Source organism: Falsiroseomonas sp. E2-1-a4, from assembly GCF_051433165.1.
GTDB lineage: Bacteria > Pseudomonadota > Alphaproteobacteria > Acetobacterales > Acetobacteraceae > Falsiroseomonas.
This window is the reverse complement of the sequence record NZ_JBHMFS010000004.1, coordinates 223,365-266,591: the sequence shown is the minus strand read 5'-3', so window position 1 is coordinate 266,591 and position 43,227 is coordinate 223,365. Positions and strand designations below refer to the sequence as shown.

Below are 43,227 nucleotides of genomic sequence, written 5' to 3'. Positions count from 1 at the left end.
TGAGCGGTGGGACCGATGGGCCGGCACCCCGTAGGGTACCAGCTTCTTTGTCCCGGTTACCTCCGCCTTGGCGGGCCGATGAACTTAGCGAGTGTCTCGCTTCGTTTCAAGTGGCTGCCTCGTCGTCGGTGGGCGCTTTCTAATGGCGGGGTGGCCTCCTGTCAAATGCCCTCTCCAGCCCCCCTCCCCGCCCCGAAATCCAGGCTTTACCTGGCCTCGGCATGAAAAAGGGGCGGCCCCAGCGGGCCGCCCCTGTCATCAAGCTGCATTTTTCCGCGGAAAAAGTTTCAGCTGTCCAGGCGGATGTTGTTGTCGCGGATCACCTTGCCCCAGCGCTCGATCTCCGCCGCCACGAAGGTCCGCGCCGCGGCCGGGGTGGAGGCGACGATGTCGCAGCCCTGCTCCTCGATGCGCGCCTTCACCTCCGGCTCGTTCAATACCTGGGTCAGCGCGGCATGCATCCGGTCCACGATCGGCTGCGGCGTGCCGGTCCGGCCGAAGAAGGCCCACCAGGTCGGCGCCTCGAAATCGCCGAAGCCCTGCTGCGCGAAGCTCTGCGCGCCCGGCACATGCCGCGTCTCCCCCCGCGTCGTCACGCCCAGCGGCCGTAGCGTGCCGGCCCGCATATGCTGGGAAACAATGACCACATTGGTCATGAACAGCGGAATCTCGCCCGCGATCGCGGCCAGCACGGCTGGGCCGCCGCCACGATAGGGCACATGGGTCATCCGGAAGCTGTTCTGCTGCTGCAGCAGCGTGGTGGAGATATGCGCCAGCCCACCAACGCCGGAGGTGGCGTAGTTCAGGCGGTCGGGGTCCTGCTTGGCCGCGGCCATCACCTCCAGGAAGTTCCGGAACGGCGTGTCCTTGTGGGCGGTCATGACCAACGGCCCGGTCGCCACCAGACTGACCGGCACCAGCGCCTCCAGCGTCTGGTAGTTCAGCCGCAGCAGGGTCTGATTCGGCGCCTCATTGTCGTAGGCCAGCATCCAGGTGCTGCCATCCGCCGGCGCGCGCGCCATCTCGGACGCACCGATCGAGCCGGACGCGCCGCCGCGATTCTCGATCACCACAGGCTGTCCCAGCACAGCGGCCAACCGCGGCTGGAACAGGCGGGCGACCGTGTCGGTGGACCCGCCCGGCGCCCAGGGCACGATCAGCCGGATCGGCCGGTCCGGCCAGCTTCCCTGGGCGCGCACCACGGCGGGCGCGGCCAGGCCCAGGGCTGCCAGGGTCATCAGATTGCGACGCTGCATCATGTGCAGGACTCCTCCCCTTATACGTTTCTCAGGCAAACTAAGGGCGGTCGCCCTGCTTCGCCAAGCCTTTGCTGTCCTGCACGCCAACAAGGCCGGACTTCAGCTATCGGCGCGGATGTTGTTCTCGCGGATCACGGCGCCCCATTTCTCGATCTCGGCCCGCACGAAGGCCTCCGTCTCGGCGGGGGTGGAGCCAACGATGTCGGCGCCCTGCTCCGCCATCCGCGCCTGCACATTCTCCTCCGCCAGCACCCGCTTCACGGCCTGCTGCATGCGCTCAAGGATCGGCTGCGGAATGCCGGCCGGGCCGCAAAGCTGCCAGTAGGTCAGCGCCTCGAAGCCCGGGAAGCCCTGCCGGGTGAAGGGTACCACGCCCGGCAGGTAGCGGCTGCCGGTCTGCTGGGTCAGGCCGAGCGGCCGCAGCGCGCCAGCGCGGATATGCGACAGGATGATTACGATATTCGACATGAACAGCGGCACATGGCCTGCCAGCGAATCCTGCAGGGCCGGGCCGCCGCCCCGATAGGGCACGTGCTCCAGCCTGAAATCGCCGCGCTGCTGCAGCAGCACGGTGGCGATATGTGCCCCGCTGCCGACTCCGGTGGTCGCGTAGTTCAGGGTCTGCGGCCGCGCCTTCGCGGCCTCCACCATCTGGGCGAAATTCTGGAAGGGGGTGGAGGGGTGGGTGACCAGCGCATAGGGGCAGGTGCCGACCAGGGTGCAGAAGGAAAACGCCTGCATCACCCGGTAGGGCAGGCTCATCAGCGTCTCATTCGTCGCCAGCGTGTCATTCGCCAGCAGCCAGGTATGGCCATCCGGCGCTGCCCGCGCCGTTTCCGAAGACCCGACCGAGCCCGACGCCCCGGCCCGGTTTTCCACAATCACCGGGCGGCCCAGCAATTCGGTCAACTTGGGTTGCAGGATGCGCGCCACGGTGTCGTTCGACCCACCCGGCGGATAGGGCACGATGATCCGCACCGGCCGGTCCGGCCAGGCGCCCTGCGCGCGGGCGATCCAAGGTGTGGTGAGCAGCGCGGCGGTCGGTACGGCCAGCAGAGTGCGACGTTGCATCGCGTATTGTCTCCGTTTCCCTAACGTATTGCCGCATGCCAGGGCGCGGCGATCAAGCGTTGATCCACATGGCGGCGATAGGCATCGCCTATGGCACGGCACGATAGGCGCGCAGCGCCAGCGCCGCCCCGGCCAGCGCCAGCACGGCCCCCGCCAGCCCCGTCCAGGCCAACCCCGCGGCCGCGATCACCACCCCGCCATAGGCCGCGCCGACGCCCTGCCCCGCCAGGATGAAGCCGCCATTCAGCGCCAGCGCCACCGATCGGTCCTGCGGCGCCAGCCGCATCAGCCTTGCCTGCACCAGCGGCGCCAAGGCGAATAGCGAGGCGCTGCCGGCAAAGACCAGCAGGCTCAGCGGCGCCACATGCCAGAAGGCCGGCGGCTGCGTCAGCAGCAGGGAATAGCCCAGCAGTGCCAGGGTCAGCGCCAGGAACAGCGCCACCGGCACCCGCGCCCCGCCGCCATCGGCCAGCCTTCCGCCAAGCCCGATCCCCAGAATGCTGCCCAGCCCGACGAACACCTGCACCGCACCGATCCCCGATCCCTCGATCCGCGTCGTCGCGGTGACGATCGGGCCGAGATAGGCGGCGATGCAGAACAGCCCGGCAAAGGCCAGCAGGCTGGTGCCGAGCACCGCGATGATCTCTGGCCGCAGTGCCATGCGGAGCGAAGCCGCGCCGCCGCGATCCGTGCTCGGCAGGCGCGGCAGCCCGACCCACACCGCCAGCGCCGCCACCCCGGCCAGGCTGCCGGCGAAGACGAAGGTGGCGCGCCAGCCCAGCGCCCCGCCTATCGCGGTGCCGAGCGGAATGCCGAAGGAAAAGGCCAGTGTCAGCCCGGCCATCACCATGGCAATCGCCCGCCCGCGCTGCGCCGCCGGCACCAGCATCGAGGCCGCGACCGCCGGAACCACCAGCGCCGCGGCCAGCGCCGTTGCCACCCGTAGCGCCAGGGCAGAGGTGAAATCCGGCACCAGCGCGGTGGCCAGGTTGAGCAGGGCAATCAGGACCAGGCCCAGGGTCAGCAACAGCCGCCGGTCCACCCGCGCCGTCAGCGCCGCAATCGGCGGGCCGGCGATGGCGAAGGTCAGCGCATAGCTGGCGGCGAGCTGCCCGGCGGTGGCGAGGCTGACGCCCAGATCCTCCGCCATGCTGGCAATCAGGCCGGTGAAGGCATAGGCCCCGGTCGCTGCCGCGAATTGCGCGCCCGTCAGCAGCCAGACTCGGCGATCCATGCTCACTCCTGCCCGCGCCACCTATATATGGGTGCTGCCCAGGGCGTCAGGGGCGGCTCAGCCGACCCAGGGATCGCCCAGCTTCAACCCGGACCGGCGGAAGGCGCAGCCCAGCGCAATGGCGGCCGCGGTGGCGGCATAGGCCTGGTAGGGCGGCAGGCGCCGCATCAGGCAGGCCAGGGCTTCCCGCCGCGGTCCCCGCTGGGCGCAGGCGACGGCCAGCAGCAGCGCCGGTTCCTCCCCCACCAGACGGGGGCAAAGCGGGCAGCCCAGCGTCAGCGGGTGTTGCGCCAGGGTGCGGAGCAACGCATCCAGCGGCTCCGCCGCCCCCATCGCATCCTCGGTCGCCAGCAGCCGCCGCACCGCCAGCAGGGCCGGCTGCCCCTGGCGGGCGGCCGCGGCCCAGGCGCGGGCGGAATCGATCAGCATCCGCTCCGCCGCCGGCAGCGCATCGGCCTCCGCGCCGGTCCAGGGCCAATGGGGAAGGCCGGTTGTCGCCATGGAATCGCTCCTGCCTGATGGGTCATCGCTAGCGTAATTGCGAGTCATTCGCAAACGCTATGCAGAGTGGCCTGATTCAGAAAGCCGAAACCCCCGGCGGCGCAGCCTATGGCGACATGCGGTCCAGGATGTTCCCATGCGATCCACGCGCCTGCCGCGCCTCCAGCGCCTGCCGGGCCTCTGTGCCGAAGCTGCCCGCACCCTCGGCTTCCTTCTGGCGGGGCTGGGGCTGGGCCTCATCCTTGGGGCCTGTACCCGGCTGCCGGCGGAAGAAGCCCGCGGTGGGCCGGCCGCTTCTGCGGCCAGCTTCGGTTTCGCCGCGCTGTCCAGCCACGGCGTCCCGCTCGGCTCCGCCGTGGCGGTGGCGCCGGGCCGGCTGTTGACCAACGCCCATGTGCTGCCGGAGGGGGTGGTCCATCTCCAGGCGCAGCGCGGCGATGCCGCGGTGACGGTTCCGGTCGTGGTGGTCGCGCGGAGCCAGATGCTGGACCTGGCGGTGCTGGGCGTGCCGCCCGGCATCTTCGCACCGGTGCCGATAGACGCCGCCGCGCCGGAGCCGGGACAGCGAATCTGGGCTATCGGCGCGCCTTCCGCCGGCCCGGCGTTGGCCAGCGGGCGCGTCGAGCGGCCGAATGCCGCCGTGACCGGCCGCGGTCCCGGTTTCACAGCCCGAATCGGCGCGCTGATGGGCTATTCCGGCGGGCCGGCGCTGGATGACAGGGGGCATTTGCGGGGCCTGGTGACCGCGCTACTGGGCAGTTCTGCCACCCCGGCCCTGGCCGCCCTGACGGGGATGGACCCGGGCGCCTTCTCACAATCGCGCGACGGTCGTGAGGTTTTTGTCCTATCCATCGGCGCGGCGTTACGTGAATCCGAGCGGATCGCCCCGCTGGAGTGACCCCGGCGCACTCCGTGCTTGACCCGGTGGGGTGCCTGCGGCCCTAACACGGTGCCGCCCCCAAACCGGCGGCATCACCACCGCGACGCACCCCCCGGCGCGCCGCCTCGTCGCCACAAGGCACACGCAACCTTGGGTTTTACCCGGGGTGCCACCGGTTCGGCCATGATCTTGGCCCCACGAACCGCGTGCCACCGAGGCCGCTCCTGAATTCGGGTGGCGTGAAGGAGGATTTGGATTGCCATACCTGCCGCTGCGGCGCCTCGCGCTGCTGGCCTGCCTGGCCGTTGCCACTGCTGCCCCCCTGCCGACGCAAGCGAGCGATTTTTCGCCGCAACGCGGCATTGCTTCCTATTACCACCCTACCTATTTCACAGGCCGCGCCATGGCCAACGGTGACCGTTTCGATCCCAACTCAAATTCCGCCGCGCACCGCACCCTGCCCTTCGGCACCGTCGTCGAAGTGACGAATTTGCGGAACGGTCGGACCCGCACCGTGGTGATCGAGGATCGCGGCCCCTTCATCGCCGGCCGGATCATCGACCTGTCGCCCCGCATCGCCCAGGAACTCGGCATGCGGGATTCCGGCCTGGCCCGGGTGGAGGTTCGGCCGTTCAGCGAAGCCGACCGCCTGATGGAGGCCTACAACAGCCGCCAGCCGATGATCGAACTCGCCGAACAGATGGATTGAGGCCCCGGGGCCCCGCGCCCCGGAAGCCACTACAGGCCGCGCGGGCCGGTATTCCCCCGCGGCCCTCCCGGGCCGACATCCCCCCGCGGCCCTCCCGGGCCGACATCCCAGGGCGCCCGCGCCGCTTCGGTCAGCGCCTCGCCGCGGCTGATGCCGATATCCTTCAGCATCCGGTCATCCATCTCCGCCAGATAGCGGCGGGTGGTGACGGTTCGCAGCGTGAGGGCCAGCCAGCCCAGCCACCCATGGGCCGCCGGTGCGGTCCGCGCGATGGGGGTGAGGTTCCGCCGCACGCCATCAGGCGAGAGCAAGAGGCCGGACATGGAGAGCATTCCTTCTGCTGGTCAATCCGCCGGCAGCATCGGGCGCGCACCGCCATCAGTAAAACGAGTTATATTGACGTAGCGCATCAAGATCCTTGATGCTGCGGGGATGCCCCCCCTCGCACCCCGCGCTCCTGGCCTCGACCCTGATCTGCTGCGCGCCTTCGTGCTGATCGCGGAGGGTGGGTCCTTCACCCGGGCCGCGGACCGGCTCGGCCGCACCCAATCCGCCGTCTCCATGCAGATCCGCCGGCTGGAGGAACTGCTCGGTCAGCCTTTGCTGGTCCGCACCCCGCGCGGCGTGCAGGCCACGCCGCAGGGCGCCTGGCTGCTGGAGCGCGCCCGCGACCTGCTGGTGCTGAATGACGAGATCATCGGCAATTTCCGGGCGCCGCCAATGGTCGGCACGGTGCGGCTCGGCACGCCGGATGACTACGCGCTGAACTGGCTACCCACCATCCTGGCCCGCTTCGCGGAGGCGCATCCGGCGGTGGAGCTCGATGTCACCTGCCTGAATTCCGATGTGCTGGTGGACAAGTTCCGCGACGGCCAGCTCGACCTGACCCTGGTCAGCGAGGGGCAGGAACCGCCGGGCGTGCAGGCGCAGCGCATCTGGCGCGGGCCGCTGCGCTGGGTCGGCAGTCCGACGCATGGGCTGCACCGGCGGGACCCGCTGCCCCTCGCTCTGTCCCGGCCGAACGAAAACCCCGCCCGCCCCGACCATGCCTGCGCCTGGCGCGGCGCGGCGCTGGATGCGCTGCAGGCGGCCGGGCGGCCGGCCCGCGTCACCTACAATTCCGCGACGCAGACCGGCTGCTTCACCGTGGCGCTGGCGGGCCTGGCGCTGACCGTCAGCACGCCCACCACCCTGCCGCTCGGCCTCGCCTGGATGGGCGAAGCCGAGGGCCTGCCGCCCCTGCCGGATATGGGCATCCTGCTGCTGCGCCAGCCCGCGGCACGCGGCGTGCCGGCGGTGGACACGCTGGCCGAGCACATCACCGAGGGCTTTCTGCGCGCCAGTGACGGCAGCCTGGCCCTGACGGCGACGATCGCCGCGTAAGCTCTACCAGCGACGCACCGGCCCGCAATCCAGGTGCACGAAGCCGTCCCGCGAATACAGACCGACGCCGCCCAGCCGCATCTCCGAGGCCAGCCGGGCGAGCTGCACGGCATTGCGCCCCGGCAGGCGGCAGTCGGCGGCCATGCCCGACATGTGCAGCGAAACGCGGGAAACGCGGCGGCTGCGGCTGGCATTGCCGGCATTGGTCTCCGGCGTGCGGTAGCCGCTGACCACCTCAAAGCTCTCGTCGCTGTCCATCTGGCGGGCGACGGTGGACATCACATCGAACAGCCGCGGGTCCATCGGCGTGGTCTCGGCGCGCGACAGGTCCCGGAACACATAGTCCAGGCGGCGCAGAGCTTCCCGGTCATAGCGGCCATCGCGGAAATAGACGCCGGAGAAGCTGTCAAGCGTCACCTGCCGGCGAACCCGCAGGCTGCGCGTGGCACCCTGCGCCAGCACCGGCCCGGAGGCGACGACGCCGACCCCGGCCAGCACCGCCGCCAGCACCCCGCGCCGCGGCACGGCCTCCACCGGGACCAACGCTTCCGGCCCGCAACAGGGGCAGGCGCCGGACCACAGCCCGCCATGGCCGAAGGGCTTCCCCATCACTGGCGCGCCAGCCCCGCCACCAGCGGCCTTGGCGCGGCCGCCATGGCGCGCGCATAGGCGGCATCCAGGCGGTAGATATCGGGGCGGATCCGCACGCGGCCACCGGCTTCCACCACCACCGTGTTGTAGTGCAGCCGCAGCGGCAGGCTGCGGCCGAGCGACACCGCGCTGGTCGAGCGGCTGTCCAGCGCGCGTTCGGCACGCGCGAGGTTCCAGCCATTCGTGCCCTCCAGCAGTACCGCCATCAGCGCGTTCGGCTCCGCCAGGCGGATGCAGCCGGAGGAGAAGGCGCGGTCCGGGCGGCGGAACAGGTGGCGATCCGGCGTGTCGTGCAGGAAGATGTCCTCAGTGTTCGGCATGATGAACTTCAGCCTGCCGAGCGCCGAGGAATCGCCCGCATCCTGCCGCACGAAATAGGGGAAGCGGCGACCGTTGATGCTGGACCAGTCGATGGTGCGCGGGTCGATCTCCATGCGTTCGCCGCCGACGATGGTGAAGACGCGGAAGCCGCGTTCCATCATGGCCTGCGGGTCGCGGCGGAAACGCGGCAGCAGATCCTCCCGCGCATTGCGCTCCGGCACGCCCCAGGGCGGGTTGAACTGGATGGCGGTCAGCCGCACGGCCATCATCGGCGTGGCGCGGTCCGGGCGGCCGACGATCACGGCCATGGACAGCACCTCCCGCTCCCCCTCCATCACCTGGAGGCGGTAGTCGGGGACATTGACCTCCACCCGGCGCCCCAGCGGCGGCGGTGCGGCGGCGCGGCGCATGTCGAGCGCCACGCGCAGCTGGTCCACCCGCGCGGTCAGCGGCCGGTTCAGCAGGCCTAGGCTGATGCGACCGACGCGGCCATCCACCTGCAGCCCGTTGTCGCCCTGCCAGCGGCGCACCGCCTCCTCCAGCACCGAATCATACAGGGCGCCGGAATCCGGCGCGGCGGCCAGCACCGGGTCCTCCACCGCGATGCGGGCGCGGAGCAGCGGCACGCGCACGGGATCGACCATGCCCGGGTCGATGGTGGCGTCACCGGGGATCTGCGTGAAGGGCGTGGCGGCGATCTGCCGCTGGCGCGCCAGCTCCGCCTTCAACACCGCGGCCCCCTGCGGCCGCAGCGCGGCGCGTTCGATCAGCGCGGCCGGGTCCGGCGTGGTGGCCAGCTCCGTCAGCCAAGCCTGGAGGCCAACGGCGAAGTGGTCCCGCCGGATATCCGACCGGTCCGGCAGGCTGCGCACGCGACCCAGCAGGAGGTCCGACATCGCCGCGGCGGAGGCCGCATGCAGCGCCGCCCGGTAGCCGGTCGGGTCGCTGGCCGCCAGGGCGCTGTCCGGAATGCCGTAGTGGCGCGGGTCCAGCCCGTCCTCCTCCAGCCGCAGCAGGCGGTCGATCAGGCGAAGCAATGCATCCGTCGCCGGCAACGGCGCAAGGCCGGGCGCCGGCAGGGGCGCGGAGCCGGGTGACGCAGAGGCCGGCGCGGCGACTGGCAGGTTCACGGGCTGGGCGCGCTGGGCTGATGCCGGGGCTGCGACCAGGGCGAGGGCTGCGGCGAGGAGCGGCCGGCGTTCGATCTGCATGGATCTGGAATACCGAAGCAGGGGCTGGGTTGCAAACACCGCGTTGGTTTCAGTTGTTTCGCAGCAATGCTTAACCGAGTTCTTCAGCACCCGCAGGACGGCACCGGACATCGCGGCGCGAGCGGTCAGGCAAGGGCCAGGTACAGGACCCAGGACAGCAACGCCGCCAGCGCCAGCACCAGCAGGCCGGAGCCGATGGCGGCCAGACCTTCTCCGCTTCGTGCGCCTTCCTCGGCCTTGGAGATCGGGCGCGAGGGCGGCATTGCCTCACGCGGGGTGAAGGGGTCGGGGCGCGACGGCGGCAGCCCCGGCGCGGCGCGCTTCACATCGAGGGGATAGGGCTGGTCGGTCATCGCCTGGCTCCTTCCGGGGCAATACCCGGCGACAGGGTCAACGCGCCGATCAGCTGGCGGTGAGCAGCCAGCCGGCAAAAAGAATCGCCGCGGCCGCAAGCGCCAGCCCCTTCAGGGTCGCCCAGATCTCGGACCGGCTGCCCACCGCCTCGGCTTCCTCGGGAAGGTAGTTCGGGCGTTGCGGCAATTCGCCATGGGCGAAGGGATCCCGGCGCCTGGGCGCAGCAGGTTCGACGTGTTGAGGCGTGGCAGGTTCGACGAGCCGAGGCGCAGAATATTCGACGCGCCGAGGCGTGATGGGGGTTTCCGGCTCTCGCGCCGCTTCGGTGGAATGGCGTCCGGACATGTCGGGTACCTCCGCTGTCGTTCCGAGGGGGGAGTCCGCTACCTGGCTCGCGGACGCTAACAGTGCCCATGGCACCGGCACAATCACATTGATTCTAATGCAATTTTCGGCTCCTGGCCTGACCCGTGATTGACGCCCGGCCCGCCCCGGTGCACCCCTTGCGAAACGGGCAATGTGGAAACGACGAAGACATGCGGGCAAGTGCGGACAGCGTGCGGGCGCAGATCCTGGCCATCCTGGAGGCCTGGGGCATGCCGGGGGATCTGGCCGCGGAAACCGCGGAGGTGATGCTGGATACCGACCTCGCCGGCGTGGACAGCCACGGCATCGGGATGCTGGCCAGCTATGAGGGCATGCGCCATGTCGGCCAGGTCAAGCTGAACGCCCGGCCGCGTATCCAGAGCGAAACCGGCGCCGTGGCGGTGGTGGATGGCGGCGCGGGGCTCGGCCATCCGGCGGCGGGCTATGCGATGCGGCTGGCGATCCAGCGCGCGAAGCAGCATGGCATCGGGGCCGTCGCCGTCCGCAACAGCCACCATTTCGGCGCCGCCGGCTGGTATGTGAAGCTGGCGGCGAAATCCGGCTGCATCGGCCTGGTCACCAGCGGCACGCGCACCATGGCAATGGTGCCGACGCATGGCGCCGTGCCGGTGCTCGGCACCAACCCCATCGCCTTCGCCGCCCCCGGCCAGCGCCAGCCGCCGGTGGTGCTGGACATGGCGACCACCACGGCGGCAGCCAACAAGGTGCGCGCCCGGGCGCTGCGCAACAAGCCGATCCCGGCCGGCTGGGTGATGGACGGCGCCGGCAATCCGGTCACCGATGGCGCCGCCGCCGTGGCGCAGGTGTTCGAAAAGCCGGAGGGTGGCCTCTCGCCGGTCGGCGGCACGCCGGACATGGCCAGCCACAAGGGCTACGGCCTGGCGCTGATGGCGCATATCCTGGGCGCCACGCTGTCCGGTGCCTCCTTCTCCCCGATCCGGGTGAAGACGCAGCGGCCGGAGGATCCGGACGATATCGGCCACTTCATGCTGGCGATCGACCCCACCGCGTTCCGGCCCGAGGGGGATTTCGAGCAGGATCTGGACCAGGCGGTGGATGTGCTGCGCGCCACGCCTCCGGCCGACCCCGCTCAGCCGGTGCTGGTGCCCGGCGACCCGGAACGTGCGGAACATGCCGAGCGCAGCGCCCATGGCATTCCGATCCCGCCGGCGCTGGAGGCGCAGATCCGCGGCATCGCGGAACGTGCCAATGTGCCGTTCCTGCTGACCGAAGCCTGAAGGACCAGACCATGCCGCACCCCTCCCTCCGCCAGGCGCTCGCCGCCGATGAATTCGTCCTCGCCCCCGGGGTGTTCGACATGATCTCCGCCAAGGTGGCGGATGGCATGGGGTTCAAGGCGCTGTACGCGACCGGCTTCGGCGTCACCGCCTCCCATCTCGGCCTGCCGGATGCGGGGATCGCGACCTATACGGACATGGTGGGTCGCATGCGCACCATCGCCCGCGGCTGCACCACGCCGGTGATCGCGGATGCCGATACCGGCTATGGCGGCCTGCTGAATGTGCGCCACACGGTGCGCGGCTATGAGGATGCGGGCGTCACCGCCATCCAAATGGAAGACCAGGAAGTGCCGAAGAAGTGCGGCCACACGCCGGGCCGCAAGGTGATCCCGGCCGAGGAGATGGCGCTGAAGATCCGCGTCGCCGCCGAGACCCGCCGCAGCGAGGACTTCCTCATCATCGCCCGCACGGACAGCCGCACCAGCCTCGGGCTGGATGAGGCGATCCGCCGCGGCAAGATGTTCGCCGAGGCCGGCGCCGACGTGATCTTCATCGAGAGCCCGGAGAGCGAGGCCGAAATGGCCGAGGTCGGCCGGCAGATCAAGAAGCCGCTGTTTGCCAACATGGTCGAGGGTGGCCGCACCCCGATCGTGCCGGCGGACCGGCTGCACGCCATGGGCTACCGCATCGCGATCTACCCGGCGGTGGGCTTCCTGACCGTCGCGGCGGCGCTGCAGAAGGCCTATGGCCAGCTCAAGGCCGATGGCCATTCCAACAACATGGGCGTCAACGACGCCTACAGCTTTGCGAAGATGTGCGAGCTGATGGGCTTCCCGGATGTCTGGGAGTTCGACAAAAAATGGGCGCAGGAAGCCGGCAACCTGCCGAAGGCCGCCGAGTGATGGCGCCCATCCAGGCTTTGCTGTTCGACGTGTTCGGCACGGTGGTGGATTGGCGGTCCTCCATCGCGCGGGACGCCGCGCCCTTCCTGGCGCGGCACCTGCCGGGCCTGGATGGCGCCGCCTTCGCAGATGCCTGGCGCCGGCGCTACCAGCCGGCGATGGAGGCGGTGCGGAAAGGCGCGCGGCCCTTCACCAAGCTCGACATCCTGCACCGTGAAAACCTGGAGGGCGTGCTGCGCGATCACGGGCTTGATCCGGCCAGCCTGGGGGAGGCGGAGCTGGATGGGCTGAACCGCCTCTGGCACCGGCTGGACCCCTGGCCGGACAGCGTGGCGGGGCTGCACCGGCTGAAGACCCGATTCATCATCGCGCCGCTGTCGAACGGCAATATCGCGCTGCTGCTGAACATGGCGAAGCGGGCCGGACTGCCCTGGGACACGATCCTCGGCGCCGAAGCCTCCCAGGCCTACAAGCCGAACCCGGAGGCCTATCTGCGGACTGCGGACATCCTCGGCCTGGCGCCGGAGGCCTGCATGCTGGTGGCCGCCCATAATGGCGACCTGGCCGCGGCAAGGCGTTGCGGCTTCCGCACTGCCTTAATCGCCCGGCCCACGGAATACGGGCCGGAGCAGGTGAAGGACCTGGCGGCGGAGCAGGATTGGGACTTCGTGGCACCGAGTTTTCCGGCGCTCGCCGACCAGCTCGGTTGCCCCGCTTGAAGCGGCCCGCTTAACTGCCCCCGCATCGCAGCAGGCGCCCCAGACCGCATGTCCTTCCCGCATGACGACACCGCCTGGGCCGAGACGGCCCAGTTCCTGCGCGGCCGCCTGGCGCCGGCGGACCGCGTGGTGGCGCCCGACCCGTTCCGCTGGGCGATTCCCCGCGCCGAGCCCTTCACCGCCGCCGCAGGCCGCGCGCCCGCCGATTTCGCCTGGGTGGTGGCGCATAAGGGGGAGCTGGACCGCATCCCCCGCGCCTTCCTCGACGATCTGGCGCGAAGTGCCGTGCCGGTCTTTGCCAATCCGGTCTTCGTCGTCTTCGCCCCCGCCGCGAGTCCGGAATTACCGGACCTGACCGAGACGGACCATGTCCGCGCCTTCGAGGTGAACCGCCAGGCCCTGCCCCCGGAGCCGGAGCCCGCGCCCGAACCCGCGCCCATGGTTGCCGAGGCCCTGGCGCCCCGCCCCCTGCCCACCCCCATCCCCCCTGCCCCGCCGCGCCCGCCCCGCACGCCGCCCCGCCGCAGCGAAGTCCCGCCGCGCCCCTGGCTGCTGCCCGGCGGCACCCCCGGCCCGGCGCGGGAGGCAGCCTTCCAGGCGGAGCTGGACCGGCTGGTAGCGGAGTATCTGGGGGAGGCGCGGGCGGACGCGGTGATGGATATCGCCTGCGGTGCCGGCCGCCTCGGCGGGTTGCTGCCGGGTGCGGCGCGCATCACCGGCATCGACCTGTCGCAGGCCGCGCTGGATGCGGCCGCGATCCGCCATGGTGGCGATCCGCGCTTCGACTTCGCCCGGATGGACGCCGCCCGGCTGAGCTTCCCCGATGCCAGCTTCGACACGGCCCTGCTGCTGGACAGCCTGGAGATGCTGGCCGACCCCGCCGCCGCCCTGGCCGAGGCCGCTCGCGTGCTGGCACAGGGCGGTCGCCTGATGCTGTCCGCCATGAACCGCGACAGCCTGGCGCTGCGCGCGCGGCGCCGCCTGGGGGCGGAGGTGGCGCCGCTGGGCTTCACGCTGGCGGAGGTCACGGGGATGCTGCGTGCGGCCGGGCTGGTGGTGACGCGCAGCGATGGCTGCTTCCTGTCCGCCGGCTGGTCCCTGCCCGGCGCCGCGCCCGGCCTCGCGGCGCTGGAGGAAGACCCCGAATTCATCGAGGCCGCCCGCCGCCTCGGCCGCCGCGCGGGGCCGGAGGATTCGCTGGCTTTCGTGCTGCTGGCGCGGAAGGGATAAACCTTCCGCACCAGCGGCGCGGCCGTTCAGCCGGTGGTGATGCCGCCCTCGCGGATGATCGGCGTCCACCGCGCCACCTCCCGCGCGATATGGCCGGCGAAATCCTGCGGCGAGCCACCCACCACCGTGCCGGCCTGTGCGTCGAAGATGCGCTGCTTGATGTCCGGCATGGCGGCGATGCGGCCGAACACCTGGTTGATCTCGCGCGCCAGCCCGGCATCCATGCCCGCCGGCGCCACGATGCCGTGCCAGACCGCAACCTCGAAGCCCGGCAGCACCGTGGAGATGGCGGGGGCATCCGGCAGCAGCGGCGTGCCCGCGGCATTGCCCACCGCAATCGCCCGCGCATTGCCGGCGCGGATCTGCCCGATGCCGGAGGACACGGTGGGGAAGCCGAACTGCGCATCGCCGCGCATCAGCGATGTCACCATCTCCGCACCCGAGCGATAGGGCACATGCACCATGCGGATGCCGGCTTCCTTCAGGAACAGCGCCATGAACAGGTGGCTGCCATTGCCATTGCCGGCCGAGGAATAGGTGAAGCCATCCGGCCGTGCCTTCGCCTGGTCGATCACCTGCTGGATGGTCGTGGCGGTGACGGAGGGGTGCGCCATCAGCACTGCCGGCAGGTTCACCAGGTGGATGATCGGGGTGAAGGCGGTCGGCGGGTCGTAGGGCAGGCTCGGGATCAGTTCCTTGCCGATGGCGTTGGCGCCGACATCGGCCATCATCAGCGTCAGCCCATCCGGCCGTTCCCGCGCCACGGCGGCGCCGCAGATGGTCCCGCCGGCGCCGGGGCGGTTTTCCACCACCAGGGTCTGGCCGCCGGTCACTTCCGCGAATTTCGATGCCACGGTGCGGGACAGCGTGTCGATCGCTCCGCCGGCGCCGAAGGGGACCATCAGGCGGATCGGCCGGTCCGGCCAGCCGGCCTGGGCGCGCGCGATCGGGGGCGCGGCGAGCAGCCCCAATCCCGCCCCGACACCCGCAAGAACGTGGCGGCGCAACAGCTTGGTCGACATGTTTCATTCCTCCCATGAGACGTTGCAGCCAAAATGACCCACCATGGGCTGGCGCGCAATCGCGGAAGGGCATGTAGTGTGGTCTGCCTCTCAGCTTGGATGCCCGCCATGACCTGGTCCATCGTCGCCCACGATCCGGAGACCGGCGCCTTCGCCGTGGCCGTGACCACCTGCAACTTCGCAGTCGGGGCTTCCTGCCCCTTCGTGCGGTCCGGCGTCGGCGCCGTCTCGACCCAATCCATGACCAACCGCTACCTCGGCCCGGTGGTACTGGACGGTCTGGCGCGCGGCCTGTCGCCGGCGACCGCGATCGAAAGCGCGCTGGTGGGGGATGAGGGGCGCGGGCTGCGGCAGATCCATGCGGTGGACCGGCATGGCCGCAGCGCCGCCTATACCGGCGGGAATTGCGTGGAGTGGTGTGGCGACGTCACCTCCGCCCATGTCTCCTTTGCCGGCAACATGCTGGCTGGCCCGGCGGTGCTGGCCGATACCTATGCCGCCTTCGTCACCAACCCCGAACTGAAGCTGGCCGAGCGCCTTCTTGCGGCGCTCGATGCCGGGGAGGCTGCGGGCGGCGACCGCCGCGGGAGGCAATCCGCGGCCCTGGTGCTGACCACGACGGAGGATTTCCCCGACCTGTCGCTGCGCGTTGATGACCACCCGCTGCCGCTGGTGGAGCTGCGCCGGCTGTATGGCGTGTGGCTGCGGGAACGCGCGCCGGGGCTGCGCGACCAACCTTCCCGCGCCCGGCCCGCCGGGCTGATCGACCTCGACACCATCGAATCCCGCTGGAAGGCCAAGGGGCTCGACCTGCGGCTGAGGCGGTAACCGGGAGGGCAGGCCAGAGGGGGGCTGAATCGGCCTGATGCTCAAGCCTTGGGTTGCCGCGCTGTCCGCCACACTGCTGATGCAGACCGTCGGCACCTTCCTGAGCCAGGCGGTGCCCGTGGTGGCGCCGCTGATGACGGCGGATCTGGGGCTGCGGCCGGAGACGGTGGGCAATTTCTCCAGCATCAACATTTTCGGCGCCATCCTGTTCCTGCTGTTCGGCACGCCGCTGGTGGCCCGCTTCGGGCCGCTGCGGATGCTGCAGGTGGGCGCGCTGCTGAGCAGCCTGGCTCTGCTCACGGCCGCGGCGGGCATCATCTGGCTGCTGCCGGTCGCGGCGCTGCTGATGGGCATCGGCTACGGCCCGGCCGGCCCCGCCGGCAGCCGCATCCTGCAGGCCACGGCGCCGCCGCGGCACCGGGTGCTGATCTTTTCCATCAAGCAGGCCGGGGCGCCGGCCGGTGGGGCGTTGGCCGGGCTGATCGCCGCGCCGATCGCCGCCGCCTATGGCTGGCAGGTGGCGCTGCTGGTGGGTATCGGCGTGGCGCTGGTCTGCACCGTGCTGATCCAGCCGCTGCGCCCGCAACTGGATGCGGAGCGGGACCCGCAGCGGCCGTTGCGCGGCGCCTTCTCCCCCCGCCAGCTCGCCGCGCCGGTCAATGCGTTGCGGATGCACCGCGTGCTGCCGCCGCTGACGCTGCAGGCCTTCGCCTTCGCTGCCCTGCAGGGCAGCCTGTTCGCCTTCACCGTCACCTGGCTGGTGCAGGAGCACGGCTTCACCCTGACCAGCGCTGGCAGCCTGTTCGCCGCGATGCAACTGGCCGGCGTGGTTGGGCGGCTGGCGCTCGGCTGGGCGGCGGATCGCATCGGCGATGCCACGCGCAGCCTCGCGGTGCATGGGCTGGTAGCGGCGGCGCTGTCGGCGCTGTGGGTCGGCTTCGGGCCGGGGGCGCATTGGGCGCTGGCGCTCACGCTCGCGATCGGTGCCGGCTTCAGCGCGGCAAGCTGGAACGGGATATTCCTGGCCGAGGTTGCCCGCGTGGCGCCGCCGGACCGGGTGGCGGAAGCGTCCTCAGGCGCCATCATGCTGTGTTTCCTGGGCTACCTGATCGCGCCCAGCGCCTTCGCCTGGGCCGTCACCAGCACCGGCAGCTGGACCCTGCCCTATTACGTCTTCTGCGGCTTGCTGGCGGTGGTGTCCCTTCTGGTGTTGGCGTTGCGGGCTGGACGGGATGCGGACAGGGGTTAAACCCCCAGTCCAGTTCAAAGGGGATATCCACATGACCGTCGCATTGGGCATCGTCGGCTTCGGCATCATGGGGGAACGCCTGCTGCGCGCGGCGCTGGCGCATGACGCGGCGGAAATCCGGCCCGTGGCGGTGTGGGACCCCAGCCCGGAGGCCGCCGCGCGGCTCGCTACTATCGCACCCGGCCTGCCGATGCTGGACAGCCCGGCGGCGGTGATCGCGGCCTGCGATGCGCTGTATATCGCCTCTCCACCCAGCTCCCACCTGGAACATGCGGATGCCGCCTTCGCCGCGGGCAAGGCCGCCTTCCTGGAAAAGCCGCTGGCCGCGGACCTCGTCGCGGCGCGCAGCTTCGTGGATGCGGCGGAGGCGAGCCGAGCGCGCGCGGCCGTGAACTTCCCCATGGCCTCCTCCCCCGCCGTGGCGCAGCTGCGCGCCTGGCGGGTCGATCTCGGCGCGCCGCGCGCGCTGACCATCCGCGCCGAATTCGCCACCTGGCCGCGCGGCTGGCAGCACGCCGCCGCGGGCTGGCTGGCAAAACGCGCGGAGGGCGGCTTCACGCGGGAGGTGCTGTCCCACTTCCTGTTCCTGACGCGCCGGCAACTCGGCAAGCTGGTGCTGCTGGAGCGATCGGCGGATTTCCCGCCGGGCGACGGGGCGGAGATTGCGGTGCAGGCCCGGTTGCTGGCCGGCGACACGCCGGTGACGCTCTCCGGCCAGGTCGGCGGCACCGACCGTGACGAAAGCAATGAATGGCGGCTGGAGGCTGAGGCCGGCAGCATCCGCCTGCGCGACTGGTCCCTGGCCGAACGGCTGGAGGCCGATGGCAGCTTCCGCCCCGCGCCGGACGCGCTGCCCAACGAGAAGATGCGCCCGATGGTGCTGCGCGGCCAGCTTTCGAAGCTCGCCGCTCTGACCCGCGGCGAACCCCAGGACCTGGCCACGCTGCGGGAGGCGCTGGAGGTGCAGGAGGTGGTGGAGGGCATCCTTGCCGCCTGACCGCCGCACCCTTCTTCTTTTCCTGCTGACCGCTTGCCCGGCCGCCGCCCAGCCCCGGCTGGTGCCTCATACGGCCGAGACCACCGACGGCGCCCAGCTGGTGCTTTGTTGCGCCAGGGCGGGCTGGTGATGTTCTTCCGCCACGCCGATACGCGCGGCGAGAATTGCGACCGCAGCTACCGCCTCGGCGACCGCCTGGGCCAGCGCAACCTCTCGCCCGAGGGGCGCGCGCAGGCGGCACGCATCGGGCCGCGCCTCACGGAACTCGGCATACCAGTGGCGCGGCCGGTGCTGGCTGGGCCGGTGTTCCGGGCGCGGGATACAGCGGAACTGGCCTTTGGCGAGGCGGAGGTCACGGACAGCCTGCTGGCGGATGACTATGCCGGCGGCCGCCTCCGCTGGGTGCTGGCGGAACATCGCCGCCTGTTCTCCGCCCCGGTGCCGCCCGGCACCAACCGGGTCCTGGTCGGCCACCGCACGCCGGCCATCATGGTGGTGGGCGACGAGGTCGGCGGTCGCGCCTTTCCCGAGGACGGGGCGCTGGTCCTGGCGCCGCGGGGCGATGGCTTCGCGGTGCTGGGCATACTGGACCCCGTCCCCCTGCCCGGCGGCGGGTTTCATGCGTGCGGATGACGAAATTCTGAGCCAGTGGCCGAGGCAACCGCAGGCCCGGCCGGATGCTTCTGCCTGGCATGTCCGGTACGACCAGCACAGACCCAAAGGACTGGGTCGCACAACAGGCCGCGCTGGCCCGCTTCGGGGAATACGCGCTGCGGTCCGAGGATCTGGACCGCATCCTGCATGAGGCCTGCCGGCTGACGGCGGCGGCACTGGGCACGGAACTGGCGCGGGTGGTCACGCCCGCGGCCGAGGGCGGCCAATTGATGGTGCGCGCCGGCATCGGCTGGCAGCCGGATGTGGTGGGCGTGATCACCACCGATGCCGCAAGCGGCCTGGAAGGGCTGGCCCTGGGGAACGGGACGGCGGCGGTCTCCCCCGACCTGGAGCAGGAGACGCGCTTCGCGGTGCCGGATTTCGTCCGCGACCACGGCTGCCGGTCCAGCGCCTGCGCCGTCATCCTCGGCGTGGATGGCGCCGCGCCCTTCGGCGTGCTGCAGGCGGACAGCCGCCAGCCACGATCCTTCGGCGAGCAGGACCTGGCTTGCCTGCGAAGCTATGCCAATCTGCTGGCCTCCGCCGTCGGGCGCCTGCGCGCCAATGCGCTGCTTCGGCGCAAGGCCGATGACAATGAAAGGCTGCTGCGCGAATTGCAGCACCGGGTAAAGAACAACCTGCAGGTCATCGTCGCCATCCTCGACCTGCAGTCGCGCCAGCTCCGCATGCCGGAAAGCCGCGCCGCCATGCGTGGCGTCGCCCGGCGGATCGAGGCGCTGCGCCTGCTGCATGACAAGCTGCATCTGTCCGGCAAGGTGGATGAGCTCGATCTCGGTGAATACCTGGCGCAGCTCAGCGCCGGCCTGCTGAGTTTCCACGAGGGTGGAACCACCCGGGTGCAATTGGCGCTGGAGGTGGAACGGGGTCTGCTGGTCTCGCCCGACCAGGCGGCGCCACTGGGCCTCGCGGTGAATGAATTCATCACCAACAGCTTGAAGCATGCCTTCGGCGACGGGATCGGCCGCATCGGCCTGGCCCTGGCGGCCCACCCGACGCAGCGTGCGCTGCTGCGGCTGTGGGACGACGGGCATGGCCTGCCGGTGCCGCGGCCGAAGCACGGCACCGGCATGCGGATGATCGAGAATTTTGGTCGCCAGCTCGGCTCCGCCGTGCATTGGTCCTCCGACGAAACCGGCACGCGGCTGGAGATGACGATACGCCTGCGCGGCGCCTGACCGGCCCATGCAGGCGCCCCGGCGCAGGACGATCCGACGCGAAGGAACACGGAGATGGACCGCACCATGGCGCCGCAGGCCGCCTCGCTCGGCGATCCTGGCCGGATCTTTGATATCGACCAGGTGCAGGGCCTGGCTGCCGCGCTGTCCTCCGCGGAATATGCCCAGGCGCATATGGTCGATGTGCCGCGATTTGCGGATAAGGATGCGCTGCTGTGCCATGCCGCCAGCCTGGCCCCGGCGGAGGGGCTGGTGCTGGAATTCGGCGTCTTTGCCGGCCGCACCATCAACCTGATGGCGGAAATCCTGCCCGGCCGGCCGATTCATGGCTTCGATTCCTTCGAAGGCCTGCCCGAGGGCTGGCGCCCCGGCTTCGGCCCCGGCGCCTTCGCCCTGCCCGGGCCGCCCGAGGTCCGGCCGGGCGTGGAGCTGGTGGTCGGCTGGTTCGACCGCACCCTGCCCGGCTTCCTCGACCGCCACACCGGCGCGGCGGCGCTGGTGCATGTGGATTGCGACCTGTATTCCTCGACCCAGACGGTGCTGACGCAGCTGCGGGACCGCATCGGCCCGGGCACCATCCTGGTGTTCGACGAGTACCTCAACTACCCGGGCTGGCAGCAGCATGAGTTCCGCGCCTTCCGCGAATTCACCACAAACGGACGCGCCTATGAGTATGTCGGCTTGGTGCCGTCGGACCAGCAGGTGGCGGTGCGGATGCTGAAGTAGCTACACCTCGTAGGGCAGGCCGACATAATTCTCAGCCAGCGTCGTCATCGCGGCGCGGCTGGTGGAGACGTAGTCCAGCTCTGCCACCTGGACACGGTGCTCAAAGGGTTCGGCGCCGTCGAAGCGGTGCAGCATGGAGGTCATCCACCAGGAAAAGCGCTGGCCCTTCCAGATGCGGCGCAGGCAGATTTTCGAGTATTGCTCCAGCAGGGTCGGGTCATTCTTCGCGAAAAATAGCTCCAGCCCGCGCGCCAGCACGCGGATATCGGCGATGGCCAGGTTCATGCCCTTGGCGCCGGTGGGCGGCACGATGTGAGCGGCATCGCCGGCCAGGAACAGCCGGCCATGGCGCATCGGCTCCACCACATAGCTCCGCATGGCGGTGACGCCCTTCTGGAAGATCGGGCCTTCCTGCAACTCATCGCCGCAGCCCAGGCGCCTGTGGAGCTCTTCCCAGATGCGGTCATCCGGCCACAAGGCGAGGTCTTCATCCGGCGCGCATTGCAGATACAGCCGGCTGACCGTCTCGCTCCGCATGGTGGCCAGCGCGAAACCCTCCCGGTGGCGGGCGTAGATCAGTTCCTCCGACACCGGCCTGCTATGCGCCAGGATGCCGAGCCAGGCGAAAGGGTAGATGCGGTCGTAGATCCGGATGATCTCCTCTGGGATGGCGCCGCGGCAGATGCCGTGGAAGCCGTCGCAGCCGCCGATGAAGGCGCAATCCAGCACCTGCGCCTGGCCTGCATGGGTGAAGCTGATGCGCGGACTGTCGGTGGTCACGTCATGCACCGCGACGTCCGAGACCTCGAACAGGATCGCCGGGTTGCCGGAATGGGTGCCGGCGGCCAGGCGGGCGGCGATCAGGTCCTTCACCACCTCCTGTTGCCCATAGATGGTCACCACCTTGCCGGTGAGGTCGGTCAGCGGAATGCGGTGGCCGGCGCCGTCGAAGCGCAGTTCGATGCCGTGATGCGCCAGGCCCTGGCGGTGCAGGCGGTCGCCGACGCCGGCCTCGGTCAGCGTATCGACGCTGCCCTGTTCCAGCAGCCCGGCGCGGACCCGTTCCTCGACATAGGCGCGGGACCGGGTCTCCAGCACCACGCTGTCGATACCGGCCAGATGCAGCAGGTGAGACAGCAGCAGCCCCGCGGGGCCTGCGCCGATGATGCCGACCTGGGTTCGCATCGGGGGTCTCCTTGGTCCTGACATGCCATGTATTGCGGCGGGATCGCCTGGCAACGGGGTGCGGCATGAATTGTTGTATAGCATAACAATTCCGCCTGCCGAGGCGCGTGATCCGGCGCGCGCCCCTGCCGCGTCGTGACATGGTCATCAAAGTATCAAGCCTGCGCAACACGACACGGGCTATGGCCGCCGGCATCCCAGGATGGACCCGCATGACCCTGTATCGAGACCCCGCCACGGCCAGGAAGACCTTGGGCCTGGAACCCTGCATCGACCCCACCGCCAGCGTGCGCGACACGCGCTTCGGCATCTACACCGAGGTCGGCGCCCGCACCTCCATCGCGGAGACGGACTTCGGCGACTATTCCTACGTCGTGCATGACAGCCAGATCATCTACGCGACGATCGGCAAGTTCTGCTCCATCGCCAGCCACACGCGCATCAACCCCGGCAACCATCCGCTGGATCGCGTGGCGCTGAACCACTTCACCTACCGGGCAAGCGCCTATGGCCTCGGCGCAGATGAAGCCGGGTTCTTCGATTGGCGGCGCGGCGCGCATGTGACGCTGGGGCATGACGTGTGGCTCGGCCACGGCGCCATCGTGCTGCCGGGGGTTTCCATCGGCACGGGAGCTGCCATCGGTGCCGGCGCGGTGGTGACGAAGAACATTCCACCCTTCGCGGTCGCGGTCGGGAATCCGGCACGGGTCCTGCGCTTCCGGTTCAGCGAAGCGGTGCGCGAAAGTCTGCAGCGCATCGCCTGGTGGGATTGGACGCGGGAGCAATTGGCGAAGGGTCTGGACGACATGCGGGATATGTCCGCAGAGTCCTTCTGCGACAAATACGATCCCGCCTTCTGTCACGAAGTCTAAGCCTCACCGTCACAAGACGGTCGCGGTTCGCCAGTTAAGCCCCGCTCCAACGAATGGAGTGGCTCGGCATGGCAAAGCGGAAGAACGTTCTTCTCATCGTGGTGGATCAGTGGCGGGCGGATTTCGTGCCCGCCCTCGGCGCGGATTTTCTCCGCACGCCGAACCTGGATCGCCTGTGCCGCGAGGGCGTGACGTTCCGCAACCATGTCACCAACACCGTGCCCTGCGGCCCAGCGCGGGCCAGCCTGCTGACCGGCCTGTATCTGATGAACCATCGCGCCGTGCAGAACACGGTGCCGCTGGATGCTCGCCACACCAACCTCGGCAAGCAGCTTCGCCTGATCGGCTATGACCCGGCGCTGATCGGCTACACCACCACCACGCCGGACCCGCGCAGCACCGGCCCGAAGGATCCGCGCTTCACCACGCTCGGCGACCTGATGGACGGCTTTCGCAGCGTTGGCGCGTTTGAGCCGAGCATGGATGGCTATTTCGGCTGGCTCGCGCACCAGGGCTACGAGCTGCCGGCGAAGCGCGAGGATATCTGGCTGCCGGAAGGCGAGGACGCCGTGCCGGGTGCGACCAATCGTCCGTCGCGCATCCCGTCCGAATTGTCCGACACCAGCTTCTTCACGGAAAAGGCGCTGACCTATCTGAAGGGCAAGGGCGACAAGCCCTGGTTCCTGCATCTCGGCTACTACCGCCCGCACCCGCCCTTCATCGCGCCGGCGCCGTACAACACCATGTACGACCCGGCCGACATGCCCGGCCCCATCCGCGCACCGCGCTGGGAGGAGGAGGCCGAGCAGCACCCGATGCTGCGTCACTATCTGCGCGCCATCGGCCAGGCGAGCTTCTTCCGCGGCGGCGAGGGTGCCGGCGCCGGGCTGGACGAGGCCAGCATCCGCCAGATGCGCGCCAGCTACTGCGGTTTGATGACCGAGATCGATGACGCGCTCGGCCGCGTCTTCGCCTATCTCGAGCAGACCGGGCAGTGGGATGACACGACGATCATCTTCACCTCGGACCATGGCGAGCAGCTGGGCGACCATTGGCTGCTCGGCAAGCTCGGCTATTTCGACCAGAGCTTCCGCATCCCGTTGGTGGTGAAGGGCGCCGGTGCACGCGCCGGCTTCATCGACGACACGCTGACGGAAAGCGTCGATGTGATGCCGACCATCCTCGACCTGCTTGGCGGCCAGGTGCCGCGCGCCTGTGACGGCCGTTCGCTGCTGCCGGTGCTGGCCGGACAGAAGCCCGCCGATTGGCGCGAGCTGCACCATTACGAATACGACTTCCGCGACATCCACTACTCCCAGCCGGAGACCGCGCTGGGCCTGACGATGGACAGCTCCAGCCTCTGCGTCGTGCAGGATGCCGACTACAAATACGTCCACTTCGCCGCCCTGCCGCCGCTGTTCTTCGACCTGAAGCGCGACCCGAACCAGTTCGAGAACCGCGCCGAGGACCCGGACTACGCAGCCCGCGTGAAGGACTACGCGCAGCGCGCACTGTCGCTGCGCATGCGCCACGCCGACCGCACCCTCACCCATTTCCGCGCCACGCCGCAGGGCCTCGAGGAGCGCCGTCCGGCGCCGCCCGTCCTGCGCGCCGCCGCTGCCGAATAAGGAGAATTCCCATGCAGATCTCCCGCCGCTTGATTCTCGCCGCACCCGCCACGCTGGCGCTGCCGCGCTTCGCTATCGCGCAGGGCGACACCCGCCCCTCCATCACCATCGCCGTGCAGAAGGTGGTGAACAGCAACACCCTCGAAGTGCTGCGCGAGCAGTCCAATGTGGGGGAGCGCGTGTTCTTCTCGTCGATCTGGGAAGGGTTGATCGCGCGCGACTGGACCGGTGACCTGCGAAGCGTGCCGGCGCTGGCGACCGAGTGGCGCCGGATCGACGATCGCACGGTGGAACTGAAGCTCCGCCAGGGCGTGCGCTTCCACAATGGCGACGAACTCACCGCCGATGATGTGGTGTTCACCTTCGGGCCGGAACGGATGTTCGGCACTGGCCAGGGTGCGCCGCAGGGCGTCACGCTGTTCGCCAGCGTGCCCGGCGCCAACCTGCAGGGCAAGGAAGTGCCGCCCGAGGTTTCCGCCGTCGCCCGCCGCAACTGGCCGTCGCTGGAGAAGGTCGAGGCGGTGGACAAGTACACGGTCCGCTTCGTCAACCGCACGCCGGATGTGACGATGGAAGGCCGCCTCGCCCGCTACGGCAGCGACATCATGAATCGCCGCGCCTATGAGGCAGCCGGCAGCTGGCTCGAATGGGCGCGCAAGCCGGTGACCACCGGTCCCTACATGGTTGCGGAGTTCCGCCCGGACGTGTCGCTCACCCTGGTGGCGCATGACGCCTATTGGGGCGGCCGCCCACCACTGCGGCAGATCCGCTTCCTCGAGGTGCCGGAGGTGTCCTCCCGCATCAACGGCCTGCTCTCCGGTGAATACCAATTCGCCTGCGACCTGCCGCCGGACCAGATCGAGGCCGTCGAGCGCAACCGTGCTTTCGAAGTGCAGGGCGGCACCATCCTGAACCACCGGCTGACTGTGTTCGACAAGAACCATCCGCAGCTGCGTGACCCGCGGGTCCGCCGCGCCATCACCCATTCGATGGACCGCCAGGCCATCGTCGACAGCCTCTGGGCCGGTCGCACCGTCGTGCCGAAGGGCCTGCAGTGGGACTATTACGGCGAGATGTTTCACTCGGACTGGTCGGTGCCGGCTTATGATCCGGCGGAAGCGCGCCGCCTGCTGCGCGAGGCCGGCTATCGCGGGGAGCCCATCCCCTATCGCCTGCTGAACAACTACTACACCAACCAGACCGCCACGGCGCAGGTGCTGGTGGAGATGTGGCGTTCGGTCGGGCTGAACGTGCAGATCGAGATGAAGGAGAACTGGGCGCAGATCTTCGACCGCTCCAGCCCGCGCGCCATTCGCGACTGGTCGAATAGCGCGCCCTTCAACGATCCGGTTTCCTCCATCGTCAACCAGCACGGCCCGAACGGCCAGCAGCAGCAGGTCGGCGAATGGACGAATGAGGAACTGAACCGCCTGTCGGTCGAGCTGGAAACCAGTACCGACCGCGCCCGCCGGCGCGCCGTATTCCGCCGGATGCTGGAGATCGCAGAGCGCGAGGATCCCGCCTTCACCGTCATCCATCAGAACGCGACCTTCACCGCCAAGCGCCGCGACATCCGCTGGAAGGCGAGCCCTGCCTTCGCGATGGATTTCCGCGCTGGCAACTGGGGAATCTGATCCATGCTCAACCGTCGCAGCCTGCTCGCCGCCGCACCCATCGGCGCGGCCGCGGCCACCCTGCCGCGCTTCGCCATCGCCCAGGCGGATCAGCGGCCCGTCATCACCATCGCGGTGCAGAAGATCGGCAACAACGGCACGCTGGATATCCTGCGGGAAGCCAGCAATGTCGGCACGCGCTGGTACAATCTGTACAAGGAACCGCTGATCGATACGGACTGGACCGGCAATCTCGCGCTGCGTCCGGGTCTCGCCACCGCTTGGCGCCGCATCAATGAACGCACGATCGAGCTCGATCTGCGGGAAGATGTGCGTTTCCATGATGGCACGAAGTTGACGGCGGAACATGTCGCCTTCACTTTCAGCGCGGAACGCATGTTCGGCCGCCCGGGTCTCGCCGGCCCCGCCGCCCCGCCGCCAGAAGTGGCCGCCGGTGCGCGCGGCACCTTCCCGGGCTTCGAGAAGGTGGAAATCCTCGGCCCGCGTCGCCTGCGCTGGGTGAACCGCACCGGCGACGTCACGCTGGAAGGCCGACTGTCCCACCGCGCCGGCAGCATCGTGCCGGGTGAGGCCTTCGCCCGCGCCGGTGGCTGGAGCCCCTTCTTCCAGATGCCGATCGGCACCGGCCCCTACCGCGTCGCCGAATGGCGGGTGGACAGCCGCCTGGTGCTGGAGGCGTTTGACGACTACTGGGGCGGCCGCCCGCCGATCCGCCAGATCCGCTTCCTGGAAGTGCCGGAGCTGGCCTCCCGCATCAACGGCATGTTCGCCGGCGAATACGACTTCGCCTGCGACATCACGCCCGACCAGATCGCCACCATCGAGCGTGATCCGCGCTTCGAGGTGGTGGGCGGCGTCATCATGAACCACCGCGTCACGCATTTCGACACGACGCATCCCGTGCTGGAGAACCCGCTGGTGCGCCGCGCCATGACGCATGCGGTGGACCGCAAGGCGATCGTGGACAGCCTGTGGGCAGGCCGCACGGAAGTGCCGAACGGCCTGCAATTCCCGTTCTTCGAAAGCATGATGGCACCGGACTGGTCCGTGCCGCGCTTCGACGTCGCGGAAGCCCGCCGCCTGCTGCGCGAGGCGAATTACCGCGGCGACCCGATCCCGTATCGCATGCTCAACAACTACTACACCAACCAGAATTCCACCGGCCAGGTGATGATGGAGATGTGGCGCGCGGCCGGGCTGAATGTCGAAATGCAGATGGTCGAGAATTGGGGCCAGGTGCAGGCCGCCGGTCCCGGCCGCGGCATGTTCGAACACTCCGTCACATCGTTCTTCAACGACCCCGTCTCCTTCGTTCCCACCACCTATGGCCCGCGCGGCTCGCTCAGCCGCAACGGCATGTGGAAGAATGCGGAGTTCATGGCGCTGGTCCCGCAGCTGGAGTCCGGCACGGACCGCACGCGCCGCGCGGCCATCTGGGCGCGCATGCTCCAGATCATGGAGCGTGAGGACCCGGTGGTAAACGTCATCCACCAGACCGCCAATTTCACCGCAAAACGCCGCACCATCACCTGGCGCCCGGCCAAGTCCTTCGTGATGGATTTCCGCCGCCAGAACTGGGGGGCCTGAGCCATGAAGATGTCTCGTCGTTCCGCGCTGAAGCTCGGCGCCGCAAGCCTGGCCCTGCCCGCGCCGGCTATCGCGCAGGCCGATAGCCGCCCGACCGTGACGGTCGCGGTGCAGAACATCAGCACCTCCAACACGCTGGAGATGCTGCGCGAGCAATCCAATGTCGGCACGCGCATCTTCCGCAACTATGTGGAACCGCTGGTCGATACCGACTGGGTTGGCGACATGTCGTTGCAGCCCGGCCTCGCCACGGCATGGGAACGCATCGATGACCGCACCGTGGAATTCACGCTGCGCGAGGGCGTGCGCTTCCACAATGGCGATGCCTTCACGGCGGAGGATGTTGCCTTCTCATTCGGCACCGACCGCATGTGGGGTGGCGGCGCACGCGAAGTGCCGACCGCCGTGGTGCAAGGCGCGCGCCGCCTGTTTCCGGGCTTCGAGCGGATCGAGATTGTGGGGTCGCACCGCGTGCGCCTGGTGAACAAGGTGCCGGACATCGTGCTGGAAGGCCGCATGGCGCGCACCGCCGCCGTCATCGCCAACCGCCGCGCCTTCGAGGCTGCGTCATCCTGGATGGATTGGGCGCGCAGGCCCGTCGGCACCGGCCCCTACAGCATCGCGGAATACCGGCCGGACCAAATGCTGACGCTTGAGGCCTTCGACGAGCATTGGCAGGGCCGGCCGCCGATCCGCCGGCTGCGCTTCGCCGAAGTGCCGGAAGTGGCCAGCCGCGTGAACATGCTGGTCTCCGGTGAGGCCGAATTCGCCTCCGACATCCCGCCCGACCAGATCGCGCGCATCGCCGCCGATCCGCGCTTCGAGGTTGCGGGTGGCCCGATCAACAACACCCGTTACCTGGTCTTCAACAAATCCCACCCCGTGCTGGCCAACCCGCTGATCCGCCGGGCGATGAGCCACAGCATCGACCGCGAGGCGATCGTCGCCGCGCTGTGGGGCGGCCGCACGTCGGTGCCGCGCGGTCTGCAATGGGAATTCTACGGCGACATGTTCCTTGCCGATATCGAGGTGCCCAAATTCGACCCAGCCGAGGCGCGCCGCCTGCTGCGTGAGGCCGGCTATCGCGGCGAGGCCATCCCCTATCGCTGCCTCAACAACTACTACACCAACCAGACCGCGACGGCGCAGATCAACGTCGAAGGCTGGCGCGCCATCGGCCTGAACGTTGAGCTTCAGATGGTGGAAAACTGGGGCCAAATTCAGTCCGGCGACAAGTCCAGCCGCGGCGTGCATGACTGGTCCGCCGCCGCCGCCGTGAATGATCCCTCGATCCAGATGTCGGGCACCTGGGGCCGCGCCGGTGCGCCCTGGCAGCGCGAGCAGTATCGCAACGAGGAATTCGGCACGCTGGCCGATGAGCTGGAAACCAGCATGGATCGCCCGCGCCGCCGCATCGTCTGGCGCCGCATGCTCGAGATCATCGAGCGCGAGGACCCGGGCTACGTCGTCCTTCACCGCAACGCCAACTTCACCGCTAAGCGCCGCGACATCGCGTGGCGTGCCTCGCAGTCCTTCGTAATGGACTTCCGCGGCAGCAATTGGGGAGCCTGAATATGACCACCCTCACCCGCCGCCGCGCCTTCGGCCTGGCCGGCGCCGCGCTGATCCTGCCGCGCTTCGCCATCGCGCAGGCCGACCAGCGGCCGACCATCACCATCGCCGTGCAGAAGCTGGCCAACACCAACACGCTGGAGCCACTGCGCGAGCAATCCAATGTCGGCACCCGCACCTGGCACAGCTATGCCGAGACGCTGATCGAGCAGAGCTGGACCGGCGATCTCGGCCTGAAGCCGGCGCTGGCCGAATCCTGGCGTCGCATCGACGACCGCACCGTGGAACTGGCGCTGCGCCGTGGCGTGCGCTTCCATGACGGGCGGGAGATGACGGCGGAAGACGTTGCCTTTTCCTTCAGCGCGGAACGCATGGGCTGGGGCATGACGGTGGAACAGGCGCGCAACCTGTTCGCCGTGATTCCCGGGCAGAATCCCGGCCGGACGCCGCCGCCCGAGGTTCTCGCCGTCGCCCGCCGCACCTACCCGGCGCTCGAGCGCATCGAGATCGTGAACAGCCACACGGTCCGCTTCGTCAACAAGGTGCCGGACGTCACGCTGGAGGGCCGCATCAGCCGCAATGTCGGTGCGATCTTCTCGCGCCACGCCTTCGAGCAATCGGCCTCGTGGCTCGATTGGGCGCGCCGCCCGATCGGTACCGGCCCCTACCGCGTGGCCGAGTTCCGGCCCGATCAGTCGTTGGTCCTGGAGGCCTTCGATGACTACTGGGGTGGCCGCCCGCCGATCGCGCGGCTGCGCTTCATGGAAGTGCCGGAGGTTGCGTCGCGCATCAACATGCTGCTGTCCGGCGAGGCGGATTTCGCCTGTGACATGCCGCCGGATCAGATCGCCACGGTGGAGCGCAACCCCCGCCACCAGGTGGTCGGCGGCCCGATCATGAACCACCGCCTGACGGTGTTCGACAAAAACCACCCGGTCCTTGCCAACCCGCTTGTGCGCCGCGCCTTCACCCACAGCATCGACCGCGACGCGATCACCACCGCGCTGTGGGATGGCCGTGCGCCGGTGCCGAAGGGGCTGCAATTCGAATATTACGGCCCGATGTTCCACGCGGATTGGGAGGCGCCGAAATACGATCTGGCCGAAGCCCGCCGCCTGTTGCGGGAGGCGAATTATCGCGGGGAGCCCATCCCCTATCGCCTGCTGAACAACTACTACACCAACCAGACGCCGACGGCGCAGATCCTGGTCGAGGGCTGGCGCCAGGTCGGGTTGAACGTGCAGATCGAGATGCGGGAGAACTTCCCGCAGGTTCTGTCGCGCGACGGCCAGCGTGGGGTGCGGGATTGGTCGAACAGCGCCAGCTTCAACGACCCCACAGCCTCGATCACGGCGCAGCACGGGCCGCAGGGCCAGCAGTGGCAGATTGGCGAATGGCGCAACGAGGAATTTGGCCGTCTGTCCGGTGAGCTGGAAACCAGCACGGACCACGCCCGCCGCCGCGTGGTGTTCCGCCGGCTGCTGGAGATCGCGGAGCGTGAGGACCCGGCCTACACCGTGCTGCACCAATCGGTGAACCTGACGGCCAAGCGGCGCGACATCGCCTGGAACGCAGCGCAGTCCTTCGCAATGGATTTCCGCGGCCGGAATTGGGGAGCCTGAACATGACCAACTTCACCCGCCGTGCCCTTTTCGCGGCACCCACGCTGCTGGCGATGCCGGCCATCGCGCAAAGCGACAATCGTCCGACGCTGACGATCGCGGTGCAGAAGCTTTCCAACTCCAACACCTTCGAGCCGCCGCGCGAGCAGTCCAATGTCGGCTTCCGCATTCATGGCCTGTATGCGGAGCAGCTTGTAGGCACGAACTGGCTCGGCAATGCCGAACTGGTTCCGGGCCTCGCCACCGAATGGCGCCGTCCAAATGCCTCGACGCTGGAGCTCACGCTGCGGCCCGGCGTGCGCTTCCATGATGGGCGGGAGATGACGGCGGAGGATGTCGCCTTTTCCTTCGGCGAGCGCCTGTTCGGCACCAAGGGCGCAACCGGCGCGGGGCAGTCCACGGTACTGGCCGGCACCGCGACGAAGGAGCCGCCTTCCGAGGTCGTGGCCGTCAGCCGCCGCACCTATCCGGGCCTGGAGCGGATCGAGATCGTCGACCGCCACACGGTGCGTTTCGTCAACCGCACGCCGGATGTGACGCTGGAAGGCCGCGTGGCGCAGAGCGTCGGCGCCATCCTGTCGCGTGAGGCTTTCGCCGCCGCGCCGAGCTGGCTGGAATGGGGCCGCGCACCGATCGGCACCGGGCCCTACCGCATCGCCGATTTCCGCCCGGACACCTCGCTGGTGATGGAGGCGCATGATTCCTACTGGGGTGGCCGCCCGCCCGCGCGGCGGCTGCGTTTCGTCGAGGTGCCGGAAGTCTCCGGTCGGGTGAACGGCCTGTTCTCCGGCGAGTATGACTTCGCCTGCGACATTCCGCCCGACCAGATCAGCGTCGTCGAAGGCAATGCGCGCTTCGAGGTGCTGGGCAGCCCGATCAACAACATCCGCAAGCTGGCCTTCGACAAGACGAACCCGGTGCTGGCCGATGCGCGGGTCCGCCGCGCCATGACGCATGCGATCGACCGGCAGGTGCTGGTCGATGCGCTCTGGGCCGGGCGCACCGCGATCCCGCGCGGCATGCAGCTTGAGAGCTATGGCGCGATGTACCTGGCGGATTGGGAGAACCCCCGCTTCGACCCGGCCGAGGCGCGGCGCCTGCTACGCGAGGCGAACTATCAGGGCGAGCCCATCCCCTATCGCCTGCTCAACAACTACTACACAAACCAGGTCTCCAACGCGCAGATCATGATCGAGATGTGGCGCGCTGTTGGCATCAACGTTCAGATCGCGATGCAGGAGAATTTCGCCCAGGTCACCGCCCGCACCCCGGGCCGCGGCGTGCGCGACTGGTCCAACACCTCGATCTTCGGCGATCCGGTCGCCGGCATCCTGCGCAGCTTCGGCCCGCGCACGGAAGCCGAGCGCACCGGCGAATGGGCGAATGAGGATTTCAACCGCACCTCCGCCGCGCTGGAGACTGAAACCGATATCGCCCGCCGCCGCGACCTGTTCCGCCGCCTGCTGACCATCGTGGAGCGCGAGGATCCGGGCTACATCGTGCTGCACCAGGCGGCCGCCTTCACGGCGAAGCGCAAGGACATCGACTGGCGCGCCTCCAAGGGCTGGGCGATGAACTTCGGCCCCGGCAATCTGCGGGTGGGTGCATGACCGCGCCGCTCGTCTCGCTCAAGGGGCTGCGCGTCGCATTCGACGAACAGCTCGCACTGCGCGGCATCGACCTCGATGTGGCGCCGGGCGAATCCGTGGGTCTCGTTGGCGAGTCGGGCTGCGGCAAATCGGTGACCTGGCTTGCGGCGCTGGGCCTGCTGCCCGGTCGCGCCAGCGTCACCGGCAGCGTGAAACTGGACGGGCAGGAACTGCTGCAGGCCCGTCCGGATGTGCTGGACCGCGTACGCGGTGGCCGCATCGCGATGATCTTCCAGGACCCGGCCAGCAGCCTCAATCCCGTGCATCGCATCGGCAAGCAGATCACGGAAGCGCTGCGCCTGCATCGCGGCATGGATGGCCCGCAGGCGCGCGCCGAAGCCAAGCGCCTGCTGGATCAGGTCGGCATCCCGGACGCCGCGCGGCGCCTGGATGCCTGGCCGCATGAACTGTCCGGCGGGCAGAACCAGCGCGTGATGATCGCCATCGCCCTCGCCGGTCGCCCCGAATTGCTGGTGGCGGATGAGCCGACGACGGCGCTGGACGTCACCATCCAGGCGCAGATCCTGACCCTGTTGCAGGATCTGCGGAAGGAGACCGGCATGGCGCTGGTACTGATCTCCCACGACCTCGGCGTGGTTGCCGATAGCTGCGAGCGCGTCTGCGTCATGTATGCCGGCCGCATCGTGGAACAGGCGCCGAGCGCGCGGTTGTTCGAAGCGCCGGCGCATCCCTACACCCGCGGCCTGCTCGGCGCGCTGCCGCCGCTGCACGGCCCGCGCCGCAAGCTGTCCGCGATTCCGGGCGGCGTGCCGGAGCCCTGGGCGATGCCGCCCGGCTGCGCCTTCGCGCCGCGTTGTTCCATGCATGTCTCCGCCTGCGACGCCGCGGTGCCGGAACCGGTGGGGCTGGGGCGCGGCCATCGCGCCGCCTGCATTCGCGCAACGCTTCCCGTTACCCAGGATCAGGCGGCCTACGTATGAGAAGCGGCGGAGAACTTCTGGTCGCCGAAAGCATCACGCGGCGCTACGCCATGCGCCGCGGCGTGTTCGGCAAATCGGTCGAGGTGCGCGCCGTGGATGGTGTTTCGCTAAAGGTGGAACGCGGCCGCACGCTGGGCCTGGTCGGCGAATCCGGCTGCGGCAAATCGACCACAGGCCGCCTGGTGCTCGGGCTGGAGCAGCCTGACAACGGCCACGTGGAGTTCGATGGCAAGGCGATGCCGGCGCCCAACACCGATGCCTGGCGCAAGTCGCGTGCGCGCATGCAGATGGTGTTCCAGGACCCGCTCGGTGCGCTGGACCGTCGCCTGCCGATCGGCACGCAGGTGGCGGAGCCGCTGGAGATCCACAACATCGGCACGCCGGCCGAGCGCACGGAACGCACGGCGGAACTGCTGCGCGGCGTCGGGCTGCGGCCGGACCAGGCCGCGCGCTACCCGCATGAGCTGTCCGGCGGCCAGCGCCAGCGCGCCGTGCTGGCCCGCGCGCTCGCCACCAACCCCGCTTTGCTGGTCTGCGACGAGCCGATCAGCGCGCTGGATGTCTCGATCCAGGCGCAGGTGATGAACCTGCTGGTGGATCTGCAAGCCAGCCTCGGCCTCGGCATCCTGTTCATCAGCCATGATCTGCGGGCGGTGCGGCAGGTCAGCCACCGGGTCGCCGTGATGTATCTCGGCCGCATCGTCGAGGAAGGCGAGCCGGATGAGGTGCTGCACGCGCCGGCGCATCCGTATACCCAGGCGCTGGTCTCCGCCATTCCGCATCCCGGCAAGGTTGGGCGCGGCATCGTGCTGCAGGGCGACCCGCCGAACCCGGCGGACCGTCCCTCCGGCTGCGCGTTTCACCCGCGCTGCGCCTTCGCCACCGGCCTGTGCGCGCGCGAAACCCCCGTGCTGAAACCGCGCAGCGGCGATGGCCGCATGGTGGCCTGCCATGTGGCGCAGGGCGAAGTCGCGCCCGGCACCGGCGTATTGCCCGGCAACGGCGTAGCAAAGGAAGCCGCCTGAGATGATTCGTTTCTTCGGCAGCCGCCTGCTGCGCGCCGGCATCACCATCATCATGGTGGTGACCTTCGCCTTCATCGTGCTGCGCCTGTCCGGTGACCCGGCGCAGATCATCATGGGCGCCGATGCGCCGCCCGAGGCGGTGGATGCGTTTCGTACCGCCTGGGGCCTCGATCAGCCCGTGTTGCTGCAATATTTTCACTACTTCGGCGCCATTCTCCAGGGCGATCTCGGGCGATCCATGCGCGATGGGCGCGATGCGATCGTGCTGGTGGCGGAGCGCATTCCGGCGACGCTGGCGCTGACGATCCCAGCGCTGATCATCAAGCTGGGCATCGGCATTCCGGCGGGCATTACCGCGGCGCTGTATCGCAATTCCTTCATCGACCGCGCCGTGATGCTGCTGGCAGTCGCCGGCTTCACCGTGCCGTCCTTCGTGCTCGGGTTGCTGCTGGTTCTGGTGTTCGCCGTGCAGCTTGGCTGGCTGCCCTCCGGTGGGCAGGAAAGCTGGCGGCATGCGATCCTGCCGATCATCACCATGGGCGTCGGCGGTGCCGCGGTGCTGGCGCGCTTCACCCGCAGCGCCATGCTGGAGGTGCTGGGCCAGCCCTATATCCGCACCGCCTCGGCCAAGGGCGTGCCGTGGCGCCGGGTGGTCTGGGGCCATGCTCTGCCCAACGCCGCCATCCCGACCGTCACCATCATCGGCTTCATGGTCGGCAGCCTGATCGCCGGCGCCGTGGTGGTGGAAAGCGTCTTCTCCTGGCCTGGCGTCGGCCGCCTGCTGGTTGTGGCGGTCGCGAACCGGGACCTTGCGGTGGTGCAGTGCATCCTGCTGCTGGTCGCGGCCACCATGGTCACCGCCAATCTGATCGTGGACCTGCTGTACGGCCTGCTGGACCCGCGGCTTCGCAACCAACCCAAGCGCGCAGCGGGGACCGCCTGACCATGTCCGACATCACCGCACCCGCCACCCTGGCCACCACCCAGCCCCGCAAGGCGCGGTCGCTGCCGCCGCCGATGGTGCTGTTCGGCCTGGCCTGGCTGGCCTCCATGCTCGGCATCGCGCTGCTGGCCGATGTGATCAGCCCCTATGCCTATACCGCGCTCGACCTCCGCAACCGCCTCTCGCCGCCGGTCTTCATGGGCGGCACCTGGCTGCATCCGCTTGGCACGGATGAGCTGGGGCGGGATGTGATGGCCCGCCTGATCTACTCGATCCGGATGAGCCTGCTGATCGCCTTCGGCGCCACCATCATCGGTGCCGTCGTCGGCACCACGCTGGGGTTTCTGGCGGCGCATTTCCGCGGCCTGGTGGAACAGGTGGTGCTGGCGCTGGTGGACTTCTCCGCCAGCCTGCCCTTCCTGATCCTGGCGCTGTCGGTGCTGGCCTTCTTCGGCAATTCGATGGTGCTGTTCATCTGCCTGCTCGGCTTCCATGCCTGGGAACGCTACGCCCGCATCGCGCGCGGCCTGGCGATCTCGGCCAGCGGCCAGGGCTATGCGGCGGCGGTGCGGCAGTTGGGTGCCTCGCCCTGGCGGATCTATGGCCGGCATGTGCTGCCGAACATCGCCTCCACGCTCATCGTGTCCATGACGCTGGCCTTCCCCGAGATCATCCTGCTGGAATCGGGGCTGTCCTTCCTCGGCCTTGGCGTGCAGCCGCCGGCGACGTCGCTCGGGTCGATGGTGGGCTATGGGCGGGAGTATCTGACCCGGGCGCCGTGGATCCTGCTGGCGCCGGCCTTCACCATCATCCTGACCACGCTATCCGTCTCCCTGATCGGTGACTGGCTGCGCGACAAGATGGACCCGACGCTGCGGTAACCTACGCTACGGGGCGTGCTGCCAAGCCGCCCCGTCCAGCAGCCGGTCGATATGCAGCCGCGCTTCCGCCAGCAATTGCGGCAGGCCGCGCGGCACGCGGTTGCGCAGCACGGTGTTGCCGCCGCGCCGCGGCAGCACGATCCGCAGGCGCCAGCCCGGGCCGTGCGGCACCGAGTGGATGCGGTGGCCTCGGTAGATCGTGGTGCGCGCCGCCATGGAGAGCCCTCGACAACCCCCTTGCTTATCCGCAGCTTCGGCCAGGCGGCGCCCGGGGGTCAATGAGAAATTGGAGACAGTGACCGCATGCCCCGCTTCATCCTGATCGCCCTCGACGGGCTGCGCCCGGACATGGTCGCGCCGGAAGCCACGCCGAACCTGGCCGCACTCGCCGCCGCCGGGACACGCTTCGCCAATGCGCGCAGCGTCTTCCCGAGCGAGACGCGGGTTGCGACACCCTCCCTCATCACCGGCTGCCGGCCGGGCGGGCATGGCATGGTGGCAAATACGCTGTTCGATGCCGCCGTGGCGCCGGACCGGCTGCTGCGGACCAAGCTGGTGGAAGACGTGCTGGCCATGGCGCAGGGCGCCGAGAGCCCGCTGGAACGGCCGAGCCTGGGCGAGCGCCTGGCCGAGGCCGGGCGCAGCTTCGCTTTGATCAGCGCCGGCACCGCGGGCGCGGCTCGGCTGCTGCACCCGGCAGCGGACCGCCTCGGCAGTTTTCGGTGGAATGTCGAGGATATGGAGGGTGCGACCGCCGCGCTGATCCGGGCCGAGATCGGCGCGACGCCACCGCATGCCGCGCCGAACCTCGACCGTATCGCCCATGCCGGGCGGGTGCTGCTAGAGCATGTGCTACCGAAGCTGCGGCCGGATGTGGCGCTGCTCTGGCTTTCCGAGCCGGATATCGCCTTCCACTATGCCGGGCTTCTTTCAGCGCAGGCGCAGGCCGGGCTGACGGCCTCGGATGCCGTGGTGGGCCAGGTGATGGCGTGGCGGGATGCGCAGCCGGATGCGGCGGAAATCGGCATCATCGTGCTGTCCGACCACGGCCATGTCACCGGCCGCGGCAAGCTGTCGCTGGCCGCCGAATTGCGCCGCGCAGGGTTTCGCGCCGGCACCGGCATGGCATCCGATGTGGATGTGGTCGTGGCGCCGGCCGCCGCGCCGGGCCTGTGGTTCCGCGACCCCACGCTGGCGCCGCAGGTGGCGGAGTTCCTGGCCACCCAGCCCTGGGCCGGGCCGCTGTTGGCGCGTGACCCCGCCATCCTGCCCGCCGGCCAGGCGATGGCGCTGTCCGTGCTCGGTAGCGGCCATCGCCGCAGCGCCGACCTGGTCGCCACCTTCGCCGGCAGCGCCGAGGCCGATGAATGGGGCCTGCCCGGCCACGCCCCCTTCGATGCGCCGGATGTGCCGGAAGGCGGTGGCATGCATGGCGGGCTGCACCGGGCCGAGCTCGCAACCGTGCTGGTGATGCAGGGCGGCCCCTTCCGCCGCGGTGCCGTGGCCCAGGCGCCGGCCGACCTGACCGACATCGCACCCACCGTGCTGCATCTACTGGGCCTCCGCACGGAGGGCTGCGAGGGCCGCCCGCTGGCCGCGGCTTGGGATGCCGCGGAGGACGCCCCGCCGATCCCGGAACTGGTCGAAATGCCGCGCGGCTTCGTGCTGGACGCCATGCGCACGGAGGCAGGCGGCCGGCTGTACCCGACGGGGATGCGGCGGCGATAGGCGGGTGGTTTGCAGGAGGGCAAGCCCGCCCTGCAAACCACCTACACCAAGCTACCCGTCCGTCACCGCCGCCCGCCGGGCCGCCGCCATTTGCCAGGCGGCCACCAGACCCAGGGACAGGAAGGCAAGGGCGAAGCGCCCGACATCCGGGATCGCGTGCAAGAACGCCACCGCCAGCCCCAGCCCGCCCAGCATCAGGCGCAGCGGCACGTTCATCGGCGCCATCAGGAAGCCCGCATAGGCCGAGGTGAACAGCACCAGCGCGCCGGCCATGATGCCGATGGAGCCGATGATCTGCACCAGCCCGCCGCGCATCATGATCCCGGGATCGTAGATGAAGGCGAAGCCCACCGCGAAGCCGGCGATGGCAAAGCGCGAGGAATGCAGCGCCGTCATCAGCGGGCTGGCCTTGGCGATCGCCGCCGCGGCGAAGGCGGCCGCCGCGACGGGCGGCGTGGTATCCGCCAGCACCGCGAAGTAGAAGACGAACATGTGCGCCTGCAGCATGTCCACATTCAGGTAGGCGCCCAATTCCAGCACCTGCGGCACGCCGATGGCCGCCGCGATGATGTAGCTGGGTGTCGTGGGTATCCCCATGCCCAGGATCAGCACGGTGATGGCCAGCAGCAGCAGCAGCATCGCCAGATCGCCGCCCGCGACTTCCTTGATGATGCCGCCGAAGGCCACCACCATGCCCGTGGCTGTCAGCGCGGAAACAACGATGCCGGCGCCGGCGATGGTCACGGCCAGCGGCGCCATGGTCAGCCCTGCGCTCGCCAGGCTGTTCAGTATCTGCATCGGCGTCATCCGGGTGCGCCGCCGCAAGAACGCCACCGCGACCATGGACAGCACCGCGCAGAAGGCGGCGAAATTGCCGGACCAGCGTTCCGACATCAGGTACACCAGCACGCCGATCGGGATCACCAGATGCGCGTCGGCCAGCACCTCTCGCCAGGCGGGAATGTCCTTCGCTGGCACCGGCGCCAGGCCGAGCTTCTTGGCCTCGAAATGCACGGCGGAGAGGATGGCGAAGTAGTACAGCACCGCGCCCCCGGCGGCGGCCACCAGGATGTTGCCGTAGGGGATGTTGGTGATCTCGGCCATGACGAAGGCCGCCGCCCCCATCACCGGTGGCATCAGCGCGCCGCCCACGGATGACGCACTCTCGATGCCCCCCGCCACCGCCGGCCGGTAGCCGACGCGGATCATCAGCGGGATGGTCATGGACCCGGTGGTGATGACGTTGGAGACGGAAGACCCGCTCATCGTGCCGAACAGGCCCGAGGTCACCACCGAGACCTTGGCCGGCCCGCCGCAATAGCGCCCTGCCACCGCGGTGCCGAAATTGGAGAACAGCCGGCCGGCGCCGCTGCCCTGCATGAAGCTGCCGAACAGGATAAAGACGGCGATGATGGTGGCGACGATGCCCGTCAGCGGGCCATAGATACCGCCCGCGGTGGGCACCAGCCAGGCGGCCTCGACGATCTCCTCCGGGCTGAACGGCCGCGCGTTCAGCAGGCCGGGGATCAGCCAGCCGAATTGCATATAGGCGAGCGACACGGCGACCATGATGGCAAGGCCAGGTTCCACCGCGCGGCGGATCGCCTCCAGCAGCGTGACGATGGCCAGCACGCCGAGCGCCATCATCGTCGGCGTGAACGGGTCGACATATTCCATGCGGTCGGCGACCGCCATCCAGTTCCACATCACCCAGGCATGCGGCACGCCGGATGCGACCGCCCAGACCCAGTCCAGCACCGAAGGCCGGTGCTTCGGCGAGCGGGTCTTGGAGGCCGGGTACAGGAGGAACAGCAGCGGCGTGAAGATCAGCAGATGGAAGCCGCGCATCTGGATCGGCTCGGGGAAGCCCGTGCCGCCGAAATAGAGGTGGACCGCGGCAGCTGCCGCGGCCCAACCCCAACAGACCCACTTCAGCGGGCCGGCGAGTTCACGCATTCTGTCGCGCCAGCCCTGTCAAAGCTCAGGCCGGCATCGCGCCGGCTTCGCGGAAGGCGCGCGCTGCACCCGGGTGCAACGGCACGCCGTTGTACTTCCATGCCACCGCCGGGTCGAAGGCGCCCATGCTGGCGTGGATCTGCGTCAGCCGCGTGCCGCGGTTCTTGATCAGCGTGCGGGTGATGCCGTAGGCGACCTCATCCGGCACCGATTCATGCACCAGGATGACGCTGTCCATCGTCGTCACCTTCAGATCCGCGCTCTGCAGCTGCGGATAGGTGCCGGCCGGCAGCACGCCCTCGGCATAGGCGTAGGTGTCGGACAGGTGCTTGCGGACATCATCCGGGAAGCCGACGAGCTGGGATGCGCGGCGGCCCTGGCCGATCTCGGTCAGGAGGGCGGCGGGCTTGGCGAGCGCGGCGTACAGGTAGTCCACCTGGCCATCGGCATAGGCGGCGCCGATATCGGCGTAGCTGCCATTCAGGTAGCGGCCGCCCTCGCTGCGGATCTTGTCCGGGCTGGTGCCGAGGAAGCGCAGGATACGCTGCAGCGTCATCTCATCGGTCGAGGAACGCTGCGGACAGGCGATCTTCAGGCCGCGCTGGGTCAGGATCTCCCGCATCCCCTCCGGCCCGCCGGAAGTCACGGCGCGGACCAGATTGTGCTCGGTCGGGCTGTAGCCGGAACCGAGGCTGCGGAGATTCTCGTGCTTGGCGCGGTAGGGCTCCTCGCCCCGCGCGGCGGCGGCGGTGAAGGCATCGATGCCCCAGCCAAGCTGCGACTGGCCGTTGTTCACGCGGGTGGAATTTGCCAGGCCACCGCCCGGCACCACGCGGATGCGGATGTTGGGGTTCTCCTCCCCGATCAGGGAGGAAAGGCCGGCGGCCATGGTGTACCAGCCGCCGCCGACGGAGCCGGCAACCCATTCGAAGGTCTGCTGGGCCTGGGCGGTGCGGATTGCCGGCATCGAAAGTGCCGCGGCGCCCAGCAGTAGCGCGCCGCGGCGCGGAATCATGATGGCCATCGAGGGCCTCCCCGTTTGTTTGCCGGGGGATCATGCGCGACGCTCTGCCCGGCGCGCAACCGGTACGAAACCAGCTTTATCGATAAGCCCCTCAGCGCCTGCTCAGCTTCGCAGCAGGAAAGGCCGCGCCGCCTGCATCGCCGGCCCGCAACGAGGCGCCGCCTGCCCCAGCACCGCATCCGGCTGAACCGTGCCGATCCAAGTGGCGAATCCGGTGCGCATCGCCCACCAGGGGTCGTCCGTCGCCCGCTGCAGCAGCACGGGTGCCGCCGCTGCGCCGCAGGCGGCGACCTGGGCCACGATGGCGGCGGGCGCATTCGCCTCCGCCAGGCGAGACTGCACCTCCGCCGTCAGCGGGTTGACCAGGAAGGCGGCTACGAGCCAGGCGATCAAGTCGCCAAAGATCTGCGGCATGGGCTGAAACCTCCACGAGTGGAGGTCCGACATCACGCGGCTGCGCCAGAGGGGCCCGGACCTGACGCGCATCTGGCGCCGGGACCGGGGCGCTTCAAGGGCGGTTGCATCGCAGGTGCAATCGCTTGCAGGATATCGGCAGGTATACGCACCGGAGAGACCCATGTATCGCCGCAGCCTGCTGACCGGATTGGCCGCAGCCTCCCTCCCCCTGTCGCTGCCCGCCCCTTCCCTGGCGCAGGGCAATGCGGCGCATACGCTGCGCTTCATCCCGCAGGCTGATGTCACCAGCCTCGACCCGATGAGCACCACCAGCTACGGCGTCCGCAACCACGGCCATATGTGCTGGGACACGCTGTATGGCCCGGACACCGATTTCGTCATGCGGCCGCAGCTCGCCGAGGGGCATGTGGTGGAGGATGACGGGCTGCGCTGGGTCTTCACCCTGCGGCCCGGCACCAGGTTCCACGATGGCACGCCGATCCGCGCGCAGGATGCCATCGCTTCCATCGCCCGCTGGTCGGCGCGGGACACGCTGGGCCAGACCCTGCGGGCGCGCACCGAAACCATGACGGCGCTGGACGATCGCCGCTTCGAGATCCGCCTGAAGCAGAAGTTCGGCCCGATGCTGGAGGCGCTGGGCAAGCCTTCCTCCTACCCCTGCTTCATCTTCCCCGAGCGTTTCGCGACGGTGGACCCGACCACCCCCTTCACCGAGGTGGTAGGCAGCGGCCCCTATCGCTTCGTGGCGAATGAGCGTCTGTCGGGCGCCCGCGTGGTCTATCAGCGCTTCGCCGACTACGTGCCGAACCCGAACCCGCCCAGCCTGCTCGGCGGCGCCAAGCACGCGCATTTCGAGCGGGTGGAGTTCAACATCATCACTGATGCCGGCACCGCCGCCGCCGCCATCCAATCCGGCGAGATCGACTGGTACGAACAAGTGGCGCCCGACCTGCGCCCGCTGCTGGCACGCAACCGCGACATCACGGTGGAGCGCGTGGATTTCGGCGGGCTGATGGCGCATCTCCGCTTCAACCATCTGCATGCACCCTTCGACGATGTGCGGGTGCGCCGCGCGCTGCTGCATTCGATCAACCAGGCCGACTTCATGACCTCGATCATGGGCACCGACCGGGCGCTGTGGGCGGATGGCATGGGGGTCTTCCCGCGCTCCTCGCCGCTGGCGAATGATGAAGGCCTGTCCGCGCTGACCGGCCCGCGCAGCTTCGATGCAGCACGGGCTGCATTGCGGGAGGCCGGCTACGCCAATCAGCCGGTGACGGTGTTGCACCCGACTGATGTGGTGAACAACAACACCATGACGACGGTGCTGACCGATGCGCTGAAACGCTCCGGCCTCAACGCCGAAAGCGCCATCAGCGACTGGGGCACCGTCCTGCAACGCCGCGGCCGGATGACCCCGCCGAGCGAGGGCGGCTGGAATGCGCTGATCGTGCTGTTCGGCGGTGTCGATCTCGGCAATCCCGGCGTGCATCCGCTGCTGCGCGCCAATGGCCGACAGGCCTGGTTCGGTTGGCCCACCAGCCCGGCGCTGGAATCGCTGCGCGATGAATGGCTGGAGGCACCGGACCTCGACGTCCAGAAGGGCATTGCGCGGCGTTTGCAGGCGCAGTTCTGGCAGGACGTGCCCTTCATCCCGCTCGGCCAGTATTTCGTGGACAGCGCCTGGCGCAAGACCATCTCGGCGCCGCAGAAGGGCATGGCGCTGCCGATCAACGTGCGGCGCATCTGATGGCGTGATGATTGCATGGGCGCAAGGGTCCCTTCGTAGGATCCGCGCCCATGCTCGCCCGCCGACCCCTCCTGGCCGCCCTGGCCGC

42 protein-coding genes (1 of these 42 cut by a window edge) are annotated in these 43,227 nt (G+C 69.3%); 27 read left to right on the top strand and 15 right to left on the bottom strand.

The genetic code is table 11. The features are described from left to right. Positions 1–287 precede the first annotated feature (287 nt). The 4 genes from ACFHNC_RS06800 to ACFHNC_RS06785 all read right to left on the bottom strand — a co-directional run bounded on the left by ACFHNC_RS06800 (position 288) and on the right by ACFHNC_RS06785 (position 4,065). The gene (locus ACFHNC_RS06800; RefSeq protein WP_437168467.1) at positions 288–1,259 is read right to left on the bottom strand and encodes a tripartite tricarboxylate transporter substrate binding protein; all 972 of its coding nucleotides are present in this window, start codon (positions 1,257–1,259) and stop codon (positions 288–290) included. Between the two features lie 99 nt (positions 1,260–1,358). Next, entirely contained in the window at positions 1,359–2,330 is a 972-nt protein-coding gene (locus tag ACFHNC_RS06795; protein WP_437168466.1) for a Bug family tripartite tricarboxylate transporter substrate binding protein, read from the bottom strand. A gap of 88 nt (positions 2,331–2,418) precedes the next feature. Beyond that, positions 2,419–3,564, bottom strand: coding sequence for an MFS transporter (locus ACFHNC_RS06790; RefSeq protein WP_437168465.1), 1,146 nt, complete (start codon positions 3,562–3,564; stop codon positions 2,419–2,421). 57 nt (positions 3,565–3,621) lie between these two features. After that, positions 3,622–4,065, bottom strand: coding sequence for a hypothetical protein (locus ACFHNC_RS06785; RefSeq protein WP_437168464.1), 444 nt, complete (start codon positions 4,063–4,065; stop codon positions 3,622–3,624). Between the two features lie 136 nt (positions 4,066–4,201). On the opposite strand from ACFHNC_RS06785, the gene ACFHNC_RS06780 reads away from it, so the two are divergent. Next, positions 4,202–4,963 carry a S1 family peptidase gene (locus ACFHNC_RS06780; RefSeq protein ID WP_437168463.1) on the top strand — a complete coding sequence of 254 codons (762 nt, stop codon included), beginning with the start codon at positions 4,202–4,204 and terminating at the stop codon, positions 4,961–4,963. A 238-nt stretch (positions 4,964–5,201) separates the two neighbouring features. Beyond that, positions 5,202–5,654 (top strand): septal ring lytic transglycosylase RlpA family protein, encoded by a 453-nt coding sequence (locus ACFHNC_RS06775; RefSeq protein WP_437168462.1) that lies wholly within the window; start codon positions 5,202–5,204, stop codon positions 5,652–5,654. Between the two features lie 29 nt (positions 5,655–5,683). On the opposite strand, the gene ACFHNC_RS06770 is transcribed toward ACFHNC_RS06775, so the two are convergent. Next, complete coding sequence (locus tag ACFHNC_RS06770) at positions 5,684–5,977, bottom strand: DUF1127 domain-containing protein (protein WP_437168461.1); 294 nt, start codon at positions 5,975–5,977, stop codon at positions 5,684–5,686. A 109-nt stretch (positions 5,978–6,086) separates the two neighbouring features. Here ACFHNC_RS06770 and ACFHNC_RS06765 point away from each other — a divergent pair, with 109 nt between their 5' ends. Then, complete coding sequence (locus ACFHNC_RS06765) at positions 6,087–7,037, top strand: LysR family transcriptional regulator (RefSeq protein ID WP_437168460.1); 951 nt, start codon at positions 6,087–6,089, stop codon at positions 7,035–7,037. Positions 7,038–7,040: 3 nt separating this feature from the next. Here the strand turns inward: ACFHNC_RS06765 and ACFHNC_RS06760 are convergent, their stop codons facing one another. The 4 genes from ACFHNC_RS06760 to ACFHNC_RS06745 all read right to left on the bottom strand — a co-directional run bounded on the left by ACFHNC_RS06760 (position 7,041) and on the right by ACFHNC_RS06745 (position 9,919). Continuing rightward, the gene (locus tag ACFHNC_RS06760; RefSeq protein ID WP_437168459.1) at positions 7,041–7,646 is read right to left on the bottom strand and encodes a DUF882 domain-containing protein; all 606 of its coding nucleotides are present in this window, start codon (positions 7,644–7,646) and stop codon (positions 7,041–7,043) included. Further along, positions 7,646–9,220, bottom strand: coding sequence for a L,D-transpeptidase family protein (locus ACFHNC_RS06755; RefSeq protein ID WP_437168458.1), 1,575 nt, complete (start codon positions 9,218–9,220; stop codon positions 7,646–7,648). The genes ACFHNC_RS06760 and ACFHNC_RS06755 overlap by 1 nt, the downstream gene beginning before the upstream one ends. Before the next feature lie 125 nt (positions 9,221–9,345). Further along, complete coding sequence (locus ACFHNC_RS06750; protein ID WP_437168457.1) at positions 9,346–9,573, bottom strand: hypothetical protein; 228 nt, start codon at positions 9,571–9,573, stop codon at positions 9,346–9,348. Positions 9,574–9,622: 49 nt separating this feature from the next. Then, the gene (locus ACFHNC_RS06745) at positions 9,623–9,919 is read right to left on the bottom strand and encodes a hypothetical protein (RefSeq protein WP_437168456.1); all 297 of its coding nucleotides are present in this window, start codon (positions 9,917–9,919) and stop codon (positions 9,623–9,625) included. Positions 9,920–10,110: 191 nt separating this feature from the next. On the opposite strand from ACFHNC_RS06745, the gene ACFHNC_RS06740 reads away from it, so the two are divergent. From ACFHNC_RS06740 to ACFHNC_RS06725, 4 genes are read left to right on the top strand one after another with little or no spacing between them, the layout of a single operon-like run. After that, positions 10,111–11,199, top strand: a complete 1,089-nt coding sequence (locus ACFHNC_RS06740) for an Ldh family oxidoreductase (protein ID WP_437168455.1) — start codon at positions 10,111–10,113, stop codon at positions 11,197–11,199. Between the two features lie 11 nt (positions 11,200–11,210). Beyond that, the gene (locus ACFHNC_RS06735) at positions 11,211–12,104 is read left to right on the top strand and encodes an isocitrate lyase/PEP mutase family protein (protein ID WP_437168454.1); all 894 of its coding nucleotides are present in this window, start codon (positions 11,211–11,213) and stop codon (positions 12,102–12,104) included. Continuing rightward, the gene (locus tag ACFHNC_RS06730; RefSeq protein ID WP_437168453.1) at positions 12,104–12,823 is read left to right on the top strand and encodes a haloacid dehalogenase type II; all 720 of its coding nucleotides are present in this window, start codon (positions 12,104–12,106) and stop codon (positions 12,821–12,823) included. The genes ACFHNC_RS06735 and ACFHNC_RS06730 overlap by 1 nt, the downstream gene beginning before the upstream one ends. A 48-nt stretch (positions 12,824–12,871) precedes the next feature. Beyond that, complete coding sequence (locus tag ACFHNC_RS06725) at positions 12,872–14,053, top strand: class I SAM-dependent methyltransferase (RefSeq protein WP_437168452.1); 1,182 nt, start codon at positions 12,872–12,874, stop codon at positions 14,051–14,053. Between the two features lie 26 nt (positions 14,054–14,079). Here the strand turns inward: ACFHNC_RS06725 and ACFHNC_RS06720 are convergent, their stop codons facing one another. Then, a complete protein-coding gene (locus tag ACFHNC_RS06720) occupies positions 14,080–15,075 on the bottom strand; it encodes a Bug family tripartite tricarboxylate transporter substrate binding protein (protein ID WP_437168451.1) in 996 nt (331 codons plus the stop codon). A 108-nt stretch (positions 15,076–15,183) separates the two neighbouring features. On the opposite strand from ACFHNC_RS06720, the gene ACFHNC_RS06715 reads away from it, so the two are divergent. From ACFHNC_RS06715 to ACFHNC_RS06690, 6 genes are all read left to right on the top strand, one after another. Continuing rightward, positions 15,184–15,903, top strand: coding sequence for a DUF1028 domain-containing protein (locus tag ACFHNC_RS06715; protein WP_437168450.1), 720 nt, complete (start codon positions 15,184–15,186; stop codon positions 15,901–15,903). A 37-nt stretch (positions 15,904–15,940) separates the two neighbouring features. Continuing rightward, complete coding sequence (locus ACFHNC_RS06710) at positions 15,941–17,152, top strand: MFS transporter (RefSeq protein WP_437168449.1); 1,212 nt, start codon at positions 15,941–15,943, stop codon at positions 17,150–17,152. Positions 17,153–17,183: 31 nt separating this feature from the next. Then, complete coding sequence (locus ACFHNC_RS06705; RefSeq protein WP_437168448.1) at positions 17,184–18,149, top strand: Gfo/Idh/MocA family protein; 966 nt, start codon at positions 17,184–17,186, stop codon at positions 18,147–18,149. Between the two features lie 129 nt (positions 18,150–18,278). Further along, complete coding sequence (locus tag ACFHNC_RS06700; RefSeq protein WP_437168447.1) at positions 18,279–18,782, top strand: histidine phosphatase family protein; 504 nt, start codon at positions 18,279–18,281, stop codon at positions 18,780–18,782. 59 nt (positions 18,783–18,841) lie between these two features. Continuing rightward, entirely contained in the window at positions 18,842–19,999 is a 1,158-nt protein-coding gene (locus tag ACFHNC_RS06695) for a sensor histidine kinase (RefSeq protein WP_437168446.1), read from the top strand. 54 nt (positions 20,000–20,053) lie between these two features. Beyond that, positions 20,054–20,725 (top strand): TylF/MycF/NovP-related O-methyltransferase, encoded by a 672-nt coding sequence (locus ACFHNC_RS06690; protein ID WP_437168445.1) that lies wholly within the window; start codon positions 20,054–20,056, stop codon positions 20,723–20,725. Here ACFHNC_RS06690 and pobA read toward each other — a convergent pair whose 3' ends face one another. Further along, positions 20,726–21,910: a 4-hydroxybenzoate 3-monooxygenase gene (pobA, locus tag ACFHNC_RS06685; RefSeq protein WP_437168444.1), complete on the bottom strand. Its 1,185-nt coding sequence runs from the start codon at positions 21,908–21,910 to the stop codon at positions 20,726–20,728. It lies immediately after the preceding gene. A 212-nt stretch (positions 21,911–22,122) separates the two neighbouring features. On the opposite strand from pobA, the gene ACFHNC_RS06680 reads away from it, so the two are divergent. From ACFHNC_RS06680 to ACFHNC_RS06630, 11 genes are all read left to right on the top strand, one after another. Then, a complete protein-coding gene (locus tag ACFHNC_RS06680; protein ID WP_437168443.1) occupies positions 22,123–22,782 on the top strand; it encodes a chloramphenicol acetyltransferase in 660 nt (219 codons plus the stop codon). A 68-nt stretch (positions 22,783–22,850) separates the two neighbouring features. Continuing rightward, positions 22,851–24,410 (top strand): phosphoric/sulfuric ester hydrolase PehA, encoded by a 1,560-nt coding sequence (gene pehA / locus ACFHNC_RS06675; RefSeq protein WP_437168442.1) that lies wholly within the window; start codon positions 22,851–22,853, stop codon positions 24,408–24,410. Positions 24,411–24,421: 11 nt separating this feature from the next. Further along, a complete protein-coding gene (locus tag ACFHNC_RS06670; RefSeq protein ID WP_437168441.1) occupies positions 24,422–26,044 on the top strand; it encodes an ABC transporter substrate-binding protein in 1,623 nt (540 codons plus the stop codon). Positions 26,045–26,047: 3 nt separating this feature from the next. Continuing rightward, the gene (locus ACFHNC_RS06665) at positions 26,048–27,631 is read left to right on the top strand and encodes an ABC transporter substrate-binding protein (protein WP_437168440.1); all 1,584 of its coding nucleotides are present in this window, start codon (positions 26,048–26,050) and stop codon (positions 27,629–27,631) included. A gap of 9 nt (positions 27,632–27,640) precedes the next feature. Further along, positions 27,641–29,203, top strand: a complete 1,563-nt coding sequence (locus tag ACFHNC_RS06660) for an ABC transporter substrate-binding protein (RefSeq protein ID WP_437168439.1) — start codon at positions 27,641–27,643, stop codon at positions 29,201–29,203. A 2-nt stretch (positions 29,204–29,205) separates the two neighbouring features. Further along, entirely contained in the window at positions 29,206–30,825 is a 1,620-nt protein-coding gene (locus ACFHNC_RS06655; protein ID WP_437168438.1) for an ABC transporter substrate-binding protein, read from the top strand. Between the two features lie 2 nt (positions 30,826–30,827). Beyond that, complete coding sequence (locus ACFHNC_RS06650) at positions 30,828–32,435, top strand: ABC transporter substrate-binding protein (RefSeq protein ID WP_437168437.1); 1,608 nt, start codon at positions 30,828–30,830, stop codon at positions 32,433–32,435. Next, a complete protein-coding gene (locus tag ACFHNC_RS06645) occupies positions 32,432–33,415 on the top strand; it encodes an ABC transporter ATP-binding protein (RefSeq protein WP_437168436.1) in 984 nt (327 codons plus the stop codon). The genes ACFHNC_RS06650 and ACFHNC_RS06645 overlap by 4 nt, the downstream gene beginning before the upstream one ends. After that, on the top strand, positions 33,412–34,440 hold the full coding sequence (locus ACFHNC_RS06640) for an ABC transporter ATP-binding protein (protein WP_437168435.1): 1,029 nt from the start codon (positions 33,412–33,414) through the stop codon (positions 34,438–34,440). Before ACFHNC_RS06645 ends, ACFHNC_RS06640 begins: the two co-directional genes overlap by 4 nt. Before the next feature lies 1 nt (position 34,441). Continuing rightward, positions 34,442–35,383, top strand: coding sequence for an ABC transporter permease (locus ACFHNC_RS06635; protein ID WP_437168434.1), 942 nt, complete (start codon positions 34,442–34,444; stop codon positions 35,381–35,383). Positions 35,384–35,385: 2 nt separating this feature from the next. Next, complete coding sequence (locus ACFHNC_RS06630) at positions 35,386–36,264, top strand: ABC transporter permease (RefSeq protein ID WP_437168433.1); 879 nt, start codon at positions 35,386–35,388, stop codon at positions 36,262–36,264. Between the two features lie 6 nt (positions 36,265–36,270). On the opposite strand, the gene ACFHNC_RS06625 is transcribed toward ACFHNC_RS06630, so the two are convergent. Further along, a complete protein-coding gene (locus tag ACFHNC_RS06625) occupies positions 36,271–36,480 on the bottom strand; it encodes a hypothetical protein (protein ID WP_437168432.1) in 210 nt (69 codons plus the stop codon). An 87-nt stretch (positions 36,481–36,567) separates the two neighbouring features. Here ACFHNC_RS06625 and ACFHNC_RS06620 point away from each other — a divergent pair, with 87 nt between their 5' ends. Then, the gene (locus ACFHNC_RS06620) at positions 36,568–37,992 is read left to right on the top strand and encodes an alkaline phosphatase family protein (protein ID WP_437168431.1); all 1,425 of its coding nucleotides are present in this window, start codon (positions 36,568–36,570) and stop codon (positions 37,990–37,992) included. A 51-nt stretch (positions 37,993–38,043) separates the two neighbouring features. Here the strand turns inward: ACFHNC_RS06620 and ACFHNC_RS06615 are convergent, their stop codons facing one another. From ACFHNC_RS06615 to ACFHNC_RS06605, 3 genes are all read right to left on the bottom strand, one after another. Then, positions 38,044–39,948, bottom strand: coding sequence for a TRAP transporter permease (locus ACFHNC_RS06615; protein WP_437168430.1), 1,905 nt, complete (start codon positions 39,946–39,948; stop codon positions 38,044–38,046). Positions 39,949–39,973: 25 nt separating this feature from the next. Then, a complete protein-coding gene (locus tag ACFHNC_RS06610) occupies positions 39,974–40,972 on the bottom strand; it encodes a TAXI family TRAP transporter solute-binding subunit (RefSeq protein WP_437168429.1) in 999 nt (332 codons plus the stop codon). A 102-nt stretch (positions 40,973–41,074) separates the two neighbouring features. Further along, complete coding sequence (locus ACFHNC_RS06605; protein WP_437168428.1) at positions 41,075–41,386, bottom strand: hypothetical protein; 312 nt, start codon at positions 41,384–41,386, stop codon at positions 41,075–41,077. Between the two features lie 163 nt (positions 41,387–41,549). Between ACFHNC_RS06605 and ACFHNC_RS06600 the strand changes: the two genes are divergently transcribed. Continuing rightward, complete coding sequence (locus ACFHNC_RS06600; protein WP_437168427.1) at positions 41,550–43,139, top strand: ABC transporter substrate-binding protein; 1,590 nt, start codon at positions 41,550–41,552, stop codon at positions 43,137–43,139. Positions 43,140–43,189: 50 nt separating this feature from the next. Next, a protein-coding gene (locus ACFHNC_RS06595) for a Bug family tripartite tricarboxylate transporter substrate binding protein (RefSeq protein WP_437168426.1) crosses the window boundary here: on the top strand, positions 43,190–43,227 show its start. Its footprint extends 937 nt past the window's final position; only the first 38 of its 975 coding nucleotides appear in the window; it begins with the start codon at positions 43,190–43,192; its stop codon lies beyond the right edge, outside the window.

Bases quoted from the DNA above. Each gene is read 5' to 3' on its own strand.
- ACFHNC_RS06800 (WP_437168467.1), bottom strand. From the start codon at position 1,259: ATGATGCAGCGTCGCAATCTGATGACCCTGGCAGCCCTGGGCCTGGCC.
- ACFHNC_RS06795 (WP_437168466.1), bottom strand. From the start codon at position 2,330: ATGCAACGTCGCACTCTGCTGGCCGTACCGACCGCCGCGCTGCTCACC.
- ACFHNC_RS06790 (WP_437168465.1), bottom strand. From the start codon at position 3,564: ATGGATCGCCGAGTCTGGCTGCTGACGGGCGCGCAATTCGCGGCAGCG.
- ACFHNC_RS06785 (WP_437168464.1), bottom strand. From the start codon at position 4,065: ATGGCGACAACCGGCCTTCCCCATTGGCCCTGGACCGGCGCGGAGGCC.
- ACFHNC_RS06780 (WP_437168463.1), top strand. From the start codon at position 4,202: ATGCGATCCACGCGCCTGCCGCGCCTCCAGCGCCTGCCGGGCCTCTGT.
- ACFHNC_RS06770 (WP_437168461.1), bottom strand. From the start codon at position 5,977: ATGTCCGGCCTCTTGCTCTCGCCTGATGGCGTGCGGCGGAACCTCACC.
- ACFHNC_RS06765 (WP_437168460.1), top strand. From the start codon at position 6,087: ATGCCCCCCCTCGCACCCCGCGCTCCTGGCCTCGACCCTGATCTGCTG.
- ACFHNC_RS06760 (WP_437168459.1), bottom strand. From the start codon at position 7,646: ATGGGGAAGCCCTTCGGCCATGGCGGGCTGTGGTCCGGCGCCTGCCCC.
- ACFHNC_RS06755 (WP_437168458.1), bottom strand. From the start codon at position 9,220: ATGCAGATCGAACGCCGGCCGCTCCTCGCCGCAGCCCTCGCCCTGGTC.
- ACFHNC_RS06750 (WP_437168457.1), bottom strand. From the start codon at position 9,573: ATGACCGACCAGCCCTATCCCCTCGATGTGAAGCGCGCCGCGCCGGGG.
- ACFHNC_RS06745 (WP_437168456.1), bottom strand. From the start codon at position 9,919: ATGTCCGGACGCCATTCCACCGAAGCGGCGCGAGAGCCGGAAACCCCC.
- ACFHNC_RS06740 (WP_437168455.1), top strand. From the start codon at position 10,111: ATGCGGGCAAGTGCGGACAGCGTGCGGGCGCAGATCCTGGCCATCCTG.
- ACFHNC_RS06735 (WP_437168454.1), top strand. From the start codon at position 11,211: ATGCCGCACCCCTCCCTCCGCCAGGCGCTCGCCGCCGATGAATTCGTC.
- ACFHNC_RS06730 (WP_437168453.1), top strand. From the start codon at position 12,104: ATGGCGCCCATCCAGGCTTTGCTGTTCGACGTGTTCGGCACGGTGGTG.
- ACFHNC_RS06725 (WP_437168452.1), top strand. From the start codon at position 12,872: ATGTCCTTCCCGCATGACGACACCGCCTGGGCCGAGACGGCCCAGTTC.
- ACFHNC_RS06720 (WP_437168451.1), bottom strand. From the start codon at position 15,075: ATGTCGACCAAGCTGTTGCGCCGCCACGTTCTTGCGGGTGTCGGGGCG.
- ACFHNC_RS06715 (WP_437168450.1), top strand. From the start codon at position 15,184: ATGACCTGGTCCATCGTCGCCCACGATCCGGAGACCGGCGCCTTCGCC.
- ACFHNC_RS06710 (WP_437168449.1), top strand. From the start codon at position 15,941: ATGCTCAAGCCTTGGGTTGCCGCGCTGTCCGCCACACTGCTGATGCAG.
- ACFHNC_RS06705 (WP_437168448.1), top strand. From the start codon at position 17,184: ATGACCGTCGCATTGGGCATCGTCGGCTTCGGCATCATGGGGGAACGC.
- ACFHNC_RS06700 (WP_437168447.1), top strand. From the start codon at position 18,279: ATGTTCTTCCGCCACGCCGATACGCGCGGCGAGAATTGCGACCGCAGC.
- ACFHNC_RS06695 (WP_437168446.1), top strand. From the start codon at position 18,842: ATGTCCGGTACGACCAGCACAGACCCAAAGGACTGGGTCGCACAACAG.
- ACFHNC_RS06690 (WP_437168445.1), top strand. From the start codon at position 20,054: ATGGACCGCACCATGGCGCCGCAGGCCGCCTCGCTCGGCGATCCTGGC.
- pobA (WP_437168444.1), bottom strand. From the start codon at position 21,910: ATGCGAACCCAGGTCGGCATCATCGGCGCAGGCCCCGCGGGGCTGCTG.
- ACFHNC_RS06680 (WP_437168443.1), top strand. From the start codon at position 22,123: ATGACCCTGTATCGAGACCCCGCCACGGCCAGGAAGACCTTGGGCCTG.
- pehA (WP_437168442.1), top strand. From the start codon at position 22,851: ATGGCAAAGCGGAAGAACGTTCTTCTCATCGTGGTGGATCAGTGGCGG.
- ACFHNC_RS06670 (WP_437168441.1), top strand. From the start codon at position 24,422: ATGCAGATCTCCCGCCGCTTGATTCTCGCCGCACCCGCCACGCTGGCG.
- ACFHNC_RS06665 (WP_437168440.1), top strand. From the start codon at position 26,048: ATGCTCAACCGTCGCAGCCTGCTCGCCGCCGCACCCATCGGCGCGGCC.
- ACFHNC_RS06660 (WP_437168439.1), top strand. From the start codon at position 27,641: ATGTCTCGTCGTTCCGCGCTGAAGCTCGGCGCCGCAAGCCTGGCCCTG.
- ACFHNC_RS06655 (WP_437168438.1), top strand. From the start codon at position 29,206: ATGACCACCCTCACCCGCCGCCGCGCCTTCGGCCTGGCCGGCGCCGCG.
- ACFHNC_RS06650 (WP_437168437.1), top strand. From the start codon at position 30,828: ATGACCAACTTCACCCGCCGTGCCCTTTTCGCGGCACCCACGCTGCTG.
- ACFHNC_RS06645 (WP_437168436.1), top strand. From the start codon at position 32,432: ATGACCGCGCCGCTCGTCTCGCTCAAGGGGCTGCGCGTCGCATTCGAC.
- ACFHNC_RS06640 (WP_437168435.1), top strand. From the start codon at position 33,412: ATGAGAAGCGGCGGAGAACTTCTGGTCGCCGAAAGCATCACGCGGCGC.
- ACFHNC_RS06635 (WP_437168434.1), top strand. From the start codon at position 34,442: ATGATTCGTTTCTTCGGCAGCCGCCTGCTGCGCGCCGGCATCACCATC.
- ACFHNC_RS06630 (WP_437168433.1), top strand. From the start codon at position 35,386: ATGTCCGACATCACCGCACCCGCCACCCTGGCCACCACCCAGCCCCGC.
- ACFHNC_RS06625 (WP_437168432.1), bottom strand. From the start codon at position 36,480: ATGGCGGCGCGCACCACGATCTACCGAGGCCACCGCATCCACTCGGTG.
- ACFHNC_RS06620 (WP_437168431.1), top strand. From the start codon at position 36,568: ATGCCCCGCTTCATCCTGATCGCCCTCGACGGGCTGCGCCCGGACATG.
- ACFHNC_RS06615 (WP_437168430.1), bottom strand. From the start codon at position 39,948: ATGCGTGAACTCGCCGGCCCGCTGAAGTGGGTCTGTTGGGGTTGGGCC.
- ACFHNC_RS06610 (WP_437168429.1), bottom strand. From the start codon at position 40,972: ATGGCCATCATGATTCCGCGCCGCGGCGCGCTACTGCTGGGCGCCGCG.
- ACFHNC_RS06605 (WP_437168428.1), bottom strand. From the start codon at position 41,386: ATGCCGCAGATCTTTGGCGACTTGATCGCCTGGCTCGTAGCCGCCTTC.
- ACFHNC_RS06600 (WP_437168427.1), top strand. From the start codon at position 41,550: ATGTATCGCCGCAGCCTGCTGACCGGATTGGCCGCAGCCTCCCTCCCC.